Origin of the sequence: Macrococcoides bohemicum, from assembly GCF_016865215.1 — a bacterium.
Classification (GTDB): Bacteria; Bacillota; Bacilli; order Staphylococcales; family Staphylococcaceae; genus Macrococcoides; species Macrococcoides bohemicum.
The window spans coordinates 230,686-288,356 of record NZ_CP054482.1 but is presented as its reverse complement, the minus strand read 5'-3'; the positions used below and the strand labels follow the sequence as shown (position 1 = coordinate 288,356).

The following is a 57,671-nucleotide window of genomic DNA, read 5'->3' as shown; positions in this document are numbered from 1 at the left end:
AGTTTAGGAAATGATGAGTTTACTTTGTAATTCAAATAACTATCGAGATAAGAAGCATCATTGTATCTTTGAAAATATTCTTTTTGTTCTTCTTCAAATATACTTTCAATATGTAATTTAAGCGTTTCTATCCCAGTACCATCTAAAGCACTTGTAAAATGGTAGTTAAGTGGTGTCTTAATATAAGGCTTTAGCGTCACTTTAAGTTCAGTGTCTTTGTCACGCATTAATATTTCTTTGTCATCTTTTCCGTTCACATCGATTAGTGCATCTACTTTGTTGTAGATAAACGTAATCATCTTATCTTGTTTACTTAGATATTTAATCATCTCAATATCTACTTCTTTGATTTTACTTGAAAAAATATAAAAGTAATGTTCTATTGCCGATTCATTCTGAATAATCTTTTTATATTTTTGAACAGTCACTTCTTCTGTTCCAACACCAGGGAAATCCACCAAAAATCCATAATCATTAAATGGATAAGTCGTAGTTTCTAAAGTAGCATCAGTATGCACAGATGTATGTGCTTTAGCTGGACACACCGCATTGATCAATGCGCTTTTCCCTGCATCGGGTTGTCCTATAATTCCTATTTTATTCAGCGATTTATTTCTAATAAACGTTTCGTATGCTCTGATTAATGGATGCTTCTCCATAACTGTCACCCTTCCACATTATTTCTATTCTTATTCCCGTTTCTTTTCATAGCAAGCATAAAAAGGCACATTTCCAGTCAGAAAATGTACCTTTCATCGCCCTACAATCCTCTACGCATTAAATAAAGAAAATATGGTGCTCCAATAATACTAACTATGATACCTGCAGGCATGCCAGCAGGTTCTATTAAAAGCCGACCTAAAGTATCAGCAAAACTTAAAAGTATCGCACCTAACAATATTGTAATCGGAATAAAAACCTGATGTCTTGGACCAACTAATTGTCTTGCAATGTGAGGTGCAATCAAACCCACGAATGCTATACTACCACAAATTGAAACCGCGCTTGCACACAACATTACAGAAATAATCAGAATTACTACTCTTTCTCTATTAATCCTTATGCCAAGACCTGTTGAAATATGTTCATGGGTATTAAGAATGTTTAGTATATCTAGTTTCAGCAAAAGGATCGGTATCGTGATAATTAACACTGTAATAATCATCCAAACAAATGGCCATGTATCACCCCATATATTACCACCTAGCCATTTAGAGATAAATTCAACATCTTCTTTATTAAATGTCGATGTCATCATAATCATCGCACCACTCAATGCAGTAGACAACCCAACACCGATAAGAATCATTTGCATCGGATTTAAACCACGTTTAGAACTACTCAACAGAAATACTGTCGCTGCTGTAATCAGACCACCAATCAAACTAAATAGCGGCAGTACATATACAAAATTACTGCTGTCGACCGGCATGAATATCATAAGCAATGCGATAAAGAATCCACTGCCTGCATTTATCCCTATAATACCTGGATCTGCCAGTGGATTTTTAGTAATACTTTGCAGTAGTGCACCACTTAAACTAAGTGCAGCACCACATAATATCGTTACAAGTAATCTTGGCATACGAAATTCATAGAGCACCATCGTATCTGTTTCATTTCCCATACCAAATAATGTTTTTAAAAATTGTAATGGTGGCATCTTAAAATCTCCAACAGTCATACTCACTGTAATGATTGCAAACAAAATAATAATTAAAATAGTTGATATAAACACATTTTTAGTTTTAGTATGCATTATGAAATTCCTACCTTTCTTACGAGATAAATAAAGAAAGGCACACCTATAATTGAAATGATTGCACCTACAGGAGACTCTCCCATCATGCGTGCCAGTATATCAGCGCAAACAAGAAATATTCCACCTAAAAGCGTTGCGACAGGTAGCAACTTTCTATAATCTACGCCAACTAAAAGACGTGCAATATGTGGAATCATCAATCCTACAAATGCTAAGGAACCTGCCATTGCCACTGCGACACCGGCTAAAATCATCGTTAATAATGAAAATATAATTCTTATCGACGTTAAATTGACCCCTAAACCTTGTGCCATTTCATCACCTAAAGATAACACAGTAAGCTTATGACCGATAAGCAGTACGAAGATGATAACAATTAATATTATCGGGGATGCATATTTTAGTTGTGTCCAGGTCGTACCAGCAACACCACCACTAGACCAAAGCATCGAACTTTGATTCGTTCTAAAATATAACGAAATCCCTTCAGCAATTGCTAATAACAAACTACTCACAGCTGCTCCAGCTAATATAATACGCATCGTATTAAAGCCACCTTTTTTACTTAAACCGAGCATCAATACAATGGTTCCTCCAACAATTGCACCGATAAATCCAGCCAGTATAATCGCAAAAAAGTTCGCTCCACTCGTAAATGCAAATAATATACTGATACCTAAAGCTGCTCCTGAATTAAGTCCGATTAAAGCAGGATCTGCCAAAGGATTCTTAGTTACTCCCTGCATGACTGCCCCAGTACAAGCAAGACTCATCCCAACAAGCATGGCAGCTATTTCTCTAGGCATACGTATATCACGAATAATATTATGTTCAGAAATATCTCGATAATTAAATAGCGCATCATAAATTGTTTTAAAACTATAGTTATTTACTCCCAACATAAATGAAACAATTAACATTGTCAGCAATAAAAGAAGAAGCAATGGAATGACGATGTATAATTTCCCGGAAAATATATATCGTTTATTTGTAAATGTACTTTGTTTATTCATCTGTATCCCTGCTATAGTGCTTGCATAATAAATCATAGGTTACAAGCATCGGCTTTCCATTTCGTGGATCTACGCTGAGCTCGGCATCTATATTAAATACTTCTTCTAAGACATCCTTAGTCAAAACATTCATCGTATCTCCTTGCTTAATGATATTCCCATCTTTCATTGCAATAATATGATCAGAAAATCGAACTGCCTGATTAATATCATGGAGAACCATTATAATCGTACAATTTTCCTGTTCGTTTAAATCTCTAATAAGTTCTAAAATTTCTAATTGATGCGAAATATCTAGATATGTTGTTGGTTCATCAAGGAAAATAATATCAGTCTTCTGGGCTAAAGCCATAGCAATCCATACACGTTGTCTTTGTCCACCACTTAGATCATTAACATTCTTATCTTTGAAATCTGTTGTACCTGTTACACGCATCGCCCATTCAATTTCCTGATGATCAAGCTGAGTAAGTCTCCCAAATCCTTTCTGATAAGGAAATCTGCCATAACTGATCAGTTCATAAACGCTTAATCCATCTGCCACATCAGGTGATTGTGGTAGGATTGCAATCTTTTTAGCAACCTCTTTAGTTGGTTGCTGATGAATATTCTTTCCGTCTAATATCACTTCACCATGCGCTACGTTTAATATTCTTGACAGTGCTTTTAATAACGTTGATTTTCCGCATCCATTCGGCCCTATAATAGATGTCACTTTTTTATCAGGAATGGAAACATCTAAATTTTTTATGATGTCCCTTTCGCCATAATTAATGGTAATCTGCTTACCTTCTAATCGATTCATATATATCCTTCTTTCATTAATTCCAAAATGAAATATTCCAATTTTCAAACCATTATCACTCTCATATAATTGATAATCATTATCAATACTGTTATATTTTATAGTATAATAACTTACAACGCAAGATAATTAGGGAGACATACTTTATGAAACAATTATTAGATATAACAATTATCGGTGGTGGGCCTGCTGGTCTTTATGCTGCTTTTTATGCAGGATTACGAGGTTTGAAAGTACGCATCATTGATCAGAACAATACTTTAGGCGGAAAACTTAATCTTTTCCCAGAGAAAATTGTTTGGGATGCTGGTGGGATTCCTCCTCAACCTGCAGCAAAGATTATGCAGAACTTGATTAAACAAGGCACTACATTTAATCCAGAGATCATTCTGAACACCGTCGTTACAGATATAAAAAAAGAAAATGACTTTCACTTTATCGTAGAGACAAACGATAAATCCTATCACTCTAAAACTGTTATCGTGGCAGTGGGTTCAGGTATCATCAAGCCGATTAAACTGGATATTGAAGGTGCTGATCGATATGAAGTTAATAACCTACATTATGTAGTCCCTTCATTAAAACGCTTTAAAGATAAGCGTGTACTTATTTCTGGTGGTGGAAATGCCGCAGTTGACTGGGCACATGATATCGCTCCTATTGCAAAAAGTGTGCATATTATATGCCGTAAAGAAGATTTTAAAGGTCACGAAGAGACAGTGCGTCAACTGGATGAATTAGGAGTAATCAAGATGACAAACCAAACAATTCATTCACTGATTGCAGAAGCGGACGAAATTAAACAAGTTGAAATTATTCAAAATACTGATGACACCATTCAAATTTTAGATGTCGACGATGTCATTATCAATCATGGTTTCCATATGGACTGTGAGCTATTAAATGACAGTTCAGTTCAATTTGAACGTGTTGATGATTTTTATATTAAAGGCAATGCGAATACTTCTACGAACACGCCAGGTATTTATGCTATCGGTGACATATTGAAACACGATGCGAAAGTCAACTTGATTATCGGTTGTTTCCATGATGCAGCGACTTCTATTAATCAGATTAAAATGTATCTTGACCCAGATGCACCATCATATGGCATCGTTTCAAGTCACAATCCAATATTCGAAGAAGAAAACGAAAAGATAAAGAAAAAATTATTTGAATCATAAAAAAAAGGACTAAATTAGTCCTTTTTTTTATATGGTGAAGCTTCATCATCTGTAATAATCAATACATTTGGATGATTAAGTAATACGCTCGCTGGTATATCTTCATTTGGCTGTGTCATATCGTATAACTGTTGAATGATAGGTTGTTTCTTTTCTCCGGTCGCTAAAAGAATAATTATATCCGATTGCATAATCGTAGTTATCCCCATCGTCACTGCTTGCGTAGGTACCTGTTCAATTGTATCGAAAAATCTTGCATTCGCACGAATCGTTTCTTCTGAAAGGTCGACCATTCTCGTATTAGACGTAAACGATGTACCCGGTTCATTAAAACCTATATGACCATTCGTCCCAATGCCAAGCAACTGAAGATTAATAGGATGTTCTTTCATAATCAATTCATCATAAGCTTTATTATCCTGAGCCAGATTCTCTCTATCATTGTCCGGGAAATAATATTGTTCCGGCTTTATATCAATATGGTTAAATAAATGATGTTTCATGTAATAAAGATAACTTTGCGGACTTTGCTTATCTAATTCAAAATATTCATCTAGATTAAATGTTTTAAGATGAGATAAATTAACTGGGTTTGACTTTATCAGCTTAACTAATGCAGCATATACGGGTTCCATCGTTCCACCTGTTGCTAATCCTAGTTTAGTATGTGGGTTACGCTTGATTTCTCTAAATAATTCTATCGCAACATACTGAGCGGCAAGTGATGCATTCCCTAAATTAATAAATTCCATTATTATATCTCCTTAATCTTCATTGATAAAACCATTGCCTAAAACATCACGTACATCATGGACGACAACAAATGCTTTTTCATCAATCTTTTTAATCATACGTTTTGTCTTTGTAAGCTGTAATTTATTAATAACACAATACAGAACTTCTGTCTCTCTTTTACTATAATACCCGCGACCATTTAGTATTGTAATGCCACGACCAATATCTTCATCTAACATTTTAGCAATCGGATCTGGATTTTGTGAAATGATTGTAATTGCTTTTTTAGGATTTAATCCTTCAATAATCATATCCATTGATTTTGTACCTAAATATAAACTTAAAACTGTTAATAGTGCTTTTTCTACTGGGATAACAGTTAATGAAATCGCCACAACAATTAAATCAAAGAATAACAATGCATAAGATGTACTTACATCTAGATACTTATGAGCAATACGCGCAAGTATTGTTGTACCAGCTGTAGTACCTCCTACCAGCACAATCATTCCGATACCAATGCCTACTAAAAATCCACCGAAAATCGTGCTCACTAAAACTTCTTTTAAATGAAGTTGTAACGGTTCAGTTATTTTTAAAAATACTGAAAGTGCAACGATAGAAATAATCGTTAATGCCATAGAACGTTTCGATAAAAATTTATATCCTACAGCGAGTAATACTAGGTTCATTAATAACGTTGTAATCGCAGGAGACCAATCGAAACTATATAGAAAGATAAGTGACATCCCCGTTACACCGCCTTCACCTAAATTGGCAGGAATAATGAAAACGTTCACTGCAAGAGAAAATATTAAAGAGCCTAACAATACAAAAAAGACTGATTTCCAGGTAATTTTTAAATTTTTAAAATAGTTCATCTTTTCCTCCTTTAATAATTAAATAATAATTGAAGTCGGTTGTAAGTGTATCGAACTTTACACACTCTTTCAACAGTACGGCATAAAAAAGGACATCTGTTTACAGATGCCCCGAAATATATTATTTTAAACGTTATTATTTAAAGAAAGGTTCTTGAATGGCTTTTAAAGTTGCAACTGATTTATCAAATTTTTCTTGTTCTTCAGCTGATAACGGTGTTTCAAATACTTTACTTATACCGTTACGATTGATTAACGTCGGTACACCAATATACACATCATCATGGCCATACTCACCGTTTAATTTTGCTGAAACTGTTAATACAGAGTTTTCATTACCTAATATCGCTTTAGAAATACGCGTTAAGCCCATTGCTACACCATAATATGTTGCACCTTTAGCTTTAATAATTTCATATGCAGCATCGCGTGTATTAACAAAGATTTCTTCCATTTTCTCTTTGTTGTCTTTAAGAAGGTCTGTTACTTTCATTCCAGCAACATTTGCGCTACTCCATACTGCAAGTTCAGAATCTCCATGTTCACCAATAATATATGCATGCACACTATCAGCAGCTACTTCAAACTCTTGACTTAACAAGAATCTAAAACGTGCAGTATCTAATATCGTACCTGAACCAATTACACGTCCTTCTGGTAATCCTGAGAATTTTTGAACTGCATATGTTAAAACATCTACAGGGTTTGTTGCTATTAAGAAGATACCATCAAATCCAGTAGCCATAATTTCATCAACGATAGATTTGAAAATTTTCATATTCTTACCTACTAAATCTAAACGTGTTTCACCTGGTTTTTGAGCTGCACCTGCACAAATTACAATTAGATCAGCATCTGAACAATCAGCATATGTTCCATATTTAATACGCATTGGATTTGGTGCATATACAACACCATGGTTTAAATCCATAGCGTCTCCAATTGCTTTTGCCTCATTTAAATCAATAATAACAAATTCATCACACACACCTTGGTTTAACATTGAGAACGCATAACTAGATCCTACTGCACCGTTACCAACTAATACGACTTTGTTACCTTTTAATTTTTGCATTCTAATTACTCCTTTAAATTTATTTTAAATGTATTGATTTATGCTTTTTTCTTAATTCTTTTGTTACATTATGAGACTTAATACAAATGTCCAGATACATACGAATACTAATAATCCAACACTATATTTTAAAGTCATGCTAAGTAATTTAGATTCTTCACCAACGGCACCAACGGCAGCTGACGCTATAGCGATTGATTGTGGGGAGATAAGTTTCGCCATAACACCACCAGCTGTATTTGCTGCAACTAATAATGCTGGATTTGTACCAATTGTACTTCCTGCAGTAGCTTGTATTGATGCGAACAATACATTGTTGTTAACAACAGAACCTGTCATGAATACCCCAATCCAACCTAATATTGGTGAAAGTAATGGGAATATTGAACCTGTTTTAGCAATTGCCTGACCCATCGCTACAGTTAAACCACCGTAAGTAGTTAACTTAGCAATCGCTAAGATTGCACAAATTGTAATGATTGGAATCCATAATTCTTTGATTGTTTTTCCTAAAAGATTGAAACCTTGTCCTAAATTAATTTTTGGTGAAAGAATAATAGTAAATATTACCGCTAATAAAATAGCTGTCCCTGTTGCACCAATTAAATCTAATTTTAACGTTACACCTTTTTGAAGCGTTTCATTGAAAGTTCCTGGCATTTGGAATAATAAGATTGTCTTCTCTAGTAAGCCACCGGGTAAAAATAATGCTTTAAATGCTGGTAAACTCCAAACTAATACAAAACCAGTTAACAGATAGAACGGGCTCCATGCTAAAACAATTTCTTTGATTGAATGTCTTATAACTTTTACTTTATCATTTGATAATCTAAAGATATTTTTAGGTTGCCATTTGCTACAGAAAATTGCGAGAGCTGCCATAGCAAGTAATGCTGGTAATAAGGCCGCTAATTCTGGTCCCATAAAGAAAGTTATGGCTGCTTGTGCTACAGAATAAACAACACCAGTAATCAGTATTGCAGGTAACGTTTCTTTAATACCTTTAAAGCCATCTAATACAAAGATTAAAAGGAAAGGAATCGCCATATTAATAATTGGTAATGTAAATATCGTCATCTGTGAAACATCCATGGCTGTTACGCCACCTTTTAAACCTAATGTATTTACGATACCTACTGGAATACCAATTGCTCCAAATGCACCAGATGCGCCATTTGCGATCAAACAGAACATCGCTGCCTGTAGCGGTTTGAACCCTAACTGTACAAGTAATACTGCACAAATTGCGATTGGTACACCGAATCCTGCTGCACCTTCTAAGAATGCATTAAAACAATAACCAATTAAAAGTAATTGTATACGTTGGTCTGCTGAAATACCTGCGATAGAATCCTGAATGGTTTGAAATTTTCCACTTTCAACAGATACTTTATAAAGCCAAACTGCCATAATAATGATGTAGCCGATTGGAAATAATCCTTGTACCACACCTTCTGCAACACCACCAGTTGCCACTGCTCCAGGTAATTTAAAAACAAGAATCGAAATCAAAGCAGTTACAACCAGTGTAATAATTGCTGCATTAATACCTTTCATTTTTAATAATGTTAAGCAAAGCAAGAATAAAATAATTGGCACTGCTGCAATAATTGCAGATAAAGCTAGATTGCCGAATGGATCAAATGAATTTACGAACATTACTATTCCTTCTTTCTTATTTTCTCTTTAAGTAGCATAAGGTGTTTATGAAAATGAAGAAAACTGTATCTTTTTTTACCAATACTACTTAGTACAGTTATTATGTTACAACGCATTATCAACATATGCAAGTGTTTTTTGTGATTATTTTCACAATTAATACAATTGTCACATTTTCACAAAAATTTTAGGGTTCAGTTTTTTAAATGAATTACATAATTAATCCTATATATCTGTATGCTTACCCTTTACTTTTTCGGGTAAACTGATACTAAATAATAATCAAAGAAATTTACATTGTATTTATAAAATATTTACATTCGTAAAACAGGAGGTTATAGCAATGAAAAGACGTAATAAATTATGTGTTACACTAGTCGCCACTGCACTTTCAACTTCATTCCTATCTGCTAATGTCGATGCTGCCGGTTATTATTACTGGCACAAAGGGGATATGGATGATAGTACCGTATTAAATCAGAATTTTAAGAACGCAATTCAAAAAAATAACTTTACGTATGATGGTGTTAATATCAATACAGAATACGGAGTTTTTAAACGTGTTATGAAAAGTAATGGTATCTATTATAAAAAGGTTAGAAATGGAGTATACCAGTCTCGTAATGCAACTTTTGTATTCGGATTGAAAAATAATCAGTTAACGAATACTTCGAAGTTAAAAGGTATTTACTTTACATTTGATGATTACGCTATTTCATCTAGTAATATTAAAAAAGCATATGGAACACCTGATAGTACTAAACGTATAAAAAATGGTTTAACGTACACTTATAAAGCACATTACAATATTAAAAATAAGTTTGATTTCGTAAAAACAAATGGCAGTTATAAACTTACAGGCTTTATGACAACAAAATAAAAACTAAAACAGGGTTGGAGAAATCTCCAACCCTGTCTTAGTTTGCTAATGACTTCTTATTCGTATTAAATACACGTTTCAAGCGTCTTCTAAGATCTCTTAACAGCCTTTTCAAAAGAACCGTCTCCCTTATTTCGCTTTATTACATATAAATTATAACAAGTCTTTATTAATCCAATATGAAGTTAATATTAATTCTTACCAGCTAAATAATCCTACAAACGCTGCAGATAATAATGAAACTAAAATACCTGCTAGTAACATCATAGGTACATATTTAGCGATAAAGTCAGAAGTTTTCACATCGACGATACCTTTTAATGCCCCAATAATCATACCAACTGTTGAGAAGTTGGCAAATGAGATTAAGAATGTAACAAGTACCGCTTTCATATGGTTGTCCATTTTCGGAAGTGATTTTTGAATATCAATCATTACAACGAATTCGTTAGTAATGATTTTTTTCGCCATATGAGCACCCACTGTAATTGCTTGATCCCATGGTAATCCAAGTAATAAAGCAAATGGCGCCATAACCCAACCTAAGATTAAATCTAATTTCAGGTCTTTATTAATTAAACCTAATAACATGTCAATAAAGTGTGCTAATGATACGAATGCAATTAAGAAAGCGATGATGATTAAAATTAATTTACCTGCACCTAATACAGAATCACCTAAGAACGAGAAGAATGGTTGACGATTGTCATGTTTGATTTCAACAACGTAATCTTCTTCTGGTGTTAATTTAACTGGGTTTAAAATAGTTGCAATAATAATTGCGTTAATAATATTTAATGGAATTGCAGTTAAAACTAATTCACCAGGTACCATTGTTACATAAGCACCAACGATTGAACCTGAAATACAGCTCATTGACATCAATGCAACTGTAAGTACACGTGCTGCATTCATATGACTCACTTGCTCTTTTGACACAGCTAAAGCTTCAGTATTACCTAGAACCATCATCTCTACTGAATAGAATGATTCAAATTTAGGCTGGCCTGTTACTTTACCGATTAACCAACCGAACCATTTAATAATAAATGGTAATACGCCGATATACATTAAAATATCAAATAAAGGTACTACGAATAAAATTGGTAATAATGCTGAAACTGCCATATCCATTTTTCCAGGACCAGGTGCTGTCCAGCTACCGAACGGCATTCCGATACCTACATATGCTGCTTGTAACATCCAGCTAAATGCATCTGCTACAGCTTTTACACCATTACGTCCCCAAGGAAATTGTGTAAAAAACCATGCTAAGAATAAGTTAACAACTAACATAATAACGACTGATTTCCAGTCGATATTTTTCTTGTCACGCGAGAAAACAAATGCGACTAAAATAAAGACAAAGATACCTAAAACATTAAGCAATAAATAAGTATTCATGATTTCCACCCTTTAAATTTTTTATCTTTAAAATTATAGCATGATTAACTCGTAAACAATACAATTATTTTCATTTATTTACGAACATTTTTTCATACTGTTGTCATTATTTTTTCAAATCTCGAATATTAAAAGTTTTGAAAACGTTTTATCAATAATATCATCTGTATTTTATTTTTTATTTTGTCATATTACACTCGATTGTCGTAAAATTATTTTTAAAAGATAATGTATGTCTTTTTCTATTAGGGTATTATGATAAAATGTAGTCATTGAAAACAGAACATAGGAGTTTTATATCATGAAAAATTATAATTTAAAAAGCTTTATTGTAAGCTTTATTCTTTTCTTTTCATTTACAGGATCGATTTCAGCAGCGACACCATCTGAAATTGCAACACAGCAAGGGATGAATATAGCTCCTAAGTATAATCCTAAAGGTACGATTGTTATTGCAGAAAAAAATGGACAGATTCTGTATGGTGATAATATTGATACCAAAGCACCACCCGCTTCTATGTCTAAATTGATGTCTTTATATTTGTTGATGGAAGAAATGGAAAAAAGAAAAATTACTTTTAGTACAAAAGTAACAGTTAACGATAAATATTGGACGATTGCCCGTTTACCGATGTTAAGTAATAACGTCTTTAGAAAAGGTGCCACTTATAAGGTCTCCGATCTTATTCAGCTTGCAGTAACGCCATCAAGTAACGCTGCAACTTATATGTTAGTGAATTTAGTAGAAAAAGACGATTCTGATTTCGTGGATCGTATGAATAAGACAGCAAAAGTACTTGGGATGAAAAATACTCGTTTCTTAAATCCTGTCGGTGCACCAAATAATATGCTTCTTCAATATAAACCAAAGCGTTATCAAGCAGATGGAGATAATTTAACGTCTGCACGCGATTATGCGATTTTAAGTCAGCATTTAGTAAACGAACATCCAGAAATTTTAAAGTTTACTAAAAAAGCGTTCGTTACTGTTAAACCTGGTACTGAAGATGAAGAGTCATTTAAAACTTATAACCATTCTTTAGAAGGGGGAAAATACCCTTTTAAAGGAGCAGACGGATTAAAGACGGGTTCTAGTGATACAGCCGGTTTCAATGTAACAGTTACCGCTAAACAGCAAAACATGCGTGTTATCGCAGTCGTTCTAGGTGTACAACATTGGCTGGATCCTGATGCGGAATACAATAGAAATAAAATGGCTAACGCTGTGATGCAGGATGCATTTAATAAATATGAATATAAAAAGGTTTTAACAAAAGGCGTACATAAATTTAACGGTAAAGAATACTTTGTTCATAAAGATTTATATGATATCGTGAAAAAAGATCAACCCGGAAAATTAATTTTAAAAGATGGTAGCGTTCATTATGATTATGAACGTCAATTTGTATCCAAAGATTATAAATCTGCAAGTGTAAAATACGAAGATTACCAGCAATATAAATTGAAGAAGTTTTGGAATGATCATTATTTATCAATAATGACTGCCTTAATTTCTTCATTTTTATTGGGACTTGGGATATTGATTTACTATTATTGGCCGAAAATTAAGAAGCACTAAAAAAGATGCGTCTCCAGATTGAGGAGTCGCATCTTTGTTTGTGCTACTATCTTTATGAGGTGAAGCATTTGAATACATTTTTATTGTTAGCATTTGCTAGCATTTATTTAATATTATCATTATATTACTATAATCGACCGAATGTATTGATGTTGTGGTTGGGTTATTTACCAACATTATTGCACGAATTCGGACATGCTTTGATATGTCAGTTAACTGGAGGAAAAGTAAGCGACATGGTTATCGTGACAAGAAGATCTGAACGACTTGCTACCGGACGTAACGGTTATGCTATTTCACATACGACATCTGGATGGAATCGATTTGCTACTTTTATCGCAGGTTATTTGTTTCCACCACTATTTTTAATACTTGGAGTATTTTGTTTATCGAGAGCGTGGCGAATCGGTTTTTGTATATTACTAGGATTTGTGTTTCTCTATTATTTTGTAAAAACATCTCGAAAAATATTTCCATTTGTCGTGATAATATTGATTACCGATGGATTTTATTTGTATTATCGGTATCCGGATGTTGTTTCAATGTGGATGGTTGGAGATTGGTTCATTTATATCGTGCTAGGCGTTCTATTGGCTGACACGATTCTATCAAGCTATACGATGACTATCATCTATTTCCAGGGGAATACTTCTTGGGATGGTGCAATGTTAAGCCGTTTAACAAGATTGCCAGTTTTGGTTTATTATTTATTGTTTATGATAGTGCAACTCGGAAGCTGCTGGTACGTTGTGAAAGTCATAGTATTGGGATGATGTGGCTTTAGATAGGATTGTTTCGTTAGTTGGTTGGGGCAGTTCTCTCGCTGAATCGGCCAACTTAAATCATAGTTTATTATAATATTTTTCAAAGTAATAGTATCTATCATCAACTTTATTAAAATATTTCTCAAGCACTCTTTTAGTCGTATGCCTAAACTCCCTTCCTACCCAGCGATGAGCATCCTTTGTTGTTATCGGGCGATTCAACAATACTTCTAATTCTATCAAATTATCTCTAATCAATTCCATCTTCTTCATACGCTTCAAACACCCTTTACACACAATCGCTTTCGTCTTATCACAAATAACGTTAATTTCCAAACCACATTCCGTACATTGCAGTCCGCGCTTAACATCTTTAAAGTTAAAATTCGGTCTTCGGTCATACAAACTAATTGGTCTATGTATATCTGCAAGTACAACAATGCGTGGTAGCTGAATCATGATTGTCCTCCATTATGTGATACCTTCCATATAACAAATCGTTGTAAAATTACTATTACAAATATATAAATTTTACATAAAAAAACATCACTACAAAGTGATGTCCAGACTGAAGACAAACTCACAATTTTATAAGTGAGTTTGTCTTTTTTCTTCGAAAAATATTGTTATTTTAAAGAAATTAGCAAAATATCCAGCTTAACCTGCTAGATAATTTGCTAATTTCTTTAAATTCATGCATGCGAAAATAAGCGTGGTCTCCATGGTGACTTTTTGAATTCCTTTGTACTTAGTCCATCGCAAACCATGCTGTTCTTTAGCATCAGCAAAACGTCTTTCTATTGTTTGACTACGCAATTTATATATAGCTTTTATAGTGTCTATGAATCTCAAGTCATCAACAATATCAAGATATTGTTGCCATATATGTCTTGTAACGATTTTTTTCTGTTCTTTACTCTTAGTACATTTATTAAGTAAAGGACAATCCTTACATTTATTTGGATTAGAAATATACAAACGATAACCATCGCTGTCTGTTCTTTGATATTTCAACATTTGATTATTAGGGCAAATATAACAATCATAGTATTCGTCATATATAAATTCATTTTTATTCATTAAGTCCTTCGGACCCATGGGACGTTTATATGGCATAGCTGGTAGAATTTCTTTATCTAATAAATACTTAGCATTATGAGGTGTTTTATATCCAGAATCCACAGCAACATATCTCGGTAGTAGTTTTTTACTTTCAAGCCTGTCAATCATAGGTACTAACTGTGTACTATCATGAACATTACCAGGAGTTAAATGAAAATCAACGATATAACCATACTTATCGCAGCATGTATGCGCACTATAGGCAAATTGTTTTTCTCTTTCACTTTTAACATAGTAACCAGCATCGGGATCATTATTACTTATTTTTATTACTTTAAGATTCTCCTCCTTTCTTGAAGCTAGAGGCTTTTTTCCTTCAGATTCTCTAATAGAATTGATATCTTCAATAAGCTCTTGTTCATAATGTTTAGCAGTCTTCTGTATTTCTTGTTTAATAAATTTCTTCTTGTTGGCATTGGCCTTAATATGCGTTGAATCAATAAATAGTGAAGTATTATCTACGAAGTTATTATCTATAGCAATTTTGAGAATACGAGAAAAGATTTCTTCGAAAATCTGATTATCATAAAATCGTCTAGAATAGTTCTTACCGAAGGTAGAAAAATGAGGTACTTTATCGTTAACGCCTAAACCGAGATACCATTTGTACGCAAAATTAGTTTCAATCTCTTTAATTGTCTGGCGCATTGATTTGATACCAAAAAGGTGTTGTATTAATACAATTTTTATTAATACAACCGGATCAATACTTGGACGGCCATTATCTGTAGAATACTTTTCTTCTACTAAATCATATACAAAGGATAAATCGAATACTTTATCAACTTTTCTTAGAAGATGATTTTCTGGTACAAGGTCTTCTAATGAATACATTTCAAATTGACTGCGAATGATATTAATATCTTCAGACTTACTTCTCTTAATCAAGTAAAACACCACCGTTCAATGATATATCTATATTTTATCAAAAAAAGACTGTAAACTTCATCTCCGAAGGAGACTTTGTCTTCAGTCTGAACATCACTACAAAGTGATGTCTTTTAAAAACTTAATGCGTATAAATTGTGCCAGTAAACTGCATATCATGATAATCACTATAAACGGTACGACAGATGTTTCTCCCATAAGCCCAACGAGTGGTGATAATAATCCACCTACCAGAAACTGCATCAATCCTAAAATTGAAGATGCGCTTCCTGCTCCTTGTTTCTGAACCTGCATCGCAATGGAAAATCCTGTTGTTCCGATCATACTAACCGGTGTAATCAGTAAGAAGAAACTTATCCATAGACACCACATCGGTAAATGTAATATGAGTACGATGCTTGTCGCTATCATTCCAACGAGTTGAATCGTCTGACCTAACTTCAGTATGTTTACTTCACTCATTTTATCTACCAACTTCGCTGTAATCTGACTAAATATAATCAAACCAACACCATTGAAAGCAAATAGATAACTAAACTGCTGTGCATTCATATGATATATTTTCTGGGTTATAAAAGGTGATCCAGAGATATAACTAAACAAAATACCATAAGTCAAAGCTTGTAACATTAATACCGTTACAAACTGTTTATTGGTGAGTAATTTTTTGAAATCATTTACGATTGATTTCAATGCCCCTTCATTACGCGCTGGTTTCGGCAAACTTTCTTTTAGTGTAAAAGAAAGAATAAACATCAACGCACCATATATCGCTAGTATGATAAACACTGTTTGCCATGTTGACACGCTTAAAATTATCCCTCCGATAACGGGTGCTAGAATTGGTGCTAAACCATTTACAAGCATTAAGACTGCCATAAATTTCGTTAAATCTTTTCCTTTATATAGATCACTTGATATAGCACGGGACAAAACAGCTCCTGCCCCACCAGAAAATCCTTGGATAAATCGGAATAATACGAGCATACCAATACTAGTACTTGTAGCTGCTAATAATGATGATAACGCGTAAACTAACAAAACAACTGCCAGAGGTTTCTTCCTTCCGATAATATCACTGAGTGGCCCCACAAAAATTTGTCCAACGGCAAGGCCAATCATACATGCAGTAAGACTTAATTGTGCATTCGATGCTGTCGTATGCAGTTCATCTGCTACACTTGGTAACGCGGGAAGATACATATCTAGTGAAAGTGGACCGAATGCTGCTAACAGCCCCAATACAATTACTAATATGAATTTATTTTGTTCTTTTCTTACTCCTTGTTCCATAGCACCCTCCGTAATGAAATAATTATTAGTATACATCAATCCATAATGCATATCACTTGTTTAACTTCAATATACGAGGGAAAATGTAAGTACAAGAAAATTTAGAAAGAGGGATATACATGACAGAATCAATTAATAATGTTCATAAAGATCTATTTATCAATGGCGAATGGATAAATACCGCTGATTATAAAGATTTAATTAATCCTGCAACAGGTAAAGTCATCGCTAAAATCGCACAAGCTGATGAGACACAAATAGAAGATGCAATTCAGGCAGCCTATGATGCTTTTCAACCATGGAAAAGTTTAGAATTAAAAGATCGTACGCAATACTTACACAAAATTGCTGATTTACTAGAAGAACATGCTGATCGTCTTGCAGAAATTATGACAATCGAGCAAGGGAAATCAATAAAAGAATCGAAGCTAGAAGTGATTGCTGGCGCTGAGAGTTTTAGATGGAATGCTGAGGAAGCACGTCGTTTGTATGGCGAAACAATACCTGCACCAAATGACCATAAGTATGAAATCGCCTATGAACCAGTAGGTGTCGTTGGTGCGATTACACCTTGGAACTTCCCATCCGGAATGATTACCCGTAAGATTGCACCTGCGCTTGCAGCAGGAAATACTGTTGTGCTTAAACCATCAAGTGACACACCACTTTCAGCTTTAGCAATCTTTGAATTATTTGAACAAGCAGAATTACCTAAAGGTGTTGCCAATATCGTTATGGGTAGCTCAAAAGAAATAGGTGAAGCTATGACTTCATCAAAATTAGTGAAGAAGATAACATTCACAGGTTCTACACCTATTGGTAAAGCGCTCTATGCACAATCAGCTGATACATTAAAAAAAATGTCGCTTGAACTGGGTGGCCATGCACCATTTATCATCAACGCAGATGCAGATATCGATGCAGCGGTAGAAGGATTAATGGCTGCCAAATTCCGTAACAACGGACAAGTTTGTATTGCACCAAATAGAATTTTTGTTCATAAATCTATTAAAGATGATGTATTAAAACAACTTACTGAAAAAGTTGAAGCACTTAAAGTTGGAAACGGTCTTAATGAAGATACGAATGTCGGACCACTTATTCGAGAAGATGCTATCGATAAAATTAAGAAGCAGATTATTAATGCAACTGATAAAGGTGCAACGCTTGTTACAGGTGGCCATCGCTTAACAGGTGATGAATATGATAATGGTTTCTTCTTCCAGCCAACAATTTTAGATAATGTTAATAGAACGATGGATATTTTCTATGAAGAAACATTCGGTCCAGTGATTCCGATCATTACCTTTGATACTTTAGAAGAAGTCATCGAAATGGCTAATGACAGTGAATTTGGGTTAGCAAGTTATGCATATGCTAAAGATAGCAAAACAATACAAACGATAGCCACTTCACTTGAATATGGTATGGTTGGTATAAACGAAGTCGCTATTTCAAATCCAGAAACACCATTTGGCGGCGTAAAGCATTCAGGGTTCGGAAGAGAAAATTCTCACCTTGGTATTAAAGAATACGTTACAGCTAAATTTATTAATACAAAATTTCTTTAATTAAAATGATGGCATTTTGCCATCATTTTTTTATTTACATATTTAATTTATTTTCATATACTTATATAGTTAGTTAGCCTAACTATATAAAGGAGTATATAAGATGTCCAGAGAACTTCAACAGATACACTTATTCGATCAGATTCTTGCCATAAGAAAAGCATATGTTGATTATATGAACAAATCATTAAATCAATATGGTCTCTCCTCCGCACAATGGCTTGTACTCAAGATAATCGTGCACAAGCAATCAACGACATTAGTAGAAATCGCCAGGATACGTAATATCGAAAAACCTACCGCAACAAAAATAATTCAGTCTCTTATTAATAATGAATTTATTAAAAGTTCAGTCGGACAAGATAAAAGATTAAGGCTCCTCACCCCTACCGACAAAGGATATACCGTCTATGAAGAAGTCATGATAATGATTACATCTGTTCAGACCACTTATTTAAAGGATATCGATGTTGAAACTTTACAAACTATTAACGATGCACTCTCAACAATTAAAATTACTGAAGATTAGAAAGGATTTGTTATATTTGGAAGAAAAATTATGGACTAAACCATTTATCATGGTCTCTTTAATCAATTTTATATTAATGTTATCGATGTTTTTATTACTTGTAACAATCGGCGGTTATGCTGTAGATGAGTATCATGTTTCAACAAGTACAGCAGGTCTCGTATCTGGTATCTTTATTGTCGGAAGTTTATTCGGAAGGTTTTGGGCAGGTAAAAATATCGATGTTTATGGCCAGAAGAAAGTACTTATTATCGGCGTTATCATCTTTACAATTACTACTGCACTTTACTTCACTTCTTTCAACCTTACTTTATTGCTACTTGTCAGATTCTTAAATGGAATTGGGAATGGTATCGCTTCTACAGCTACAGGGACAATTGCTGCATTTATTACACCGATGAAACGTCGTGGTGAAGGTATCAGTTATTTTAGTATGAGTACTGTTATGGCTACTGCTATCGGACCATTTTTAGGATTATCTTTATTACAAATCATTACGTTCAGACAATTATTCATCTTTTGTTTAGTTCTTGCGATGATAGGCTTACTATTATTGCCACAGGTCACTGTAAATCAAGAAGTGAAACGATTACATTCAAATGCTCCAAGTGGATTCAGTATTAAAGATTACATCGATATAAATGCCATTCCGATTTCTATCGTCGTTCTCATTTGTTGTACAGCGTATTCGAGTGTACTCAGTTTTATTTCTTTCTTCGCCAAAGAGAATAACTTAATTACTGCAGGCAGTTTTTTCTTTTTAACTTATGCAGGCGTTGTATTGGTTTCAAGACCTATTACAGGTAAGTTAATGGATAATAGAGGGACAAATATCGTAATGTATCCAGCATTAGTATCTTATTTCTTAGGATTATTAACACTAAGCTTCACACATTCATCCTGGATGTTAATTTTAAGTGCTGCATTCCTAGGCTTTGGTTATGGTAACTTCCAGTCCATCGCTCAAGCAATCGCAGTAAAAGTTACTGATCACGAAAAGATGGGTCTTGCTACAAGTACTTATTTTATCTTTTTAGACTTTGCACTTGGGTTTGGGCCATACATTCTTGGTATATTTATCCCTATAATTGGTTTACATGGCTTATATGGCTATATGAGCATCTTTGTGATTATAGGTGGCATTGCATATTACATATTACATGGTAGAAAAGCACATTTATATTCTTAATTTTTTCGTATGTCTTTACTATAGCTATAAATTATAGGACAATAATTTATACTATAAAATTTTTGGATGTGAACTAATATGAAAATATTTTTAACGGGCGCAACTGGATTTGTCGGCGCTCAACTAATCGATAATTTGCTTTACAATAAAGACTATGAACTTTATGTTCTGTACCGTGATGAACATCGTAAAAATAAACTTATTACAGAAGACAATAAAGACAGATTGCATTTTATTAAAGGTGATATTACTGCAGAAGATTTTGGCGTAGATAACGATACGATTTCGCTTCTTCCAGCTATGGATTATTTCTATCATCTAGCGGCACTCGTAAAATTTGATGAAGATTTAAGAGAAGATTTATTTAAGATTAATTATGAAGGTACTCAGCATGCATTAGCATTTGCTGAAAAAATCAATACGAAACATTTCCTATATGTATCCACGGCTTATACTGTGGGTATACTTGAAGATGCAAAAGAAGTATTACATGATATCAACGCTGAAACAAATAATCCATATGAAGAAAGTAAAGTGAAAGCTGAACACTTAGTTGCTGCTTCAAAAATGAAGACGTCTATTTTAAGACCTGCAATTATCATCGGAGATTCAGTTACAGGTGAAGCGGACTCTAAGTTTACAATGTACGGCTTTATGAAAGCATTGAAAGTCTTTAAACGCAAGATGGATCGTAATCCAGAAAGCGATAAGCATACATATAGATTATTTGCAGATAATAACTGTACATCTAACTTAGTTCCAGTGGATTACGTTGTACGTGTTTTGACACGCGCAATACCAAACGCCGAAGATAAGAAAATTTATCATATCACAAACAACGAACCACCCGAAAACTTAGCAATACTAGAAATCATCAAAAAGTATTTAAACTTCAATCAGTTGACTGTTGCACCTACGAGTGAACAATATACGATGAACGACCAGGAAGCTATCCTGAATGGTTATATCGAAGTATTCGAACCTTATTTTAAAAAATCAATTACTTTTGATGAAACAAATACAAAAGCAATGCTTGATAAAACAGGAGAACATACACTGACCCTTACGATAGCACAACTCGACCATATCATAGAAGTATTCTTTAAATCATAAAAAGGATTTGGACAAATGTCCAAATCCTTTTTTCATTTTATTAACATGTTAGTTACTTTATATCACTTTTTTATTTGCATAGTTTTGATAATACTCTTTAAAAGTGATAAACACTTTCTTTTTCTCATCATATAACTTATATCGTATTGATTCTAAGCTTCTCTTTAAAGTAATCGTTGTTGCATGCTGTAAAGGCGGCGTTTCTTCATGTGCTTTCTCTAAGTAATAGTTTGGAATTCTCGGACTTAAGTGATGCACGTGATGGAAACCAATATTTCCTGTTAACCACTGTAACAATTTCGGTAGCTTATAATATGAACTACCTTCAACAGCAGCTTTTACATAATCCCATTCTGAATTTTCTTCAAAATAAGACTCTTCAAAGGTATGCTGAATATAGAACATCCAAATCCCAAGCATTCCTCCGACAAACATTACTGGAATAAATACTGCAGCAAACATTCCGAAACCGAAGAAATAAATAATCGCTCCATATACTACAATGATTGCTATATTATGCAGCCATGTGTTGATCTTTTCTTTTTGCCTTGCATTTTTACGATTAAATCGATTTGAAATAAGCAATAAATAAATCGGACCAATTACAAACATTACAAACGGATTTCGATATATGCGATAAGCAAGTTGCGTCTTCTTATCAGCAGCTTCGTATTCTTCAATTGTCATCATCCAAATATCACCGACACCTTTTTTATCTAAATTCCCACTCGTAGCGTGGTGAATATTATGTTCTCTGCGCCATTGCTGATACGGAAATAACGTTAAAAATCCTGTGAAATTTCCTAAACGATCATTCCACTTTTTGTTCTTAAAAAACGAACCATGGCAACAATCATGAAAAATAATGAAACTACGTACTAAAAAGAACGCCCCAACTACACCAAGTGCAATTGAAATCAATGGTGAAACCTGATACGCAAACATGCCTAAAATAATACATAGTAAATAAGGTACGAGCGTATTAAAAATTTGTATGATACTCAACTGAAATTCAGATTTCTCATACGGCTTTACTGCTTTTCTTAACATTAACTTTTTATCCCTTTCCATAGGTCACCTCTAAATAAAATAATAATGAAGCCAGTATTCCCTAATCAGTTACAAAAAGTCTTTACTCAACTATTATAAACGTTTAATCCAAATAATAAAACATAAAAATAGCACCTAGTCTTAAAAACAGACCAAATGCTATCTTACTATTATTTATCATTATACGAACACGATACAATCAGTTTACATATAATTTTATTATTATATTTATATAACAATAAAATTATCCGCCGATATAATTCATATTGATTTTTTTCCTTTTTCTATTTTTTACAGTTTCTTCAGTGCGTTCATCTGAATAACGATCACTACGATTGTTCCAAAGTTTGGTAAGCTTTGCTTCAAGTGCTTCATCGCTTACACCGCTTCTCATAAATGATTTGATATCATAACCATCAGTCGCAAAAAGACAACCGAATATCTTACCGTCAGAACTTAAACGTGCACGCGTACAACTTGAGCAAAATGACTCAGAAACACTCGTGATAAATCCAAGTTTTGCACCATTATCATGCGTATAATACTTTGCCACTTCACCGAAATACTCTGGGGCTTCGGGTTGGATGTCAAATGCTTTGGAAATGGCTTCAATCATTTCTTTTTTAGAGATAACTTTATCAAAATTCCAGCCATTATCATTACCCACATCCATAAATTCAATGAAACGTAACGTAATTTTCTTATCTTTAAAATATTGCACCATCGGTATCATCTGATCATCATTTAAACCTTTTTGGATAACCATATTCATCTTCACTTTCAGACCGATAGATACTGCATAATCAATTTGTTCTAAAATTTGGTTAGCCTTAATACCACGCCCATTGATTGCTTCAAATGATTCATCCAATGCGTCAAGCGATACATTAATACGACGTAATCCAGCATCATATAATGCCTGCCCATGTTTCTTTAATAATAGGCCATTTGTAGTCAAACCAATATCTTCAATGCCTTCAATATTATTAAGTTCAGCAATAAGCGTCGGCAAATCACGTCGTAGTAAAGGTTCACCGCCTGTGATTCGAATCTTTTTTACACCTAACTTAGCATAAATTTTTGCCAACCTCACAAGTTCTCCAAATGAAAGCAACTCATCTTTCGGTAAGAAGACATAATCATCTCCGAATATTTCTTTCGGCATACAATATGTGCATCTAAAATTACAACGGTCCGTTACTGAAATTCTAAGATCGCGGATCGGACGTCCTAATTTATCTGTTATTTGTCCCATAATATCCACTCCTTAATTTTAGGACACGTTTTAAATCTTCTTTTGTATTGATATTTTCATACCAAAATGGTGTACTGTTAATACGATTGATATGAATTAATTTCGCATTTTGCTGCGTCAATTCTTTTAAGGCAAGTCGTCCTGCATCAAGCGATTCTTTTACGCTTGGTAATAACGCATAGCGATATACAGCAATCGTTCTGTGTATTTGCTCATTATCTTGATATAAGATGGCATTTGATCTATGGTGTATTCCTGCCATCTCAATCAGGTAACGAATCGCGACTGAAGTAACAAAAGGTGTGTCAACAGAAATTACACAATAGTCTTCATTTGGAATTGCATGCATTACAGCATAAATGCCTGATAATGGTCCACATTCTTTATAAGATACTTCATCAACAATTACTTCAATTTCAAGCTTACGCATCTTTATATCATCTATAAAATATTGCGATAACATCTTATTTGAACTTAGTACAATTCGCTCTATACCACTTTCAATCATTGCATGATAAACATGTACATAAAATGGTTTCTCATCGAGTGGATATAGCGATTTATGACTTCCAAAACGAGAAGATTTACCACCCGCAAGTATTACACCTATCATCTAACCACCACTTACCGGGGGAATGAGTGCAACAATATCGTTATTTTGAATCATTTCGTCATACTTAACAAATTCCTCATTCACAGCTATTTGATAGCTTTCACCTTGAATGTTTGGGTATGTCTTTCCTAAGTGTGCTTTCAAGTCATTTACTGAAATAGGCTCAGTAAATGTAAACTCATCCTGAGAACGATTCACTTTAGCTTTAATATGTGCAAAATATAATATTTTCATTTATATCATCCTTTGTAATTTGGATGGTATCCGCGTTGGCCACCAATCCATTCTTCTCCGTCTTCCCAAATTTCTTTTTTCCAGATCGGGACGACTTCTTTTATACGTTCGATTGCGTATTCATTCGCAGCATAACTATCTTTACGATGCGGACTAGACACACAGATTACAACGGCAATTTCTGATACTTGTAAATTTCCGATGCGATGCGCAATACTTACAATTGTTCCTGGCCATTTCTCATTAATTTCTTTACCGATTTGTGCGAGCTTTTTCTCAGCCATCGGAATATATGCTTCATACTCTAAATACTCTGTTTTAATCCCTTGCGTCCATTCACGGACAATGCCTGTAAATACACAAACTGCACCTTGGTGCGGTGTTACAGTCATCTTTCTATAATGCTCAACATCGATTGGCATCGTTACAACTTCAAATTGTTTCACGTGTATCATCCACCCATTTGTTTATAAATGTCTTAATCATTGTAGTGCATTCCTGTTGATCTTTTGACGTATCAACCATTAACTTTATATTGTTTAATCTTTTTAAATCATACTCATCTTCAGTCGATTTAAATAATACTATTTTATCATAATTTGCCAGCTTATAACCTTCTATAAGGATTACATCCGGATGAGAGGTTACTTCGTGCTGAATAATATCGTCTAAATTATTCAGTGCATCTTTATCTTCTTGTTTCATTAGCTTGTGTATAAACTGATAACCTTGTACAATGCTCTCATCAGCACCACTTTCCATATAAGTAATGTGATCACGTGATTTAGGTATATCAATTTCGTCACCATTTTTGTCCCCGTGATGTTTAATAACAGCAACTGATAATCCTTTAGCCTTTAATAAACGAATCATTGTATTCATAATTGTTGTCTTGCCACTTTTTTTATATCCTACTACTTGTAATATTTTTACCATGGGACACCGTCTGAAGGCGACAATCTATTTACCAATACATCAACTGTATCCCCAGTCACAAATCCTCTCGTACCACCTGGCAGCACAATCATACTATTGCTCGTAGCAATCGCTATTACAGCATTACTTTTATTAAATCCGCTAGGTTTTACAGTCATCGTTCTATAGTCTAGATCCGCACGAATAAACCGCGTGAAAGGGTTAGCTTTCGTAAAATCTTCGGATAATACAGCTTTTACAAATGTCGGATAGACATCTCTTTCACCCATCATCGTTCGTAACACTGGACGTGTATATAATTCAAATCCTGTATAGCACGCGCTTGGATTGCCCGATAATCCAAATAAAAATTTATTTTCTTTTACAGCAACTGTCGTTACACTACCTGGGCGCATCGCAATTTTATTGAATAATACTTCAGCTGCTAAGTCCTTATAAATTTGCGGCATATAATCAAAGTCGCCGACACTTACGCCACCAGTAGTAATAACGATATCATGCTTTTGATATGCATCATGTACTGCCTGATACAGAGTATCGTAATCATCCGCTTTGACATGATAATTCAGAACTTCGATATTCATATCTTTACATAATCCCATAATCATCGGACCGTTTGAGTTTCTTATTTTTCCAGGTGATAACGCTTCATCGATATCAACAAGTTCACTTCCAGTTGCGATGATCGCAACTGATGGCTTTTTATATACTTTCACTGTTGCATAAGAAAAGGTTGCAAGTACCGCAATCACTCCAGCATTGATGAACGTACCTCGCTCGAGGATTATATCACCTTTTTTGCACTCTTCACCCTGGAATGAAATGTTCTCACCACTTGTAAATGGCTTTCTTAGTGTAAACCCATCATCTGTAGCTACAGTTTGTTCAAGCATTACAACTGCATCAGCAACTGCAGGAATTTCAGCACCTGTCATAATGCGCACTGCTTCATTATCTTTGAGTGCCTTCTCACTTACACTACCAGCCCCAATATGGTCAACTACTTTAAAAGTGATGCGGTTGTCTCCGCTCGCTCCAGCACTTGCTTCACTACGAATTGCAAAGCCATCATATGGAGACTTATCAAACATCGGGATATCATAAGTAGCGATGATATCCTCTGCTAAAACATAATTTAAACTTTCAAGATAGTTAATTTCTATAACTTCTTTTTGCTTGGCATATTTGATACATTTCTCAATCGCTTCACTAACAGGTATTGGCGTTCTTTTCTCTAACATATATATCCTCCCGCTCTAAAATTGTAGTATTATAAATATAATTATATAAGAAAGGAAGTAATTCGATGAGCGAATTGACTCACTTTAATGAACAAGGTAGAGCTAAGATGGTAGATGTTTCAGACAAACAAATTTCTACGCGCACTGCTGTCGCTAAAAGTTCAATCAAAGTAAATGAAATCATTTACGAACAGATCATCAACCATACTAATAAAAAAGGCGATGTGCTTGGTGTTGCACAAGTTGCAGGCATTATGGCCGCCAAAAACACCGCACAAATTATTCCGATGTGTCATCCGCTTAATTTGAGCGGCATCGATATTGCATTTGAATGGGATACAACAGATGGTTACGAAATACTGATTACTTGCACCGTTAAAACAACCGGTCAGACTGGTGTAGAAATGGAAGCATTAACTGGAGCAAGCGCCACAGCGTTGACAATCTATGATATGACTAAAGCAGTTGATAAAAGCATGATTATCGGCCCAACATATTTAGAGTCAAAATCCGGTGGAAAAAATGGCGATTTTAACCGTTAATTATTTTGTAAGCTCATGCACAATATGATGAATCTGTTGTGTAATGAGCTTTTTCATCGCTAAATTTACTGCACCAACTGAACCAGGAATTGAGAAGATGACCGTGTTATCTTTCGTGCCACAAATCGCACGTGAAAGAATCGCACGCGGTCCTACATCTTCTGTATAACTTAAAAATCTAAAAATTTCTCCGAACCCTTCCAATTCCTTATCGATGACTGATTTCACTACTTCAATCGTCACATCGCGCTTCGCAACTCCCGTCCCGCCTGTTGTAATAATCGCATCTACCTTCTCGTGTAAAAGATGTTGAATCACCTTTCGAATTTCAGCCTGATCATCTTTTACGATTGAATAGTGTGTTTTATCGACAGAAATATTTATATCAGCTAGATGTTTAATTACTGCCTTTCCCCCTTTATCCGTCTCATAGTCACGTGTATCACTCACTGTAATTACACCTACTTTTAACTGTTTACGCTCGATATTTTCATGTTCGTTATACATTGATATCCTCCTATCCAAATAATTGATTATAGATTTTTTTGGCTTCATTGACTGTCTTCACTTCATGAATTAACAATCTGCCACCCTTAAACCATATCATAGGTCGATCCATAAACTTAAACCTTATAAAATAAGGATTTACATTAAACACAATATTTTGTTCTTTTAAATGACGAATAAGTTTCTCTTCATTGAAGTTTAACGTCATAAATTGCACTGTATCTCGCCCGCAAAGCATCGTCTCTGTTTGCTTAAACAATAGATTAGGAAAGGTCTTATTTTTACCACATGTCATACAGCTTTCATCAAACATTTTAGAAAATTTCAAAGCTGTGTGATCCATCTGCCATACATCACCGAATATGAGTTTTGCATCAAATGATTTTTTACTTAAAATTTTCATACAATACATCATTTGATAGCTTGTCGCAAGATTAACTGCAGGCTCTATAATTCCTACAGTGTCACATGTTCTATTCATTACAGGAAGTATGCCCATTACACAGTTAAAGCATGGTGTTACACCTGGAATAAACGGACAAGCGACATATGTTGATTCAACACATGCACCATAAATCCACGGTATATTATATTTATAACTAAAATCATTGATAACTAATCGTGTTTCAAAGTTATCTGTCGCATCTAATATACAATCACATTGCAAAAACGCCGCTTCAAGAAGCGACGCATCACAATGTGCTATATAAGTTTCAAGTTCTAAATCACTGCGTATACTCTTTAGTTCTCGTTCACATGCCACAACTTTAGGCGTGCTCAGTTCAGCATCTGATTCTTTAAAAAGTGATTGACGTTGCAAATTTGAAACTTCGACATAGTCACGATCGACGATAACAATTTTTTTTACGCCACTTCTAGCAATAGATTCTGCTAAGTGTGTGCCTAATGCGCCGCACCCAACAATACCAACTGTAGCATTTTCGATGAATGATTGACCACTTTCACCAATCCCGTAAAACTTTATTTGTCTATCGTATCTTGTCATTACTACCCCTCAATTCCGTTACTTTCTACCTTCTTTTTTATCCATCCAGAACATTGTTATTAAGGCAATTATACCAAACACTGTAAGGAAAGCGAAAGCCGGTTTATTTGTACCGAAACTCGCTGCACAAAAAGCAATGACTAGCGGCGGAAAGAAACCACCTAAGCCACCCATCATCGATACGATACCGTTCACAATACCTGCTTGTTTAGAGTAGTAAGTTGGAGCTAATTTAAAAATCAGACCATTACCTAGACCAGCACAAGCAGAGATGATTAAACATCCTGCAGTGAAGAAGAAGATTTGATGATTAATAGAAAGCATCGCTGCCCCAATGATTAATCCGACAAATACAACTTTTAATACATCCATTGCACGTAGCTTATCACCAAGCACACCTCCTACAGGGCGTAGCAACGTTGCTATTGCCAAGCACGAACAGGGTCTCCGTGTTCTTCTAAAGCTTGTTGCCAAAGGCGCCATAATACACCACGTACATATGGAAACTTAATACGTAATGGTGAATATTCGTACCATGAGAATGATGCGCCACGCGGACAACCACGTGGTTCAAATTCAGGCATATCAGGACCACATGAAGGATAATCAATTTGTTGATTTTCCCATGTGATAATGCCGTTTTTCACAAACACTTTCCATGAACATGATCCTGTACAGTTTACCCCGTGTGTCGTACGTACTACCTTATCGTGGCTCCAGCGTTGTCTATACATTTTCTCCCATTCACGACTCTTCTCTTCTAAAACTGACCAATTGCCATTAAATCTTTCTGTAGGTTTAAAAAAACGTAATCCCGTACCAATTGCCATTCATAACACTCCTTTATTTGCAGTTTTGTCCTCTTACCATAGATTATGAAACGTTTCACAAATGATTACTATTGGGGATTTCCCTAAGCATGTAGGGTAATCCCTAGAACAAATAATTGTAGAAGCAAGTCAATTACAACATATAATTTTTAAATCTACTGTAATATAATATGTATATAGGAGTTGATTGAATGAGTCATGAAGTATATCAACATAAAAAAATGATGAAATATATAGATGGTAAATTTATAAACGTTGAGGATACAATTGCGAATGAATTTCCATTGACGTTATATGTGAATAAAGAAGAATTCGCTACAATTGTATGTACACCGAAATATTTAAGAGAACTTACGATGGGTTTCCTAGCATCTGAAGGTGTTATCAGAAAACATAGTGACATAAAAAATTTTCATCTTGATGATTCTAAAGGATTATGTCATATCGAATTAGCGAATGAAGTGGATACAACACAAGGTCAGTTTACAAAACGCATGATTAGTTCTTGCTGTGGTAAAAGTCGCCAATTTTATTTTGTCAATGATATGAAAACGTCAAAAGTTGCTACGACAACACGTTCAATCAAACCTGATGAAATTTTTCATTTGATGCATACGATGCAAAGTCAAAGTACAGATTTTAAAGTGACTGGCGGTCTGCACAATGCTGCACTCAGTGATGGACAAGATTTCTACTTACACCGCAATGATATCGGTCGCCATAATGCACTCGACAAACTGTACGGACACTGTATATTAAATAACATCTCAATTAAAGATAAAATACTCATCTTTTCTGGCAGAATATCTTCAGAAATTTTAATAAAAGCTTCTAAGATTGGGGTCGGTATAATATTAAGTAAATCTGCACCAACCGATTTAGCAATAGGACTTGCAGAAGACTTAAATATTACTGCTGTAGGTTTTGTACGAAATGATACATTTAATGTTTACAGTCATCCCGAAAGAATAATAACTGACTAAATGAAAAAGTAGAGGACCTAATGGTTAAATCCTCTACTTTATTTTAATTGAATGGTACCAGCTAACTTTAGCTGTCTACCATATGTCACTTTATATTCAATCATGTCGTTTGCCTGAAATAGATCGAGGAATAGTCGTTCGTCTGCGAACACCTCATTTTTGAACGTTGCCTGGTTAGAAATCACTTCTGGAACATTGAGTAATGTTATTACTTTATGCATCACTAAATTGCCAGGTACTTTCTTTTCTATTAATGTAACATCAGAATCTTCAGCAACTGCATCTCGGTATTGTTTTAATTCATCCAATGTGATTTGAAACTGCATGAGACACCTCTTCAATGTAAGTTGATATTACCGTTGCTTTCAGTACATCTTCATAATAATAATTTAATTCATATGTATATTGATTCACGTGTTTAATCGTTCTTTGATCTATCAGCTTAATTTTTACCTCATACATTTTTTCTACTTCTAGTTGGTTTTGTGTAATCAATTGTTTAATATGCTGACAATTTTTTCTTTCCTGATGGAATCTTGAAACATACCATGGCTTTATCAATAACACATCAGGTACTCTAAAATCTTTTCCATTCATTAATTCCACATCTTTACGAGAAAAGCGCATTGCTATCGTTTCCAATTTATTTCCCACTCTCTTATATATATTTCTTAAATCATAGGAAAAACGTAAATATGTATATGATTATCATCATATTAACATGTATAATGTAATATTTCCTTTTATATACGAGAAAAAAAGTTTACGCATATTAATTTATGCGTAAACTTTTTTGAATAGATGGGTTATTACGTAATTTTACAGCAAGTATTGCTGCAATCAGTGCTTTTATACAATCGCCAGGAATAAATACCATCACTGATTTAAGCGCAGTGAATAAATCCTGCTTTAAATTAAATGCCATAAACGTACCACCAATTAAATTACATAAAAATGCACCAATTAATGCATTAATCAGAAACACTTGCCACACTTTTGGAGACTTCATACGTTCAACAATTAATCCGATTAAAAACGCAATGAGTGTGAATGAAAGAATATAACCTCCAGTCGGACCAAAAAATAAAGCAAAACCACCACGTCCACCTGACAAAACTGGTAGTCCAATAGCTACTAAGATTGTAAAGATAAGAACAGATAACCCTCCTAATCGACTACCCAGTAAACAACCCGCTAAAATAAAACCTAAATTCTGAAATGTGAATGGTACCGGGATACCTGGAATATTTATTGGCGGTAATAAACCTAACACAGCAATTAATGCAGTAAACATGCCGACAATGACCAAATCTTTTGTTTTCATAATCTTCCTCTTTTCTGACAGAATAATCTTATTATAGCAATAGTGTTAACCTAAATAAATATTAAGTTTACAATCGTTTTAAAAAAAGCTGAGACATTAGTCTCAGCTTGAAGTAATTTATTTTTCTAATTTTAATAATGCTTCTTTTAATACTTTTCTTTGGTGCTCTAAAGAAATAGGATCATTAAACCAGAAATCTTCAGCATCATATTGTACTACTTTATTATTTTTAACAGCATTCATGTTTTTCCACACTTTAGACTCAGTTACTGTATTTGAAATTTTGCCTGTATCACTAGATATAAGGACGATATCTCCTGCGTAATCGCCTAAACTTTCAGCAGAAACTTTTTTCCAGCCTGTAGGTTTAACATCTTTCGTAATTTTATCCTGCATGTTTAAATCAAAAGCCTGATAGATAATTTCTGATCCACGCCCCCAGTTATCTCCATAAACGTAAATTTCTTTTTGGAAGAACTGGAAGATAGAATACGTTTTATCGTCTCCAAAATGTTTCTTAATCTCTTCACCATCTTTTTTCGTTTCTTTTTTCCATTGATCCACAAAAACTTTTGCTTCTTTTTCTTTACCGACAATTTTACCTAATAATTCATGCACATCTAGATAGCCATGCTTAGTATATGTAAAAGGAATTGTTGGTGCGATCTTAGCATATTTTGAATTATCTTTATCTGTATCGAACGTTAAGATTAAGTCTGGTTTCAATTTAATAATTTTTTCGATTTCACCAGGGTTTAATTTTTCTACACCTTTTAATTTAGGTTTTAAAATATCTGATTGGAATGCATATTGATCAGCACCTACTGGTTTAACGCCTAAATCTAATAAATTTCCGACATAACTTGCGCCCATCACTACGATTCGTTTCGGTTCTTTCGGAATCTTGATTGTCTTACCATTATCTAACTTGAAATCTACCATTTCTGCTTTCCCTGAAGTATCTTTTGTTTCTTTTTTATCACTCGTACCACCACATGCCGCAAGAATCATTATGCATGCGATTAATAACGCTACTATCTTTTTCATCTTTCCGTCCTCCTAATTGAGATTGATTATCAATACCATTTAATTATAAATGGTTTCAGAAATTAATCAAATGTTATTTTTAAATTAAAATATATCAATTTTACACAAAAAGCATAGACTTGGATGTCCAAGTCTATGCTTCACGCAATATTTTATTTACTATCATTCTTTCTACAGCATCATCCATCGGTGGATTATGAAGACCTGCACGCATTGAACGGTATAAGCGTTCCATCACACGCGATTGCTCTAAGCTTTTCGCACCAAAAATGCGCATACTTAAATCGATTACTTGTAAGCCATTATTGACAACCGTGTATTTTGCGAGACCAAATGTTTCCCCTAAATCGTTCGTCTTACCTGCCCTATGCATATCACATGCATGATAGATAAAGTGACGTGATTGCATATTTAATATTTCCATTTTCGCTATTTTATCTTGAATATGTGGAATCTCAGAAATAGGCGTATCGATAGAATTGGGTTGATAGTGTTTGCTGAAGTTTACCGCTTCATCTACAGCCCGCTCTGCCATACCGAGATAAATGGCAGGGATATGCAATAACCATGCATTTGGTCGACGTTCACGATTTACTTCCAGTAAATATTTTTTTGGTATCGTAACATTATTAAAGATAATATCGTGACTCGCTGTCGCACGCATGCCTACCATATCCCATGTATCCACAATTTCAATACCTTCTAAATGACTCGGTACATAATAAAAGCACATCGCTTTAAGTTCAGGATCAAAGGCACCTACAATAAAGTGTGTAAGTCGCTCACTCATAGAGGCGAATGTTTTCGTACCGTTAATCACGTATTTATCATCGATGAGTTGCGCATTCGTACTTGGTTTACCACCTCTTGTCGGGCTGCCCATCTCACTTTCTGACACAATGCGATTCATTATGGCACCATTATGAATCGCATCAATAAATTCATTCATCATTGCTTCAGACCATAAATCACCTTCAAACACTTCACCTACAATACCAAGATGCCATCCAATTGATAATGCTGTCGATTCATCGAGTTGAGCGAGTTGTCCCTGTATATAAATCAATGCTTTTATATCAGCTCCCATACCGCCATGTTCTGCCGGAAGCGTTAACTTGTAATAATCGTGTGCTATGAGCCAGTCTATCAATTTATGATTGAGCTCAGCATTAAAATCTGCATCTCGTGCACTCTTCTCAATCCATTCTCTATTCTGACGAAATAAATCACGCCATTTTCTTTCTAATTCTGTCTCTAAAAACAATGCTTCTTCCACTTCTCTCACCTCAAATAATAATACTCATTCGTCCTGCATTCTCGTATCTTTTCTCTAATGTCTTTCTTTTCACTTTTATTAATTGTTGCTTCATCGGAAAAAGTGCAGGAAGTTTAATCAATCCAAATTTTGCCCATAGTGGATCTATCATATAATAGAATTTATCATCCATACCTACAAGTAACGTAATATGTATGTTCGATACAAATTCAAGTTTTCGTCCTTCAACTTTAAATTCTCTCAAAATGGGCTCAACTTTAAAATGTGTTGCATATAATACGACAGAGTGATTATTCAAAATTGCTTGTTCTAATTCTGCCATTGATTTTCCAGTACTATCTTGCGCCGTATAATAAGGTTTTAAATAATCAACCATCACGTTCGGAAATACAGTTTGATGCCGGTCCGTTTTGATGATGCGTTTCGGTCCGACATAGCCTTTAAAAGGGTTTGTTTTATGTTTCGGAATTTCAGCTAATATCTTTCTTACAGATAATTTAACACCTTTGTATCTTAATCCCATCGACACTGCTACTGCTTCACACCCTAAAAGATAAAAATGCGGAAACCATTGTGTCTTTGGTTTAATGTTTAGTATTAATCTATTCAATATCATCGCCGCCTGTCTCTTCTTACCTGTAATTAAATAGCAAATTCCATGAATAATCAAATATATTGTCCACACAAAAAGAGAGACTTTCGTCTCTCTAATAATGTATTAATGGCTATTTCACTTTTTGTGCTTTTGCAATAATTTCTTTAATAAATGAAGCAGAATCATGCAGTAATTTTAATTCTTTTTCATTTCATTGCCCTCCATCGCGTTATTATCATGAAACATATATAGTGCTATAATAAGCTTAAATCTTTAATCAGAATAAAAGATAAGGAGGTTAGCAATGCAACAACTTATTACTAGCGATACATTTTTATCGCCGATTCTCATTTCATTAAAAGTCGCTACAGTTGCAACATTCCTTAGTCTTATCATCGGTATAACGCTCCATCATTTTATAGGCACTAGATCATTTCCCGGTAAATCTATTTTAGAATCCCTTATCATGCTGCCTATGGTTTTACCCCCTACAGTCGTCGGGTTTATACTACTAATGCTATTCGGGAAGAAAAGCATCATTGGAAAGTTAATTGAACAACTCTTCAATCAACCAATTATATTCACAATCTATGCTGCTATTCTTGCATCAACACTTGTCGCCCTACCACTCATGTATCAGTCCCTTAAAATAGGTATCGAACAAGTACCTCAAGCAATCATCAATGCTGCAGTTGTAGACGGGGCAAGAAAAAGACAAATCTATTCAAATATTATATTACCACTTGCTAAACCGGCCTTACTCACAGGCATTTTATTATCCTTTGCACGAGCGATCGGTGAATTTGGTGCCACACTTATATTTGCAGGTAATATTCCAGGCATCACCGAAACAATGCCAACAGCAATCTATGTTGCTATAGATAATAATGATATGCTACTCGCGTGGGGATGGGTTGCAATTATGATCCTACTTTCTTTCCTGTTGATGATGACCACACAGTTACTTAGAAGATAATTTTTCTCTTAAGAAATATTGACGGCACTTTAACATATAAATCATAAAAATTCAAAAAAATGAAAGAGACAAAATTTTGCCTCTTCCATTCTTTAATTATATTAATTAACTCTATTTTCACAGCTGCCGGTTTCTACAACTTCTTTCGCTGAATTTAAACCACCTTCAACTAAATTCATAACTGCTGTTTCAGTATAGAATGCAATATGTTGAGATACTTGTACATCTTCACGTGCGATTAATTCTAACAATACTTTATCTTCAATTTCTTTATCTCTGAAATCTTTTGGGAAGTATGGTGCTTCATTTTCATACGTATCTAATGCAGCAGCTGCTACTTTTCCTGAATTTAATGCATCAAGTAGCGCTTTAGTATCGACAATACCACCACGTGCAGTATTAACGAAATAGACTCCGTCTTTCATTTTAGCGAATAAATCTGCGTTGAACATATACGTATTATCTTTTGTAAGCGGCATATGAATAGAAATTAAATCAGCCTGACGCACCGCTTCTTCCAAAGTATCTGTGTACGTTAAAAATGCTTTAGCATCTTCATTTGGATACAAATCATAACCAATCACTTTCGCGCCAAACCCGTTAAGAATGCGTCCTGTAATACTACCAATTCGGCCGGTACCGATAATTGCAACTGTCATTGAACGCATTTCTTTACTAATAATCGTTTTATTCCATGTAAAGTCATGCGCTCTTACTTTACGCTGAATCTTTTCAGTATTTCTGATAATATTCATCGCTGCGGTTACTGCATATTCAGCAATTGCATTTGGTGAATAACTTGGTACATTCGAAATGATTAATCCATGTTGTGAAGCTAAATCTAAATCAAACATATCGTAACCTGCTGAACGTTGTGCAATTTGTTTAATACCTTTATTTGCCACTATTTCATACAATGTATCATCAAATTGCGCTGTCTGACTCGTTGTTACAGCATCGTATCCATCTAATAAATCTACCGTTTCCATTGTTAATGGACCTTCATTAAAAGTTACTTCAACATTTTCTTTTTGTGCCCACGCTAAGGCCGCTTCTTTTTCGTCTTCTCTAGTACCAAACATTAATATTTTCATGCATCAATCCACTCCTCATTCTCCAGATTGGAATTTGAACACTTCAGGACTATATATTTTAAATTTAAGACATAAAGTATTCACGATTACTCCTGTAATAACAGGAATTACAATATAAGCTAATGCAAGTATAACTAAATTTAATCCTATATTTCCATCCATAAACTTCAATGCATTAATCGGACCAACTAATCCAGAATAACCAAATCTTGCTAATCCACCGGCGATAATCGGTAATAAGATGATATTCAATGAACCTAATCTATCTTTAATCCATAAAATAATTAAGACTGAAGCTGATGCTGTTAACATCGTATTGATTAAGTCCCCTATACCTATTAACATCCACGCTTTATCCTGGAATGCTGCAGCACCACTACCAACGAATGCTGATATTATCACGCTGCGACTTGAAATAAATTGTATTACTCTGTAGACTGAAATTAATACTATATATAAAGGAGACTTACATTATGTCTAAATCAACACCACATATTAAACCGGAAAACAATCCAATCGCAGAAACTATTCTTTTACCAGGAGATCCATTACGTGCAAAGTTTATCGCTGAAACGTATTTAGAAGATGTCGTTCAATTTAATGAAGTACGTAACATGTTTGGTTATACAGGAACGTATAAAGGGAAAAAGATTTCAGTTATGGGAACAGGAATGGGTATCCCATCAATCGGTATCTATTCATATGAATTAATTCATACTTTCGGTGTTAAAAACTTAATTCGCGTAGGTTCATGTGGCGCAATGCAGGAAGGTATTAATGTATATGATGTAATCATTGCTCAAGGTGCATCAACTGATTCAAATTATGTAGCACAATATGGTTTACCAGGACACTTTGCGCCAATCGCTGATTACAGTTTATTAGCGCGTGCGAAACAATTAGCTGATGAAAAAGGCGTTCCAAACCACGTTGGTAACGTATTATCATCAGATATTTTCTACAATGCTAACAAAGAAGCTACTGATAAATGGCGTTCAATGGGTATTTTAGCTGTTGAAATGGAATCTGCTGGTCTTTATATGAATGCAGCGTACGCTGGCGGAGATGTGAAGGCATTAGGAATATTTACAGTAAGTGATCACTTATTAACACATGAAGAAACTACACCTGAAGAACGTCAAACTTCATTCACAAAAATGATGGAAATTGCTTTAGAAATCGTTGAATAATCTTTAAAATATTCTTAAATACATCTTAATTTATACTAAAAGCACCTTGATACTTAAGTATCAAGGTGCTTTTAAACTATCTTTTTAAACCTTATTTTGTCTTTCTTTTACTTTATCAATTTGCTGATTTACAAAGTCCACAAATTCCTTTGCATCTCCTTTTGTAATATTCGTCATCGGGATACCACCCATATGGAAATCTAACAACACGCCATCGTCTGTCATAGATGCATCATTCATTTCATTATATCCTACAACACGCTCATAAACTTTCTCACCCATATCAACATTCATAAATAATCTTTCGTTCGTTGTAATGTATGCACCACTAAATTCAGATGCCTCCCCTACTTGAAAATGCACAGTCCCATAAATCTCTGGCCCTAATTGTTCAGTTGGAAATAATTCAGATGCTGTAATTTGTCTAAACTTATTCATTATGTCACTCCTTAAAAGTTCTTAGTAATCATTTACCTATACCCTCTAAATCCCATAATAATCGTAACGTGATATTTTATGTAATCTCATAAGTAAAATTCTTATTCTTTCATTTGTTTTGAATATATCAAGGCATATAAGGTAAAATAGTATTTACTAAAACTATTGGAGTGACGATATGCAGGAATGGATTATGAAAGTTATGGAACAATTCGGATACTTTGGTGTATTTTTTTTAATATTACTTGAAAATGTTTTTCCTCCAATCCCATCAGAAGTAATCTTAACATTTGGCGGGTTTATGGTTGACCAGTCTCCAAAACTCACGTTCATAGGAATGCTTATTGCTTCAACGCTTGGAGCAGTAAGCGGGGCTATTATTCTTTATTACGCCGGACACATACTCGGTCTTAGAAGAATCGAAAAAATTGTAGATAAATACGGCTTTATATTGCGACTTGATATTCATGATTTACACAGTGCTAATAAATGGTTTCACAAATATGGCTATACCGCAGTATTTCTATGCCGATTTGTTCCATTGATTCGCAGTTTAATTTCCATCCCGGCTGGTTTGAGTCAAATGTCTATCGTTCCATTCATTTTATATACAACAGTCGGGACACTCATCTGGAATGCAGTCTTAATTTATCTTGGTATGGTGTTAGGTCAGAATTGGGAAGTTCTACTCCACTATTTCGATCTTTATTCTAATGTGATTTATATTTTAATGGCTGTTATCATTATCGGAGGCATTATCTGGCTCTATCGCAGAAAGAAAAATTAAATGCTGACAAACTTAATATTTATATCATCCTCATCATCCATTATTATTCATATAAAATAAAATTATAGCTATATACACATTTCTGTGTTAAGATGATTTTAATGATATTTATTCATAATTTGAATAAATCAACAAATGAATATCCTAAGACTTATGTCGAAGGGGAGTAGCTCAAGGGGAGACCCTAAGCGTAACGTCGTCATTACGAAGTTTTGGAACTTCCGGCGTTATGGAACAATTACTGTTCAGTGAGACCTTTGCCAATATATTTGGCATGGGTCTTTTTATATTCATTAAAATAAGGAGGAATTATTGTGGATCCAAGTATTTTAATGGCGTATGCATGGGTAGTAATTGTTTTAATCGTTTTAGAAGGTTTACTTGCAGCAGATAACGCAATTGTTATGGCGGTGATGGTAAAGCATTTACCGGAAGAACAAAGAAAGAGAGCTTTATTTTATGGTTTAATGGGAGCATTTATCTTTAGATTCATCTCATTATTCTTTATAACTTTCTTAGCTAAGTATTGGCAGATACAAGCACTTGGTGCAGCATATCTAATCTTTATGTCAATAAAGAGTTTATATACTTATTTCAAAAAGAAAAATCATGTCGATGATGAAAGCGTACCTGATATTGCAGAAGAAGAAGCAATGCCTAAAGGTAGTGGCTTCTGGATGACTGTTCTGAAAGTTGAAGGTGCAGATATCGCATTCGCAATTGATTCAATGTTGGCAGCAATTGCAATCGCGGTTACATTGCCTAAAGTTGGTCCTGACTTCATGGGACTAAACGCCGGACAGTTCACCGTTATGTTTATCGGAGGTATGCTTGGCGTTGTGTTAATGCGATTTGCAGCAACATATTTCATCAAAATTCTGGAAACATATCCTGGACTTGAAGCTGCAGCATTTGCAATCGTAGGCTGGATTGGCATTAAACTTGTCGTGCTTGTATTAGCACATGATTCCATCCACGTATTACCGCATGACTTCCCGCATTCAATGATGTGGCAACTGATCTTCTGGGGTGTATTACTATCAATTTTAGTGATTGGTTTTGTTACAAGTAAACGTGGACAAAGTCATCAGCATTAATCATCACTATACATCTGAAAAATATAAGACTAGGGAATCCCCTAGTCTTTTTATTATATTTTCTATAATACAATAGTGGTAAATATACTGAACGGAGATGATTGTATGCCAGTCGGACCATCATTAAGACAACTACATGCACATAAACAAATTCACGATACAGGGTTAGGCCTTGCTGTGAATATGACAGATGAATTGATCAGAACATACCAAAACGGTACGGAAGAAGAAGTGATTCAGGAAGTGATCGCGCTTGTCGATTTCTGGGATTCACGCGTCATAAGTCACGCAGATGCTGAGGAAGAAGCAGATGGTTTCTATACAGAAGCGGAAAATAATAATCCTGAACTACATGATAAAGTTCAACAACTCACACGTGATCATGATATTATGCGCCAAGTCGTCGCTAAGATTAAAACACAGATGGAAAGCGAAGGATTCTCCACTCAAATTATCGATTATTTTAGAAGTTTGATTATCGTTAATGAAATTCATTCACGTGACGAAGAAGCGTTTTTACTAAAAGATTAATCTCTGACAAACAAGCAAGAGCGGAACTAAATTGTTCCACTCTTGCTTGTTTTATATAATAAACGCTTATAACAATGTATTTACATGCTCACCTAAGAATGTGATATATATTTTGTCATCTTCAATTCTGATGTAGCCCGCTTCAATATAATCATTTAATACTTCATCTAAATTATCTGATGATAATTTAGTTTTACTATGTGCACATATATTGCGCAGTTGATAGCGTGTAATTGCATCTCCTTCATGAAATTTAATCGTATGGACAATATATTTAAATAATTTTACTTCTTCAACTGCTTGCGCGTACTCTTCTTCGAGTTCTTCTTCTTCTGCAATTTCTCTTAAAATTTCTTCAGAAGACATACGTTCCTGTTGTATTGCTGGTTCAAGCAGCACTTCTACAGAATCCGTATGATTTTGTTCAATCTCTACTTTGTCATACACCGTCTCATGTGGTATGAGTTCTGTACGTTCATCAATTAATAAAGATAACTTTTCTTCTTCATTCATCCTTTTACACCCCATTTTATCGTTAATTTATTTTATCATGAATTTGAATTGATTGAAATTCACTCTAACTAGTGGTAGGCTTACTACAGAATTAAATATTTGCTAGGGGTGCCCACAACGGGCTGAGAGGAAATTATTTCCGACTCTTTGAACCTGACTTGGTTAGAACCAACGTAGGGAAGCGTGATTGAATTTTAGTGATTTATTTATACTAATTCCAACACCCACTAGCTTTTTTTAGTTAGTGGGTGTTTTTTTCGAGGTGAAAAGTGTGTTTATCATGATTACATCCCCAAAACCTTCAATCACCGTTCTCAATCAAATCATCCAGGTTCATGATGAAATAGATGGCGTTATTTTAAGGTTTGATGCAGCAGAGAAAGATATTATTCATTTCATAAACCAGCTGATAACAAGAATTCCTAAAGATAAAATTATCGTGCATAACAATCCTAATATTTTATTTGCATGTCATTTAACGAGAATTCACTTTAAAGAAAGTAATTCTGAAATAGATGCCTTTAGAAATAATCATCCGGAAATACAGGTCAGTCAAAGCGTTCATTCTTTGGCATCAGCCAAACACGCTGAATCGCTCGATCTATCATTTGTTTTATTTGGTCATGTCTTCCCTACACCGTCCAAACCTGATTTACCACCCAGAGCAGCAGCTCAAATTGATGCAGTCACTCATATTGATATCTCTGTAGTAGCATTAGGCGGCATCAGCATCAACACAATAAGACAGTTAAACACTAATTTTTCAGGCTTTGCCGGTATCAGGTTATTTACAAACAAGCAAGATTTTCTTGCAGTAAAAAAGGAGTGGTTACTACGTACGACATCGTTGTAATAGGTGGAGGAATTATCGGAGAAAATATTGTGTACGCACTTAAAAGCCATACAGATAATATTGCAATCATAGATGATGTACATGGTTATAAAGCAACACACGCTGCTGGAGGTATGCTCGGGGCACAAAATGAATTTACAGAAGATAGTCCTTTATACAGACTATCTGTGCTTGGTCAGCAAATGATACCTGATCATATTCAGCAACTGGAAAACTTGACTGGATTATCTATTGACCTACAACAACACGGATTGCTTAAAATCGCTTCACCTGGAGATGAAGAGAATCTAAAGACTCAATACGATTTTCTAAATTCAAAGCATAAACAATTTGAGTGGATAGCTTCAAAAGCGTTATCTTCTTATGCGAACGGTTCAATCAATAATACGTTTGAGCAGACAATGTGGATTCCTACAGATGGTCAAGTCAATGCCGGTAAATATTTAACTGTTATAAAGTACGCAAATCAAGATATTCCTCATATTTCAGATCACGTCAAATCCATTAATTACGTAGATGATAAATATCACTTATCAATAAGTGATAAAACCATCATCTCAGACAAAGTCGTTATTGCAGCTGGATGTAAAAGTGAAGATTTACTTAACATGCTTGATATAGATTTCCCGATGCAAGGCGTGAAAGGAGAAGTCCTGACGTTACATCATCCCGATCTTTATTTAAAAGAAACACTATTCCAGACAAACGGACATTATATTGTCCCTAAATCAGACAATCATTATCTGATTGGTGCAACAACTTCACTTGATACAAAGCAACAACCAAGTGCAGAAGGTGTAAAGTGGTTACTTGAAGAAACGTTTAAACTAATCCCGAAATTACGCGACAGTACCATCGTCAGCATTGATTGTGGATTCAGACCAGATACCACGTTGCATCGACCTGTCCTCGATCAGTTAGATGAAGGATTATTTCTAGCAACGGGACACTACCGCAATGGTATCTTATTATCACGTATTACAGGAGAATTTATGCGTCAAATGATCTTTGAACAAGATGGAGAACTGTATCAACAATTTCAAAAAGATTTTAAGATAGGAGAAATTTATGAAAATATACATTAACGATGAGCCTTTTGAAACAGACAAAACAAATTTATCTGACTTACTCGCAACTTTTACAAGTGATAAAAAGAGGATTGTAGCGCTTGTGGATGATGTTCCCATCGAACAATCTAAATGGCAATCTATCACTTTGAAACCCGAACAAAAATTAGAATTACTAGAATTCGTTGGAGGCGGCTAATATGTTAAAAATAGGACCCTTGGAATTATCTTCTCGTTTAATATTAGGAACAGGCAAGTTTAAAGATGGAGAGACACAAAAGAAAGCAGTTGAAATCAGCGAAACAAATGCGTTAACTTTTGCAGTACGACGCATGAGTTTATATGATAAATCACTCCCTAACCCATTAGAGTCTGTAGATTTGGATAAATACATCACTTTTCCAAATACAGCAGGTGCAAAAACAGCTGAAGAAGCGGTAAAGATAGCAGAAATTGCACGTATTGCAGGTATGTGTGACATGATTAAAGTTGAAATTATCGGTGATGATACAACACTTCTACCAGATAGTATCGAAACATATAAAGCATGTGAGATTCTTTTAGAAAAAGGATATATCGTATGCCCATACATCCCTTGTGATGTCGTCCTTGCAAAAAAATTAGAAGCATTAGGTTGTCATGCTATTATGCCACTTGGTGCGCCGATTGGGACAGGCCTTGGTATCAATGATCCATTAAATCTAAAATATATTATCGATGCAGTTAACGTCCCTGTTATCGTTGATGCAGGTATCGGTTCACCTAAAGGCGCAAGCTTTGCGATGGAACTCGGTGCAGATGCAGTGTTACTCAATACAGCTGTCTCAAATGCAAAAGACCCGATTAAGATGGCTGAAGCAATGAAATATGCCGTACAGGCTGGTCAACTCGGATTTGAAGCAGGACGCATTCCTAAGAAATATACTGCCCAAGCATCAAGTCCTATGGAAGGTCTTGAGTTTCTATGAGCGAACGATTTGATCGACAAATCAAATCACCTGGTTTCGGACAAGCAGCACAAGATAAATTAAGCAGCAGCACATTTCTTATTATTGGAGGCGGCGCATTAGGAAGTACAGTAAGTGAAATGCTTGCTAGAAGTGGTGCTGGACATCTAGTAATTTGCGATATGGATGTTGTATCACTTAGTAATCTACATCGTCAAAGTCTTTTTGATGAAGCAGATAGTGCTGCTTATACTTTAAAAGTTGATGCTTTAGCGTCGCACATCAACCGTATAAATAGTAATGTAAAAGTGACTACGATATCTGAAGAAGTAACAGTAAAGAATATCGAATCCATTATTGAAAAATATAAACCACTTCTCATCGTTGACGGTACTGATAATTTTTCAACGCGTTATATCATTAATGATGCGTGCCATAAACATAATATCCCATGGATATATGGTGCGTGTCTAAATGTATATGGAACTGTTTACGGCATAGAAAATCAACCATGCTTGAGATGCATTCTGCCTAATGAACCTGCTACTGGACAAGATTGTGCTATTTCAGGTATTATGCCACAAACTGCTCACCTCGTTGCAAGTATTCAAGTTTCAGAAGTAATGCATTATATCAGTCATGGTCATTTTTCAGGAAAACTTACAACAATAGATTGTGAAAAAATGATATTTAAAAGTAAAAATATTGATGCCATACACAATCCTGCATGCCCTACATGTACCATTAAAGATTATCCTTCACTTAAACAGTCATTTACCCATGTCACTAAGATGTGTCGAGGGAAATATCAAACACACATACCTTCTTCTTTATTTAATAACATAAACAAACATATTATTCATCAAAATGAACATTTCAAATTACTTTCTTTCATGGATCATAAGATACATCTCCTTAATAATGGCCGTATTATTATATTTGATGTATATTCTAGTAAAGAAGCTATAGCTGTTATTGAAGATTTGATAAAGTATGCACAAAAATAAAAAGACATATAATATATGTCTTTTTATTGTATCTTTCCACCCTATTTGTTATATTGATATATACCGTTTTTTTAAAATGATGTTATAAAAATGTTCATAATTATTATATTAGTATAAAGAAGGGATTACATGAAAAACGCATATCAACTATTCTTACATGACCTAAAAAATATTAAACGCACTCCCAGCTTTATCATCTTACTCATTGGATTATCAATATTACCATCATTTTATGCATGGTTTAATTTGAAGTCCTCATGGGATCCTTATTCCAACACAAAGTATTTACAAGTCGCTGTTATCAATCATGATACTGGAGCGGAAGTTAAAGGAAAAAAAGTCAATGTTGGTAATCAACTTGTCAAATCACTCCATAACAATGATAAGTTTGACTGGAAATTTAAAGATAATTTGAAAGATGCTAATCACAAACTGCGTATGGGGGAATACTACGCAATTATTCATATTCCAAAAAACTTTTCTAAAGATATGACGAGTATTTTTCACAAAGAACCAAAACGCGCCCATATCGATTATAAAGTAAATCAAAAAATTAATGCTATTGCACCTAAGATGACAAATGCAGGTGCTACTGCCATCACTGAATCATTAAACGAAAAATTTGTAGATGCTGCCACAAAAGCACTTTTACAGGAAAGTAATCGAGCAGGCATTAAAATTGAAGATCAGATTCCTCTTTACCACAAGATTGAGAATGCAGTATTTGATGCTGAACGTGCACTTCCGGATATCGAACGCTTTAGAAAGGCTGTAATTAAAATCGATGAACATCAAGGTGACATCACAAAATATGCTGATGAATTCTACAGTTTAAATCAATATCGCGACAAACTTAATGGCGGTGCTGACAAAATCATTGAAGCAAATCAACATGCATCAGATATAAATGCATTAGGTCAGATGATTGTTAAACTTAATAATAACTTACCGCGTATTGAGAATGCATTACAAAGGGCAAATACGATTGAACAAAAGTTTCCAGAAATCAATAATTCTGTGCAACAGGGCATCGAAGCTACTACTAAAGCACAACAGGTTTTAAATCAATCCCAAAATGCTATGCCTAAAGTTCATAACAAGATTAATACTGCCCAGGAAGTAAATAAAAAAGGACAACAGAAATTAAGCACAGTTGATATCAAACCTGCCTACACAGCACTACAAGAAGGGCTGAATGCAATCAATAGCTTAATCGCAGATCAAGCCACTACAACAATAGATATGTTGAATCAGTTAAATGAACTTGCTCAGCAAAAGCCAGGGGCATCTGAGACGCTAACAAAGAATTTAAAAGTATATCAGGATAACATTAATCAGGCTATCCGTTTCAACAATGAGATGATTCGTATTATGAATGATGTGAATGATTTAGGATTTGATACAACTGCAATTTCAAAGGAATTGAATAACGTTAACCAGTCACTTGATGCTCTTAATAAAACAATTTCAAATGCTATATCACAATCTAAGTCAAATCAATCTGTTAATATTAATCAGGGAGCTATTAAATCAGCACAAAACTCACTTAAAGCGTTGAACACTTTCTCTAATACAACAATGCCAGATATTTTTGAAAAAGGACTATCAAGCCTTAGTGGTGACTTAGATTCGATTGCGCAAAAATTAAACACTGCGCAAGCATTTGCCAATAAAGTCGATGGCATATTAATTGAAGCATCCCGTGTTACTAATGAAGCGAATACAACACTGAACCAAATTAACCAACAACTTCCATCACTCGAACAACGCTTCAAACAAATTAATCATACTGCTCAGACAAACTATCCGTTGTTCAAATCAAAGGTTGGTCAGGCAAGCAATTTTGTACAATCTGATTTACCTAGTGTATTAAATGACTTGGAACGCTTGAGTAACTTTGCTGAAAAAGACTTACCTGGTGTATTAAATAAATATGATAGTACATCAAAATTATTAAAGAATAATCTCCCGGGTGCACAAAATGGTATTCATGACCTTGCTCAATTCGCGCGTGATGAACTACCGGCTATCGAAAAAGACATTAAAAAATCTGCCAAAAAACTAAGAAGTTTCGATCATAAAGATACTTTAAATAAACTTGTTAAATTGCTGAAAAATGATATGAAGAACCAATCTGATTATTTTGCTAAACCTGTTCAACTTGATGAAACTCAAGTATTTCCAATACCTAATTATGGTTCTGCTAGTGCACCGTTCTATACAGCATTAGCACTTTGGGTCGGAGCGTTGCTATGTGGTAACTTACTTACTACTGAATTAAAAGATCCGGCGATTAAAGACAAGTTTAGTTTACGTGAAATATATCTTGGCCGAATGATTTTATTTCTTCTAATCAGTATCGCTCAGGCAATAATCGTCGTACTTGGTAACTTGTTTATTTTAGATGCTTATGCAAAGCATCCTGTATTAAATGTAATATTTGCAATTCTTGTTGGACTGGCATTCACAGTTATCGTCTATACGCTTGTAAGTTTACTTGGCAATATCGGTAAAGCAGTTGCCATCATTATTATGGTATTGCAAATTGCCGGTGGGGGTGGCACATTCCCAGTACAAGTTACACCATTGTTCTTCCAGCGTATACATCCGTTCCTGCCATTTACTTACGCTGTAGACTTACTGAGAGAAGCTGTAGGTGGTATCACCCCTGAACTGACATGGTCAAAACTTGGATTTTTATATTTGATCACAGCAATTATTTTTGCGTTCGGTTTAGCCATGAAACCTAGATTTGAACCGATTAAGAAAGGATTCTATGCTCGAAGTCAGGCGAGTAACTTAGTAGAATAAGCACCCTATTATTTTTAAAATATTGTTGATATAATGGCTTTACATGATTAAAGGAGTTTTTCAATTGAATTATCAGGATAACTTATTATTCAAGACATTCATTACAATAGTAGGGTCGTTTCTTATTGCATTTGCATTTAATGTCTTCTTATTACCTAATGATGTATTGAGCAGTGGTATCGGAGGACTTGCTTTACTATTAAATAAATTATTGCATGTTGATGCAGGCCTATTAAATCTTCTATTAAACCTGCCTTTATTGATACTTGGATTTATGAAATTAAATAAATCTGTAATGTACAATACAATACTGAGTGTAATTGTTGTTTCGTTTTTTCTAACTGTCATTCCGACAGAAAGCATCGCAAATGAACTTTTTGTAAATGTAATTTTTGGGGGTGTAATCGTCGGTATCGGTGTTGGTATCATCCTAAAATATTCAGGTACTACAGGTGGCATGGACATCGTAGCGATGATTATAAGTCAAAATAGCAATGTATCTATCGGTCTTATCATGACGATTCTAAATGGTATTATTATTATTTGTTCAGGTTTCTTATTTGACTGGAACCTGGCGCTGATGACTTTACTTTCAATATATATTACCGGCAAGACTGTTGATACAATCTTTACATCCAATATTAAATTAACCGTTAATATTATCACTTCTAACTATGAAGCGGTTAGACAAGGTTTAATTGATGAGATTTATCGTGGTATCACTGTGACAGATGTTTATGGGGGGTATTCTAACGATCAGAAACACATGATTACAATGGTGCTTACACGTTATGAATTACCTAATGTCATCAAGATTGCTAAAACTCACGATGAAAATTGTTTTATCAATGTTTATGAAACAACCGAAGTTCATGGAAATTTTGCACGTAATCAATAAAAAAACAAAGCACACTGTATTCATTTACAGTGTGCTTTGTTCATCTATAATATTTTTAAAAAAATTTATTTCATCTATAGTACATTGCTTTGCATTCGATCTTCTAATATCCATTTGAAAGTTGTGTTGCGCAAAAAAGTCACCTCTACCATACTCTCTGTATATCGTTTTAATACCACTTCTTCTCAGATAAAGAAGTATTTCTGGTGCCTTACCCACAAGCAAGTCATTTACACTACTTGCAACAAAAGTAGGAGGAAAATTTTTATCAATAAATGGTTCACAGTTAATTTCATTTTGTTTCTTGTGAAAATCTTTACCAACATAATCCTGCATTAAACCTCTAACCATAAAGCGTGTAAAGGATTTTTTCTTTGCAATCGCTATATCGATTGCATTAAAGAAACCGCAGTTAATAGCAATACCCAACACATTAATAATTGGTAGCTCTATCTGAAAAAATTGATGGTATCTAGGATTATTAAGTATCGTCACATATTGCGCCATAATTTGAGCACCTGCCGAATCGCCTATCATAAATAACTGGTTAATATTTAAACTGTATTGTCCATGGTTTTTATGTAACCAGTGCATACATTCATTAAGCTGGACAATCGGTGTAGGATACTTCAGCTTTGGCGCTAAGTCGTAATCATAGCTTACTACAGCAAAACCATGTGATGCGAGCGTCATGCAATATGCTTCATATGTTTCTTTTGTAGAATATACATATCCTCCACCATGAATATTAACAATGATAGGATAGCGTTCCTTGCGATGATATGGATAATAAATATTCAGCGTTGCATTCTTTTTACGATTGGTATATGTAATATCTTTTATAGCACGGACTCCATCAGGCTTCTCATTAAATATATCTTTATACTGATCCATCGTCTTAATAAATGTGTTAAATAACATTGATTGAATCGTCACTCTTGTCACTCCATTATTTATCTTTTGATAACGCCTTGTCCTTAGAAGTTTTCTTTTGAGTAGGCAGCAAATCATTTAAATGCTTACCTTTTGAACCTTCAACTTTCATCTCTACACCACTATTATACGCAGCACGTGTAATGAGATGTCCAGCGACAGGACTTGTTAAATATAAGAAAAATATACCGAGCAACAACCGAAAACTCACATAACCATCATTGACGATAAAATAAACGAAAACACCGATTAACGTAAGTAATACAGCAAGTGTGGAGCTTTTTGTCGCTGCATGACTTCGTGTATAAACATCTTTAAATATCAATATGCCTATTGCGCTAATAAGTGCCATAATACTACCTACAAAAATAACAATCGAAAGAATGAGATTGATACTATCGTTTACGTTCAAAGATAACACCTCGCTCGATAAATCTTGATGTTGCGATTGTACTGATAAACGACAATACACCAATAATTAAAATCGCTTCTAAAAATAGCGTCGTATCCATGATTAAACATATAATACTCACACTCGACATTACCATCGCACTAATACTATCGAAAGCTACTACTCTATCCGGTAAGGAAGGTCCAGCAATAACACGATATAACACGATCATTATAGCAATACCATATATCACTAGTGCAGCTTGAATCAGTATCATACTCATGTTTCTCCTACCTCCTTAATAACGCGTTCATAACGTTTAATAGATTTTAATAATTTCATATTTTCTGATGGTGTCGCATGTAATGTATGGATAAATAATTTCTTATTATCATGTGATAAACGAAGCACTACTGAACCTGGTGTTAATATAATCAGCATCATTAAACTTGTAATTTCCCAGTTCTTCTTCATCGATGTATTATATGTGACAACCCCCGGAGCAATCCTGTGCGGAATAAATAAGATGTGATACATCGTTGAAAGACTTGAGCTCATAAGTTCATAGTTGAAGATCAAAACAAGCTTTAATAAAATCATTACCTTCCATAAATAGAACTGATGTCCGAAAAAACGATGTATGATGTAGAGAATAATAATACCGATTAAATATCCTTTTATAAACGTTGATAAATAGATTTGATCTTCATCCACCATAAGCACCCAAATCATAGCGATAAATAAATTTAATACAACCTGTGCGATAATCTTATCCTCCCATCATGACATTTTCTACATATCGTTCGTAATGAATTGCTGATAAATGTTGTTGTAACGGTGTAGCAAAAATAGATATCATACAAGTGATGACTAATACCACGCCAATTACAGTCAACTTCTTACTATATGGTTTATTTAATTCATGTCTTTGTGCATCGTTCAGCTGAACACAAGATCGATTCTCTTCTCCAAAGAACAAAGTGATAAACATACGCATCATCGCAAACATTCCTACGAAAGTACCAATAACCATTACTATTGCATAACCTAGTGGATGCGCGTCCATACCAGCTTGCAGTATCAATAATTTCCCGGGAAATCCTCCTGTAAAAGGCATTCCTCCTATCGCAAATACAAAAAATAGCATAATCATGGCAGTAACTTTAGCATGATAAAATAATCCTTGTTTATATTTCATATTGATAAGTCCAAATCTTTTTACGATGAGACCTGCTAAAAGAAATAAACAAGATTTTACCAACATATCATTGAACGTATACATCACTGCACCATCTATGCCTTTTTGACTAAATGTAGAAATGCCATAATAGATGATTCCTATAGATAATATAATCTGGTAACAAAACATCAATTTAATTTCTTTGTATTTGATAACACCTAACATACCGATAATGACTGTAGCAGTAGCCATATATAAAATAATAGGTGATAACATGGACTGATAAGGTACAAAGATTACTGTTGTTGTTCTTATCATCGCATAGACGCCTACTTTAGTTAATAATGCCGCAAATACTGCACCAATTTCGTAAGACAACACACTATAAGATCTTGGTAGCCAAATAAATACAAATAATGCTGATTTTAAACTAAATACTACGACAAATAATAAAACGATGACGGCATGTTCAGGAATAAACCCAGCTTCCTGCATTCGCATTCCTAAATGAGCGAAATTTAATGTACCATATACACGATACAAAATTCCAATACCAATCAGAAAGACCCATGAACCAATTAAATTTAATACAACGTACGTAATACTCGCCTTAAACTGATATTTTTTCTTACCGACAACAATTAATATAAACGATGACAGTAACATAACTTCAAACATTACAAATAGATTAAAGATATCGGCAGTTAAGAAAGACCCGTTTACACCCGCAAGAATAAATAAAATAAAAGGTACTGTTAAGTCATTGAGTTGGTTAATATATTGGAAATATAGCACAACAATCACTACAACGATACTCACAATAACGAACAATAAACTCATCAGATCCCCGTAAAGTTGGATTCCATATGGTGCACTATAACCACCTAAACTTAAAATAATAGGTTTTTCTATAGAAGAATAAGCTAAGACAATAGTAGTAATCAAACTTATAGATAATATAGCAATAGCAATGGTATATATTCTTTTATCCTTTAAATACGTAAATACACCTAATAATATAGGAATTAATACAGGTACAATCAATAAATTACTCATCTGTACCTCCTAAACTATCAACTTGATTATCTTTATTCATTTGATAGTTTCTATATACTAAAACTAATAGCAGTGCGGTTGTTGCAAAACTTATTACAATGGCAGTTAATATGAGTGCTTGTGGTAAAGCATCAACATCAGGAGTATGGTCATCAATAAAAGGTAAGTCACTTCCCGGATAAGACATTGAAATTAAATATAAATTTGCTGCATGACTTAAAACACTCGTACCAAGTACAACGCGAATTAAATTTTTAGACAAAACTAAATTTACGCCTACATATACTAGTATTGCAGTAATGATTGTTAGTATCGTCATTTTACATCACCACTAATCGATAGAAGTATAGTCATCACGACGCCTACAACTGTAAGAAGAATGCCAAACTCAAATAATGTAACGCTCGACAAATGCAATTCGTTCAGCACAGGTAAGTGAATATATATGTCTTCATGATTTAAAAATGCATGTCCAAAAAATATAGGTACAACCATAACAGTTAATGAAATGATAATGCCAATAGAAATTAATTTATGAAATTCAAAAGGTAATAACTTACGTGTTCTCTTAGCATCAAATGTCAGAAACATCAGGATGAATGCTGAACTAAAAACTAATCCACCAATAAATCCACCACCTGGTGCATTATGACCATTAAAGAAAATATAAAATCCAAAAGTTAAAATAATAATAATTACAATTTTTGAAATACTTTCTAATAATAAATCATTTTCCTTCATGAGTAGCTCCTTTCTTCAATATCGTATAAATCCCAAAACCAGCAATCATAATAACGATACCTTCCAGCATCGTATCGAAAGCTCTGAAGTCTCCCAATATCGCATTGACTACGTTTTTTGCACCAGCAAGTTTATAACTATTGTTATAGTACGTAGAAATCGTCGCGAATGCTTCTGTCTGATTACTTTGAACCATCACTAAGAATACAATTGCAGCAATTGCAAATGATATACCATGTCTCAATAGTTTATACAGTATATTCGGCGCTTCTTTCTCCAGGTTAGGTAAATGGTAAAAACAAGCTAAAAATAAAACTGTCGTAATCGTTTCTATAACAAGTTGCGTTAAAGCAAGGTCAGGTGCCTTAAGCTGCATAAACAAAATACTAATGCCGTAACCCACTAAACCAATCATTACTACTGCTGTCATCCTACTTTTAACGAACAGAAGCCCTAATGCACTAATAATCATCATGACACCAACTATGACAGTAAAAGCAGTTATTTCGTACTTAATTGACCAGCCGAAATCAATATTAGCAATTAAGTTAGGTAATATTAATGCAGCAATAAATATATAAAGATATATTGCATAAACATTTAATGTCCCAGTCATCAGTATCGATAATGATTGAGAAGCAATATATTCTTTCGACCTTCCAATAAAGTGATATGCCTTGTTAAGTGATAAATGATCAAATGCTGCATATAGATGCTGATATAAACCAGTTTTAAGTACTGCAAAGCCACTTAAAAATATCAATAAAGTCAGCATTAGGGGTGGTGTAAATCCATGCCACGCTGAAACATGCTTTAAATTTAAATTGACTTGCTCTGAAACAATCGGACTGATAAACAGCTCCTGAACTTGATTTGGAATAAAGAATAGAATAACCGTAACGATCATAAGTAAGATACCGCTTATATCAATTAATGGAGATAACACTTTAGTCTCAACAGTACGTTCTCCCATAAATGGTCGAATGATTAACACAAAACAGTATATAAATGTTCCGATACTGCCAATGACTGATAATATTAAAATAATGTATAGTATTACATGTTCATTTCTCATTTCATACAATGCAGTAATCAACATCTCTTTAGAAATAAAACCACTTAAAAACGGTAATCCGGCCATTGCTAGAGCTGAAATAAGCATAGTAATGAAAGTTACGGGAAGATTATGTCTTAAACCAACGAGCGTATTCATATTCCTTGTACCTGTAGCTAAATCTACAATGCCTGTTCCCATAAAAAGGGTTGCTTTATAACATGCGTGACTCAAAACAAGCAAAAGTAATCCATTATAAGCATAATCTCTAATATGGAAGTCACTCTGTGGAAAAGCGATGATACCGATTAATATAACCATCATGCCTAACTGACTAATTGTAGAATAAGCAAGCAATGCTTTCATATCATGCTTAGAAATAGCTACAACGCTACCCATTACCATCGTAATAATACCTACAATAAGCAATACGTAAGCGAGAAATTCATTGTCTATGTATAGGGGTAATAATTTAATCAATAAATAGATTCCAGCCTTAACCATCGTAGCTGAGTGCAGTAATGCACTTACAGGGGTAGGTGCCTCCATTGCATCCGGCAACCATATATGAAAAGGAAACTGAGCTGATTTACTAAATGCTCCTACCATAATGAGAACTATACTAATAATAAATGTAGTATCTTTGCTGAAATTACCGGATAATATTTGATCAATTTGTGCGGTACCGGCAATATTGTTTAATAGTAATAAACCAATCAACATAATACTTCCGCCAAGAATCGTAATTACAAATGATTTCAGGGCACCTTGATATGATGGTGCTTTATTGTAATGAAAAGCAATCAACAGAAAAGAGGCTACACTTGTTAGCTCCCAGAATAAATAAAGAATAATTGTATTATTAGCTAGTACGATACCGTACATCGCGATAATGAATAACGTTAAACTTGAATAAAAGTAACCGTGTCTTTCATATTTCTTCATATAAAATAAACTATAAAAAATCACTAAAATACTAATTGATGAAATAATAAAAAAGAAAAATAGAGATAAAGCATCAAGCTTTAACGAGAAATATATTCCCGCTTCGGGTATCCAGGGAATTGAATTTGTGGTTTGTCGTGGTGTCAATAAAATGATAATAAGAGAGATAATCGGGAACAATATTGAAATGATACCGATCATAGTTTTTGGAATGAATTTTTGAAACAGTTGAATACAAAAAATTGTGACAAGACCTAAAATCAATATACTAAATAACATCGTTCACATCCTTTAATTTCAGATTTTTATTTCTATACGTTTATTATCAGGTGGCAAGACATCAATAAAACGATACGTTTCCGCCTTTGTCTGATGTCCCAGTAAATGCATTAAATCATAAATATGTACGCCTTGAAGGTAAGCATGGTAAGCAAAAGTTTTCTTCAAAGCTTGAGGACCAATTGAATATTCACACCCAATTGCATCTGCTGCTGCATTGAGAATTCGATGAAATTGCTGTCTTGTCATCGGGGATTTTGTTTTAATCGATTCGAAGATATAGTCACCAGATGACTTTTCTTTTATGTAAGTGTCTAATATTGTACTATCTTCTGGATTTAAATAAATCGTATAGCCTTGAATTTTAAATATATAATTGCTGTTGTATTTCATTAAATCTTCAACTTTTAAAGATAGAATGTCCTGAAGCTTCAATGGAACATTTATACCAAGTAAAAATAATAAATAATCCCTTGTTCGCTCTTTTAAAAAATATGACTTAATCGATTGAATGTCATCGACTGATTTAATAGGTTGTGATTTTATCATACCCTCCTCCTATGTTACATAAAAATCATATCAAATATTTTTGTAACATTCAAAAGTGTTGCTTATAAAATTTAAAATTTTTCATAAATACATTCCATAATAAAACCAGGCGAACTATAAAAGTAATGTACTTTTATAGTTCGCCTGGTTTCTTATAAGCTAATTCGTCAATTCTAGCTCTGTTTCATTTCGTCAATTACTTTTAACTATATTAAGCACCGAGTAATATAGGTGTAAGCACGGGGATGATTACGACAACAATTACACCTACAATTACTAGAGCGATACTTGCCATTGAAGTTTCTGTTTCGCCTAATTCTGTAGCTGCAGATACGCCTAATGCATGACCACTCGTTCCTAAAGCAAGTCCTCTTGCAATTGGATTACTGATTCTGAAGAAACGAAGCATCTTATTACCTAACGCATAGATGATAACAGCATTTAAGATTACAGCGAGTGATGTTAATTCCGGAATACCACCGATACCATCTGAAACTGGTAAGGCGATTGCAGTTGTTGCTGCCTGAGGTAACATAGAAGCAATAATTTCTTTACCAAATCCGAATAACTTCGCTACTCCATATATACCAAAGATAGCACCTGTTGTCCCTAATGCAATGCCTCCAATAATGTGTAACCAATATTTTTGTAATACATCACGTTTTTTGTATAACGGAATGGCAAAACAAATTGTAGCTGGTTCTAAAAAGAAGCTAATAATGCTCCCACCTTTGTTGTACGTATCAAAATCAATACCAGTAATCGCGAGAAATGCAATACCAAAAACCATGCCTACAAACAATGGTGCGAATAAGAAGAATCCGTTTGATTTTTTAAATAAGATTTGTCCGATAACAAATGGTACGATTGTAAGTAATATCCCAAAGTATACTGTGTTAACTCCTAAGTGATCTAACATTGTCATGATTAACGCACCTCAGCTTTACGATAATTTTTTACTTCTGTTTCATTTTTTACAGAAGATTTCTCTTTACGTTCAGTTGTCATAACAATCATTTGTGAGAAGAATCCTGTACATAATAATAATAATAATGTTGAAATGAAGATTAATCCGATAATTAAAAATGGGTGTTCACTGATAAGACCAAGTGATTTCACAACCGATATACCTGCAGGAACGAATAATAATCCGATGTTATCCGTTAATGCTGTACCTACACGTTCTACTTGTCCTAATTTAACAATTCCTGTGCTTAAACAAATAAATAATAATACGAGTCCAATTACTGATGCAGGCATCGGTATCGGCATAAATGATTCGATAATCTTAGAGATAAGTAATATTACTGATATCACGATGGCTTGATGAAAAAAGTTATACGTTTTATTGTTTGTCATTGTAATGACCTCCCGATATTTATCTTGAGTTCATCATACAACGAAAAATGCTGAATAAAACGTTTTCATGGCGAAATGCAAAAATTGATA

Annotated in this window: 64 protein-coding genes, 2 pseudogenes and 1 riboswitch (1 of these 67 running past the window's edge); of the genes and pseudogenes, 22 read left to right on the top strand and 44 right to left on the bottom strand. The window is 34.2% G+C overall.

All coding sequences use genetic code 11. From position 1 onward, the window contains the following. The 4 genes from HT586_RS01515 to HT586_RS01500 all read right to left on the bottom strand — a co-directional run. On the bottom strand, nt 1-659 hold the 5' portion of the coding sequence (locus HT586_RS01515) for a GTPase domain-containing protein (protein ID WP_203546087.1). Its footprint begins 394 nt before the window's first position; 659 of the gene's 1,053 nt are visible here — the first part of the coding sequence; the start codon lies at nt 657-659; the stop codon falls past the left edge of the window. A gap of 101 nt (nt 660-760) precedes the next feature. After that, the gene (locus HT586_RS01510; protein ID WP_096077535.1) at nt 761-1,759 is read right to left on the bottom strand and encodes a FecCD family ABC transporter permease; all 999 of its coding nucleotides are present in this window, start codon (nt 1,757-1,759) and stop codon (nt 761-763) included. Then, a complete protein-coding gene (locus HT586_RS01505) occupies nt 1,759-2,775 on the bottom strand; it encodes a FecCD family ABC transporter permease (protein ID WP_096077536.1) in 1,017 nt (338 codons plus the stop codon). The genes HT586_RS01510 and HT586_RS01505 overlap by 1 nt, the downstream gene beginning before the upstream one ends. Further along, nucleotides 2,768-3,580: an ABC transporter ATP-binding protein gene (locus HT586_RS01500; protein ID WP_096077537.1), complete on the bottom strand. Its 813-nt coding sequence runs from the start codon at nt 3,578-3,580 to the stop codon at nt 2,768-2,770. The genes HT586_RS01505 and HT586_RS01500 overlap by 8 nt, the downstream gene beginning before the upstream one ends. Nucleotides 3,581-3,726: 146 nt before the next feature. Here HT586_RS01500 and HT586_RS01495 point away from each other — a divergent pair, with 146 nt between their 5' ends. Next, the gene (locus tag HT586_RS01495; RefSeq protein WP_203546086.1) at nt 3,727-4,764 is read left to right on the top strand and encodes an NAD(P)/FAD-dependent oxidoreductase; all 1,038 of its coding nucleotides are present in this window, start codon (nt 3,727-3,729) and stop codon (nt 4,762-4,764) included. 14 nt (nt 4,765-4,778) lie between these two features. On the opposite strand, the gene nagB is transcribed toward HT586_RS01495, so the two are convergent. The 4 genes from nagB to HT586_RS01475 all read right to left on the bottom strand — a co-directional run bounded on the left by nagB (nt 4,779) and on the right by HT586_RS01475 (nt 9,114). Then, nucleotides 4,779-5,516, bottom strand: coding sequence for a glucosamine-6-phosphate deaminase (gene nagB, locus HT586_RS01490; RefSeq protein WP_096077539.1), 738 nt, complete (start codon nt 5,514-5,516; stop codon nt 4,779-4,781). Nucleotides 5,517-5,528: 12 nt separating this feature from the next. Beyond that, nucleotides 5,529-6,380 carry a YitT family protein gene (locus HT586_RS01485; protein WP_203546085.1) on the bottom strand — a complete coding sequence of 284 codons (852 nt, stop codon included), beginning with the start codon at nt 6,378-6,380 and terminating at the stop codon, nt 5,529-5,531. A gap of 136 nt (nt 6,381-6,516) precedes the next feature. Beyond that, nucleotides 6,517-7,455: an L-lactate dehydrogenase gene (locus HT586_RS01480; protein WP_096077541.1), complete on the bottom strand. Its 939-nt coding sequence runs from the start codon at nt 7,453-7,455 to the stop codon at nt 6,517-6,519. A gap of 63 nt (nt 7,456-7,518) precedes the next feature. Beyond that, nucleotides 7,519-9,114, bottom strand: coding sequence for an L-lactate permease (locus tag HT586_RS01475; RefSeq protein WP_096077542.1), 1,596 nt, complete (start codon nt 9,112-9,114; stop codon nt 7,519-7,521). A gap of 343 nt (nt 9,115-9,457) precedes the next feature. On the opposite strand from HT586_RS01475, the gene HT586_RS01470 reads away from it, so the two are divergent. Beyond that, nucleotides 9,458-9,994: a hypothetical protein gene (locus tag HT586_RS01470; protein WP_096077543.1), complete on the top strand. Its 537-nt coding sequence runs from the start codon at nt 9,458-9,460 to the stop codon at nt 9,992-9,994. 198 nt (nt 9,995-10,192) lie between these two features. On the opposite strand, the gene HT586_RS01465 is transcribed toward HT586_RS01470, so the two are convergent. Further along, entirely contained in the window at nt 10,193-11,398 is a 1,206-nt protein-coding gene (locus HT586_RS01465; protein WP_096077544.1) for a NupC/NupG family nucleoside CNT transporter, read from the bottom strand. Nucleotides 11,399-11,699: 301 nt separating this feature from the next. Here HT586_RS01465 and HT586_RS01460 point away from each other — a divergent pair, with 301 nt between their 5' ends. Both HT586_RS01460 and HT586_RS01455 read left to right on the top strand, forming a co-directional pair. After that, a complete protein-coding gene (locus HT586_RS01460) occupies nt 11,700-12,977 on the top strand; it encodes a DUF1958 domain-containing protein (RefSeq protein WP_203546084.1) in 1,278 nt (425 codons plus the stop codon). Between the two features lie 68 nt (nt 12,978-13,045). After that, entirely contained in the window at nt 13,046-13,750 is a 705-nt protein-coding gene (locus HT586_RS01455; RefSeq protein ID WP_203546083.1) for a M50 family metallopeptidase, read from the top strand. A gap of 69 nt (nt 13,751-13,819) precedes the next feature. Here HT586_RS01455 and HT586_RS01450 read toward each other — a convergent pair whose 3' ends face one another. From HT586_RS01450 to tcaB, 3 genes are all read right to left on the bottom strand, one after another. Then, complete coding sequence (locus HT586_RS01450; protein ID WP_203546082.1) at nt 13,820-14,200, bottom strand: hypothetical protein; 381 nt, start codon at nt 14,198-14,200, stop codon at nt 13,820-13,822. A gap of 198 nt (nt 14,201-14,398) precedes the next feature. Continuing rightward, nucleotides 14,399-15,697 (bottom strand): IS1182 family transposase, encoded by a 1,299-nt coding sequence (locus HT586_RS01445; RefSeq protein WP_111744502.1) that lies wholly within the window; start codon nt 15,695-15,697, stop codon nt 14,399-14,401. A gap of 150 nt (nt 15,698-15,847) precedes the next feature. Then, nucleotides 15,848-17,044 carry a putative multidrug effflux MFS transporter TcaB gene (gene tcaB / locus HT586_RS01440; RefSeq protein ID WP_203546081.1) on the bottom strand — a complete coding sequence of 399 codons (1,197 nt, stop codon included), beginning with the start codon at nt 17,042-17,044 and terminating at the stop codon, nt 15,848-15,850. 119 nt (nt 17,045-17,163) lie between these two features. Here tcaB and HT586_RS01435 point away from each other — a divergent pair, with 119 nt between their 5' ends. The 4 genes from HT586_RS01435 (at nt 17,164) to HT586_RS01420 (ending at nt 21,446) form a co-directional block, all read left to right on the top strand. Then, nucleotides 17,164-18,615: an NAD-dependent succinate-semialdehyde dehydrogenase gene (locus tag HT586_RS01435; RefSeq protein WP_203546080.1), complete on the top strand. Its 1,452-nt coding sequence runs from the start codon at nt 17,164-17,166 to the stop codon at nt 18,613-18,615. A gap of 103 nt (nt 18,616-18,718) precedes the next feature. Continuing rightward, nucleotides 18,719-19,144: a MarR family winged helix-turn-helix transcriptional regulator gene (locus tag HT586_RS01430; protein WP_203546079.1), complete on the top strand. Its 426-nt coding sequence runs from the start codon at nt 18,719-18,721 to the stop codon at nt 19,142-19,144. A 16-nt stretch (nt 19,145-19,160) separates the two neighbouring features. Beyond that, entirely contained in the window at nt 19,161-20,333 is a 1,173-nt protein-coding gene (locus tag HT586_RS01425; RefSeq protein WP_232508194.1) for an MFS transporter, read from the top strand. Nucleotides 20,334-20,411: 78 nt separating this feature from the next. Beyond that, entirely contained in the window at nt 20,412-21,446 is a 1,035-nt protein-coding gene (locus HT586_RS01420) for an SDR family oxidoreductase (protein WP_096077550.1), read from the top strand. Nucleotides 21,447-21,503: 57 nt separating this feature from the next. Here the strand turns inward: HT586_RS01420 and desA are convergent, their stop codons facing one another. From desA to HT586_RS01385, 7 genes are all read right to left on the bottom strand, one after another. Beyond that, the gene (desA, locus tag HT586_RS01415) at nt 21,504-22,517 is read right to left on the bottom strand and encodes a Delta(5) desaturase DesA (protein WP_203546078.1); all 1,014 of its coding nucleotides are present in this window, start codon (nt 22,515-22,517) and stop codon (nt 21,504-21,506) included. Between the two features lie 223 nt (nt 22,518-22,740). Continuing rightward, nucleotides 22,741-23,754, bottom strand: a complete 1,014-nt coding sequence (moaA, locus tag HT586_RS01410) for a GTP 3',8-cyclase MoaA (RefSeq protein ID WP_203546520.1) — start codon at nt 23,752-23,754, stop codon at nt 22,741-22,743. Beyond that, nucleotides 23,732-24,364, bottom strand: coding sequence for a molybdenum cofactor guanylyltransferase (mobA, locus tag HT586_RS01405; protein WP_203546077.1), 633 nt, complete (start codon nt 24,362-24,364; stop codon nt 23,732-23,734). Before mobA ends, moaA begins: the two co-directional genes overlap by 23 nt. After that, nucleotides 24,365-24,598 carry a MoaD/ThiS family protein gene (locus tag HT586_RS01400; RefSeq protein WP_203546076.1) on the bottom strand — a complete coding sequence of 78 codons (234 nt, stop codon included), beginning with the start codon at nt 24,596-24,598 and terminating at the stop codon, nt 24,365-24,367. It abuts the gene before it with no gap. A 5-nt stretch (nt 24,599-24,603) separates the two neighbouring features. Continuing rightward, on the bottom strand, nt 24,604-25,044 hold the full coding sequence (locus HT586_RS01395) for a molybdenum cofactor biosynthesis protein MoaE (RefSeq protein ID WP_096077554.1): 441 nt from the start codon (nt 25,042-25,044) through the stop codon (nt 24,604-24,606). Further along, on the bottom strand, nt 25,031-25,534 hold the full coding sequence (mobB, locus tag HT586_RS01390; protein WP_203546075.1) for a molybdopterin-guanine dinucleotide biosynthesis protein B: 504 nt from the start codon (nt 25,532-25,534) through the stop codon (nt 25,031-25,033). Before mobB ends, HT586_RS01395 begins: the two co-directional genes overlap by 14 nt. Next, on the bottom strand, nt 25,528-26,775 hold the full coding sequence (locus HT586_RS01385; RefSeq protein WP_203546074.1) for a molybdopterin molybdotransferase MoeA: 1,248 nt from the start codon (nt 26,773-26,775) through the stop codon (nt 25,528-25,530). The genes mobB and HT586_RS01385 overlap by 7 nt, the downstream gene beginning before the upstream one ends. Before the next feature lie 65 nt (nt 26,776-26,840). Here HT586_RS01385 and moaC point away from each other — a divergent pair, with 65 nt between their 5' ends. Then, the gene (gene moaC, locus HT586_RS01380) at nt 26,841-27,317 is read left to right on the top strand and encodes a cyclic pyranopterin monophosphate synthase MoaC (RefSeq protein ID WP_096077557.1); all 477 of its coding nucleotides are present in this window, start codon (nt 26,841-26,843) and stop codon (nt 27,315-27,317) included. On the opposite strand, the gene HT586_RS01375 is transcribed toward moaC, so the two are convergent. The 4 genes and pseudogenes from HT586_RS01375 to narZ all read right to left on the bottom strand — a co-directional run. Next, entirely contained in the window at nt 27,318-27,824 is a 507-nt protein-coding gene (locus tag HT586_RS01375) for a MogA/MoaB family molybdenum cofactor biosynthesis protein (protein WP_203546073.1), read from the bottom strand. It abuts the gene before it with no gap. 10 nt (nt 27,825-27,834) lie between these two features. Next, the gene (locus tag HT586_RS01370; protein ID WP_203546072.1) at nt 27,835-28,830 is read right to left on the bottom strand and encodes a ThiF family adenylyltransferase; all 996 of its coding nucleotides are present in this window, start codon (nt 28,828-28,830) and stop codon (nt 27,835-27,837) included. An 18-nt stretch (nt 28,831-28,848) separates the two neighbouring features. Beyond that, nucleotides 28,849-29,262 (bottom strand): annotated as a pseudogene (locus HT586_RS01365) (MFS transporter); the annotation flags it as partial. Then, nucleotides 29,259-29,660 (bottom strand): annotated as a pseudogene (narZ, locus tag HT586_RS01360) (nitrate reductase subunit alpha); the annotation flags it as partial. The pseudogenes narZ and HT586_RS01365, both read right to left, overlap by 4 nt. A gap of 191 nt (nt 29,661-29,851) precedes the next feature. Between narZ and fdhD the strand changes: the two are divergent. Continuing rightward, nucleotides 29,852-30,643 (top strand): formate dehydrogenase accessory sulfurtransferase FdhD, encoded by a 792-nt coding sequence (gene fdhD / locus HT586_RS01355; RefSeq protein ID WP_096077564.1) that lies wholly within the window; start codon nt 29,852-29,854, stop codon nt 30,641-30,643. Between the two features lie 38 nt (nt 30,644-30,681). On the opposite strand, the gene HT586_RS01350 is transcribed toward fdhD, so the two are convergent. From HT586_RS01350 to HT586_RS01325, 6 genes are all read right to left on the bottom strand, one after another. Beyond that, nucleotides 30,682-30,969, bottom strand: coding sequence for a hypothetical protein (locus HT586_RS01350; protein ID WP_096077565.1), 288 nt, complete (start codon nt 30,967-30,969; stop codon nt 30,682-30,684). Continuing rightward, the gene (locus HT586_RS01345) at nt 30,944-31,285 is read right to left on the bottom strand and encodes a hypothetical protein (protein WP_203546071.1); all 342 of its coding nucleotides are present in this window, start codon (nt 31,283-31,285) and stop codon (nt 30,944-30,946) included. The genes HT586_RS01350 and HT586_RS01345 overlap by 26 nt, the downstream gene beginning before the upstream one ends. A 130-nt stretch (nt 31,286-31,415) precedes the next feature. Further along, complete coding sequence (locus HT586_RS01340; RefSeq protein ID WP_096077567.1) at nt 31,416-31,967, bottom strand: biotin transporter BioY; 552 nt, start codon at nt 31,965-31,967, stop codon at nt 31,416-31,418. 117 nt (nt 31,968-32,084) lie between these two features. Further along, nucleotides 32,085-33,014, bottom strand: a complete 930-nt coding sequence (locus HT586_RS01335; protein ID WP_203546070.1) for an ABC transporter substrate-binding protein — start codon at nt 33,012-33,014, stop codon at nt 32,085-32,087. 133 nt (nt 33,015-33,147) lie between these two features. Beyond that, the gene (locus tag HT586_RS01330) at nt 33,148-34,290 is read right to left on the bottom strand and encodes an acyl-CoA dehydrogenase family protein (protein ID WP_203546069.1); all 1,143 of its coding nucleotides are present in this window, start codon (nt 34,288-34,290) and stop codon (nt 33,148-33,150) included. A 10-nt stretch (nt 34,291-34,300) separates the two neighbouring features. Then, nucleotides 34,301-34,960, bottom strand: a complete 660-nt coding sequence (locus HT586_RS01325; protein ID WP_133353826.1) for a C39 family peptidase — start codon at nt 34,958-34,960, stop codon at nt 34,301-34,303. A 229-nt stretch (nt 34,961-35,189) separates the two neighbouring features. Here HT586_RS01325 and modB point away from each other — a divergent pair, with 229 nt between their 5' ends. Then, nucleotides 35,190-35,861 (top strand): molybdate ABC transporter permease subunit, encoded by a 672-nt coding sequence (gene modB / locus HT586_RS01320; RefSeq protein WP_111745254.1) that lies wholly within the window; start codon nt 35,190-35,192, stop codon nt 35,859-35,861. 101 nt (nt 35,862-35,962) lie between these two features. Here modB and HT586_RS01315 read toward each other — a convergent pair whose 3' ends face one another. Next, entirely contained in the window at nt 35,963-36,955 is a 993-nt protein-coding gene (locus HT586_RS01315; RefSeq protein ID WP_203546068.1) for a D-2-hydroxyacid dehydrogenase, read from the bottom strand. A 15-nt stretch (nt 36,956-36,970) separates the two neighbouring features. Further along, entirely contained in the window at nt 36,971-37,372 is a 402-nt protein-coding gene (locus HT586_RS01310) for a PTS sugar transporter subunit IIC (RefSeq protein WP_269152469.1), read from the bottom strand. A gap of 56 nt (nt 37,373-37,428) precedes the next feature. On the opposite strand from HT586_RS01310, the gene deoD reads away from it, so the two are divergent. Beyond that, nucleotides 37,429-38,145, top strand: a complete 717-nt coding sequence (deoD, locus tag HT586_RS01305) for a purine-nucleoside phosphorylase (protein WP_096077572.1) — start codon at nt 37,429-37,431, stop codon at nt 38,143-38,145. 84 nt (nt 38,146-38,229) lie between these two features. Here deoD and HT586_RS01300 read toward each other — a convergent pair whose 3' ends face one another. Then, nucleotides 38,230-38,583 carry a hypothetical protein gene (locus tag HT586_RS01300; RefSeq protein ID WP_096077573.1) on the bottom strand — a complete coding sequence of 118 codons (354 nt, stop codon included), beginning with the start codon at nt 38,581-38,583 and terminating at the stop codon, nt 38,230-38,232. A gap of 178 nt (nt 38,584-38,761) precedes the next feature. On the opposite strand from HT586_RS01300, the gene HT586_RS01295 reads away from it, so the two are divergent. The 3 genes from HT586_RS01295 (at nt 38,762) to HT586_RS01285 (ending at nt 40,998) form a co-directional block, all read left to right on the top strand. After that, nucleotides 38,762-39,370, top strand: coding sequence for a DedA family protein (locus HT586_RS01295; RefSeq protein WP_203546066.1), 609 nt, complete (start codon nt 38,762-38,764; stop codon nt 39,368-39,370). Between the two features lie 314 nt (nt 39,371-39,684). Continuing rightward, entirely contained in the window at nt 39,685-40,467 is a 783-nt protein-coding gene (locus tag HT586_RS01290) for a TerC family protein (RefSeq protein ID WP_133353820.1), read from the top strand. Between the two features lie 105 nt (nt 40,468-40,572). Further along, the gene (locus HT586_RS01285; protein WP_133353819.1) at nt 40,573-40,998 is read left to right on the top strand and encodes a hypothetical protein; all 426 of its coding nucleotides are present in this window, start codon (nt 40,573-40,575) and stop codon (nt 40,996-40,998) included. A gap of 66 nt (nt 40,999-41,064) precedes the next feature. Here HT586_RS01285 and HT586_RS01280 read toward each other — a convergent pair whose 3' ends face one another. Continuing rightward, nucleotides 41,065-41,511: a protein-tyrosine phosphatase family protein gene (locus HT586_RS01280; RefSeq protein WP_203546065.1), complete on the bottom strand. Its 447-nt coding sequence runs from the start codon at nt 41,509-41,511 to the stop codon at nt 41,065-41,067. A 94-nt stretch (nt 41,512-41,605) separates the two neighbouring features. Further along, a riboswitch (TPP riboswitch) is annotated at nt 41,606-41,708 on the top strand. An 83-nt stretch (nt 41,709-41,791) separates the two neighbouring features. On the opposite strand from HT586_RS01280, the gene HT586_RS01275 reads away from it, so the two are divergent. The 7 genes from HT586_RS01275 to HT586_RS01245 all read left to right on the top strand — a co-directional run bounded on the left by HT586_RS01275 (nt 41,792) and on the right by HT586_RS01245 (nt 49,094). Then, nucleotides 41,792-42,364, top strand: coding sequence for a thiamine phosphate synthase (locus HT586_RS01275; protein WP_203546064.1), 573 nt, complete (start codon nt 41,792-41,794; stop codon nt 42,362-42,364). Nucleotides 42,365-42,393: 29 nt separating this feature from the next. Beyond that, nucleotides 42,394-43,449 carry an NAD(P)/FAD-dependent oxidoreductase gene (locus HT586_RS01270; protein ID WP_238999292.1) on the top strand — a complete coding sequence of 352 codons (1,056 nt, stop codon included), beginning with the start codon at nt 42,394-42,396 and terminating at the stop codon, nt 43,447-43,449. After that, complete coding sequence (gene thiS, locus HT586_RS01265) at nt 43,433-43,630, top strand: sulfur carrier protein ThiS (protein ID WP_096077580.1); 198 nt, start codon at nt 43,433-43,435, stop codon at nt 43,628-43,630. The genes HT586_RS01270 and thiS overlap by 17 nt, the downstream gene beginning before the upstream one ends. Nucleotide 43,631: 1 nt before the next feature. Then, nucleotides 43,632-44,399: a thiazole synthase gene (locus tag HT586_RS01260; RefSeq protein ID WP_203546062.1), complete on the top strand. Its 768-nt coding sequence runs from the start codon at nt 43,632-43,634 to the stop codon at nt 44,397-44,399. Beyond that, on the top strand, nt 44,396-45,385 hold the full coding sequence (locus HT586_RS01255; protein WP_203546061.1) for a HesA/MoeB/ThiF family protein: 990 nt from the start codon (nt 44,396-44,398) through the stop codon (nt 45,383-45,385). The genes HT586_RS01260 and HT586_RS01255 overlap by 4 nt, the downstream gene beginning before the upstream one ends. 129 nt (nt 45,386-45,514) lie before the next feature. Further along, the gene (locus tag HT586_RS01250; protein WP_188017855.1) at nt 45,515-48,196 is read left to right on the top strand and encodes a YhgE/Pip domain-containing protein; all 2,682 of its coding nucleotides are present in this window, start codon (nt 45,515-45,517) and stop codon (nt 48,194-48,196) included. Nucleotides 48,197-48,260: 64 nt separating this feature from the next. Further along, nucleotides 48,261-49,094 (top strand): YitT family protein, encoded by an 834-nt coding sequence (locus HT586_RS01245; protein ID WP_096077584.1) that lies wholly within the window; start codon nt 48,261-48,263, stop codon nt 49,092-49,094. Nucleotides 49,095-49,118: 24 nt separating this feature from the next. Here HT586_RS01245 and HT586_RS01240 read toward each other — a convergent pair whose 3' ends face one another. The 11 genes from HT586_RS01240 to lrgA form a co-directional block, all read right to left on the bottom strand. Continuing rightward, the gene (locus HT586_RS01240; protein WP_203546060.1) at nt 49,119-50,030 is read right to left on the bottom strand and encodes an alpha/beta hydrolase; all 912 of its coding nucleotides are present in this window, start codon (nt 50,028-50,030) and stop codon (nt 49,119-49,121) included. Between the two features lie 13 nt (nt 50,031-50,043). Then, entirely contained in the window at nt 50,044-50,379 is a 336-nt protein-coding gene (mnhG, locus tag HT586_RS01235) for a monovalent cation/H(+) antiporter subunit G (protein ID WP_232508252.1), read from the bottom strand. A 43-nt stretch (nt 50,380-50,422) separates the two neighbouring features. Further along, nucleotides 50,423-50,701, bottom strand: coding sequence for a monovalent cation/H+ antiporter complex subunit F (locus HT586_RS01230; RefSeq protein WP_203546058.1), 279 nt, complete (start codon nt 50,699-50,701; stop codon nt 50,423-50,425). Continuing rightward, nucleotides 50,698-51,183 carry a Na+/H+ antiporter subunit E gene (locus HT586_RS01225; RefSeq protein WP_203546519.1) on the bottom strand — a complete coding sequence of 162 codons (486 nt, stop codon included), beginning with the start codon at nt 51,181-51,183 and terminating at the stop codon, nt 50,698-50,700. Before HT586_RS01225 ends, HT586_RS01230 begins: the two co-directional genes overlap by 4 nt. A 4-nt stretch (nt 51,184-51,187) precedes the next feature. Then, entirely contained in the window at nt 51,188-52,654 is a 1,467-nt protein-coding gene (locus HT586_RS01220; protein ID WP_203546057.1) for a proton-conducting transporter transmembrane domain-containing protein, read from the bottom strand. Next, nucleotides 52,647-52,973: an NADH-quinone oxidoreductase subunit K gene (locus tag HT586_RS01215; protein ID WP_203546056.1), complete on the bottom strand. Its 327-nt coding sequence runs from the start codon at nt 52,971-52,973 to the stop codon at nt 52,647-52,649. The genes HT586_RS01220 and HT586_RS01215 overlap by 8 nt, the downstream gene beginning before the upstream one ends. Continuing rightward, on the bottom strand, nt 52,970-53,395 hold the full coding sequence (locus tag HT586_RS01210) for a monovalent cation/H+ antiporter subunit B (RefSeq protein ID WP_203546055.1): 426 nt from the start codon (nt 53,393-53,395) through the stop codon (nt 52,970-52,972). Before HT586_RS01210 ends, HT586_RS01215 begins: the two co-directional genes overlap by 4 nt. Further along, a complete protein-coding gene (gene mbhE, locus HT586_RS01205) occupies nt 53,382-55,673 on the bottom strand; it encodes a hydrogen gas-evolving membrane-bound hydrogenase subunit E (RefSeq protein ID WP_203546054.1) in 2,292 nt (763 codons plus the stop codon). Before mbhE ends, HT586_RS01210 begins: the two co-directional genes overlap by 14 nt. 18 nt (nt 55,674-55,691) lie before the next feature. After that, entirely contained in the window at nt 55,692-56,222 is a 531-nt protein-coding gene (locus HT586_RS01200; protein ID WP_096077593.1) for a tyrosine-type recombinase/integrase, read from the bottom strand. A gap of 211 nt (nt 56,223-56,433) precedes the next feature. Then, nucleotides 56,434-57,141, bottom strand: a complete 708-nt coding sequence (lrgB, locus tag HT586_RS01195) for an antiholin-like protein LrgB (RefSeq protein WP_096078130.1) — start codon at nt 57,139-57,141, stop codon at nt 56,434-56,436. Between the two features lie 8 nt (nt 57,142-57,149). Next, nucleotides 57,150-57,581, bottom strand: coding sequence for an antiholin-like murein hydrolase modulator LrgA (lrgA, locus tag HT586_RS01190; protein WP_203546053.1), 432 nt, complete (start codon nt 57,579-57,581; stop codon nt 57,150-57,152). Nucleotides 57,582-57,671 lie beyond the last annotated feature (90 nt).

Bases quoted from the DNA above. Each gene is read 5' to 3' on its own strand.
- HT586_RS01510 (WP_096077535.1), bottom strand. From the start codon at position 1,759: ATGCATACTAAAACTAAAAATGTGTTTATATCAACTATTTTAATTATT.
- HT586_RS01505 (WP_096077536.1), bottom strand. From the start codon at position 2,775: ATGAATAAACAAAGTACATTTACAAATAAACGATATATATTTTCCGGG.
- HT586_RS01500 (WP_096077537.1), bottom strand. From the start codon at position 3,580: ATGAATCGATTAGAAGGTAAGCAGATTACCATTAATTATGGCGAAAGG.
- HT586_RS01495 (WP_203546086.1), top strand. From the start codon at position 3,727: ATGAAACAATTATTAGATATAACAATTATCGGTGGTGGGCCTGCTGGT.
- nagB (WP_096077539.1), bottom strand. From the start codon at position 5,516: ATGGAATTTATTAATTTAGGGAATGCATCACTTGCCGCTCAGTATGTT.
- HT586_RS01485 (WP_203546085.1), bottom strand. From the start codon at position 6,380: ATGAACTATTTTAAAAATTTAAAAATTACCTGGAAATCAGTCTTTTTT.
- HT586_RS01480 (WP_096077541.1), bottom strand. From the start codon at position 7,455: ATGCAAAAATTAAAAGGTAACAAAGTCGTATTAGTTGGTAACGGTGCA.
- HT586_RS01475 (WP_096077542.1), bottom strand. From the start codon at position 9,114: ATGTTCGTAAATTCATTTGATCCATTCGGCAATCTAGCTTTATCTGCA.
- HT586_RS01470 (WP_096077543.1), top strand. From the start codon at position 9,458: ATGAAAAGACGTAATAAATTATGTGTTACACTAGTCGCCACTGCACTT.
- HT586_RS01465 (WP_096077544.1), bottom strand. From the start codon at position 11,398: ATGAATACTTATTTATTGCTTAATGTTTTAGGTATCTTTGTCTTTATT.
- HT586_RS01460 (WP_203546084.1), top strand. From the start codon at position 11,700: ATGAAAAATTATAATTTAAAAAGCTTTATTGTAAGCTTTATTCTTTTC.
- HT586_RS01450 (WP_203546082.1), bottom strand. From the start codon at position 14,200: ATGATTCAGCTACCACGCATTGTTGTACTTGCAGATATACATAGACCA.
- HT586_RS01445 (WP_111744502.1), bottom strand. From the start codon at position 15,697: ATGTATTCATTAGAAGACCTTGTACCAGAAAATCATCTTCTAAGAAAA.
- tcaB (WP_203546081.1), bottom strand. From the start codon at position 17,044: ATGGAACAAGGAGTAAGAAAAGAACAAAATAAATTCATATTAGTAATT.
- HT586_RS01435 (WP_203546080.1), top strand. From the start codon at position 17,164: ATGACAGAATCAATTAATAATGTTCATAAAGATCTATTTATCAATGGC.
- HT586_RS01430 (WP_203546079.1), top strand. From the start codon at position 18,719: ATGTCCAGAGAACTTCAACAGATACACTTATTCGATCAGATTCTTGCC.
- HT586_RS01420 (WP_096077550.1), top strand. From the start codon at position 20,412: ATGAAAATATTTTTAACGGGCGCAACTGGATTTGTCGGCGCTCAACTA.
- desA (WP_203546078.1), bottom strand. From the start codon at position 22,517: ATGGAAAGGGATAAAAAGTTAATGTTAAGAAAAGCAGTAAAGCCGTAT.
- mobA (WP_203546077.1), bottom strand. From the start codon at position 24,364: ATGATAGGTGTAATACTTGCGGGTGGTAAATCTTCTCGTTTTGGAAGT.
- HT586_RS01400 (WP_203546076.1), bottom strand. From the start codon at position 24,598: ATGAAAATATTATATTTTGCACATATTAAAGCTAAAGTGAATCGTTCT.
- mobB (WP_203546075.1), bottom strand. From the start codon at position 25,534: ATGGTAAAAATATTACAAGTAGTAGGATATAAAAAAAGTGGCAAGACA.
- HT586_RS01385 (WP_203546074.1), bottom strand. From the start codon at position 26,775: ATGTTAGAGAAAAGAACGCCAATACCTGTTAGTGAAGCGATTGAGAAA.
- moaC (WP_096077557.1), top strand. From the start codon at position 26,841: ATGAGCGAATTGACTCACTTTAATGAACAAGGTAGAGCTAAGATGGTA.
- HT586_RS01375 (WP_203546073.1), bottom strand. From the start codon at position 27,824: ATGTATAACGAACATGAAAATATCGAGCGTAAACAGTTAAAAGTAGGT.
- HT586_RS01370 (WP_203546072.1), bottom strand. From the start codon at position 28,830: ATGACAAGATACGATAGACAAATAAAGTTTTACGGGATTGGTGAAAGT.
- fdhD (WP_096077564.1), top strand. From the start codon at position 29,852: ATGAGTCATGAAGTATATCAACATAAAAAAATGATGAAATATATAGAT.
- HT586_RS01350 (WP_096077565.1), bottom strand. From the start codon at position 30,969: ATGCAGTTTCAAATCACATTGGATGAATTAAAACAATACCGAGATGCA.
- HT586_RS01340 (WP_096077567.1), bottom strand. From the start codon at position 31,967: ATGAAAACAAAAGATTTGGTCATTGTCGGCATGTTTACTGCATTAATT.
- HT586_RS01335 (WP_203546070.1), bottom strand. From the start codon at position 33,014: ATGAAAAAGATAGTAGCGTTATTAATCGCATGCATAATGATTCTTGCG.
- modB (WP_111745254.1), top strand. From the start codon at position 35,190: ATGCAACAACTTATTACTAGCGATACATTTTTATCGCCGATTCTCATT.
- HT586_RS01315 (WP_203546068.1), bottom strand. From the start codon at position 36,955: ATGAAAATATTAATGTTTGGTACTAGAGAAGACGAAAAAGAAGCGGCC.
- deoD (WP_096077572.1), top strand. From the start codon at position 37,429: ATGTCTAAATCAACACCACATATTAAACCGGAAAACAATCCAATCGCA.
- HT586_RS01300 (WP_096077573.1), bottom strand. From the start codon at position 38,583: ATGAATAAGTTTAGACAAATTACAGCATCTGAATTATTTCCAACTGAA.
- HT586_RS01295 (WP_203546066.1), top strand. From the start codon at position 38,762: ATGCAGGAATGGATTATGAAAGTTATGGAACAATTCGGATACTTTGGT.
- HT586_RS01285 (WP_133353819.1), top strand. From the start codon at position 40,573: ATGCCAGTCGGACCATCATTAAGACAACTACATGCACATAAACAAATT.
- HT586_RS01280 (WP_203546065.1), bottom strand. From the start codon at position 41,511: ATGAATGAAGAAGAAAAGTTATCTTTATTAATTGATGAACGTACAGAA.
- HT586_RS01275 (WP_203546064.1), top strand. From the start codon at position 41,792: ATGATTACATCCCCAAAACCTTCAATCACCGTTCTCAATCAAATCATC.
- thiS (WP_096077580.1), top strand. From the start codon at position 43,433: ATGAAAATATACATTAACGATGAGCCTTTTGAAACAGACAAAACAAAT.
- HT586_RS01260 (WP_203546062.1), top strand. From the start codon at position 43,632: ATGTTAAAAATAGGACCCTTGGAATTATCTTCTCGTTTAATATTAGGA.
- HT586_RS01255 (WP_203546061.1), top strand. From the start codon at position 44,396: ATGAGCGAACGATTTGATCGACAAATCAAATCACCTGGTTTCGGACAA.
- HT586_RS01250 (WP_188017855.1), top strand. From the start codon at position 45,515: ATGAAAAACGCATATCAACTATTCTTACATGACCTAAAAAATATTAAA.
- mnhG (WP_232508252.1), bottom strand. From the start codon at position 50,379: ATGGCACTTATTAGCGCAATAGGCATATTGATATTTAAAGATGTTTAT.
- HT586_RS01230 (WP_203546058.1), bottom strand. From the start codon at position 50,701: ATGAGTATGATACTGATTCAAGCTGCACTAGTGATATATGGTATTGCT.
- HT586_RS01220 (WP_203546057.1), bottom strand. From the start codon at position 52,654: ATGAGTAATTTATTGATTGTACCTGTATTAATTCCTATATTATTAGGT.
- HT586_RS01215 (WP_203546056.1), bottom strand. From the start codon at position 52,973: ATGACGATACTAACAATCATTACTGCAATACTAGTATATGTAGGCGTA.
- HT586_RS01210 (WP_203546055.1), bottom strand. From the start codon at position 53,395: ATGAAGGAAAATGATTTATTATTAGAAAGTATTTCAAAAATTGTAATT.
- mbhE (WP_203546054.1), bottom strand. From the start codon at position 55,673: ATGTTATTTAGTATATTGATTTTAGGTCTTGTCACAATTTTTTGTATT.
- HT586_RS01200 (WP_096077593.1), bottom strand. From the start codon at position 56,222: ATGATAAAATCACAACCTATTAAATCAGTCGATGACATTCAATCGATT.
- lrgB (WP_096078130.1), bottom strand. From the start codon at position 57,141: ATGTTAGATCACTTAGGAGTTAACACAGTATACTTTGGGATATTACTT.
- lrgA (WP_203546053.1), bottom strand. From the start codon at position 57,581: ATGACAAACAATAAAACGTATAACTTTTTTCATCAAGCCATCGTGATA.